At 40.7% G+C, this 57671-nt stretch carries 44 protein-coding genes, 8 tRNA genes and 1 rRNA gene (1 of these 53 running past the window's edge); 29 read left to right on the top strand and 24 right to left on the bottom strand.

Annotated features, from left to right (window positions below):
- A protein-coding gene (locus tag NQT69_RS05990; RefSeq protein WP_256826790.1) for a type 1 glutamine amidotransferase domain-containing protein crosses the window boundary here: on the bottom strand, positions 1-14 show its 5' end (the start). 721 nt of this gene lie to the left of the window's left edge; only the first 14 of its 735 coding nucleotides appear in the window; its start codon is at positions 12-14; its stop codon lies beyond the left edge, outside the window.
- A 40-nt stretch (positions 15-54) separates the two neighbouring features.
- Entirely contained in the window at positions 55-1011 is a 957-nt protein-coding gene (locus tag NQT69_RS05985) for an alcohol dehydrogenase catalytic domain-containing protein (protein ID WP_256826789.1), read from the bottom strand.
- Positions 1012-1174: 163 nt separating this feature from the next.
- Here NQT69_RS05985 and NQT69_RS05980 point away from each other — a divergent pair, with 163 nt between their 5' ends.
- From NQT69_RS05980 to adk, 3 genes are all read left to right on the top strand, one after another.
- On the top strand, positions 1175-2068 hold the full coding sequence (locus NQT69_RS05980) for a LysR family transcriptional regulator (protein ID WP_256826788.1): 894 nt from the start codon (positions 1175-1177) through the stop codon (positions 2066-2068).
- Positions 2069-2335: 267 nt separating this feature from the next.
- On the top strand, positions 2336-4252 hold the full coding sequence (gene htpG, locus NQT69_RS05975) for a molecular chaperone HtpG (protein WP_256826787.1): 1917 nt from the start codon (positions 2336-2338) through the stop codon (positions 4250-4252).
- 175 nt (positions 4253-4427) lie between these two features.
- On the top strand, positions 4428-5072 hold the full coding sequence (gene adk / locus NQT69_RS05970) for an adenylate kinase (RefSeq protein ID WP_087533681.1): 645 nt from the start codon (positions 4428-4430) through the stop codon (positions 5070-5072).
- 70 nt (positions 5073-5142) lie between these two features.
- On the opposite strand, the gene tpx is transcribed toward adk, so the two are convergent.
- Positions 5143-5724, bottom strand: a complete 582-nt coding sequence (gene tpx, locus NQT69_RS05965) for a thiol peroxidase (RefSeq protein WP_256826786.1) — start codon at positions 5722-5724, stop codon at positions 5143-5145.
- A 312-nt stretch (positions 5725-6036) separates the two neighbouring features.
- Between tpx and NQT69_RS05960 the strand changes: the two genes are divergently transcribed.
- Positions 6037-7041, top strand: coding sequence for a response regulator (locus NQT69_RS05960; RefSeq protein ID WP_256826785.1), 1005 nt, complete (start codon positions 6037-6039; stop codon positions 7039-7041).
- 4 nt (positions 7042-7045) lie between these two features.
- Complete coding sequence (locus NQT69_RS05955; RefSeq protein WP_256826784.1) at positions 7046-8008, top strand: sensor domain-containing diguanylate cyclase; 963 nt, start codon at positions 7046-7048, stop codon at positions 8006-8008.
- A gap of 45 nt (positions 8009-8053) precedes the next feature.
- Here NQT69_RS05955 and NQT69_RS05950 read toward each other — a convergent pair whose 3' ends face one another.
- The 4 genes from NQT69_RS05950 to NQT69_RS05935 form a co-directional block, all read right to left on the bottom strand.
- Complete coding sequence (locus NQT69_RS05950) at positions 8054-9568, bottom strand: SpoVR family protein (RefSeq protein ID WP_256826783.1); 1515 nt, start codon at positions 9566-9568, stop codon at positions 8054-8056.
- Between the two features lie 21 nt (positions 9569-9589).
- Positions 9590-10873, bottom strand: coding sequence for a YeaH/YhbH family protein (locus NQT69_RS05945; protein WP_256826782.1), 1284 nt, complete (start codon positions 10871-10873; stop codon positions 9590-9592).
- Positions 10874-10904: 31 nt separating this feature from the next.
- Positions 10905-12827, bottom strand: a complete 1923-nt coding sequence (locus NQT69_RS05940) for a PrkA family serine protein kinase (protein ID WP_256826781.1) — start codon at positions 12825-12827, stop codon at positions 10905-10907.
- Between the two features lie 235 nt (positions 12828-13062).
- Complete coding sequence (locus tag NQT69_RS05935; protein WP_256826780.1) at positions 13063-13644, bottom strand: superoxide dismutase; 582 nt, start codon at positions 13642-13644, stop codon at positions 13063-13065.
- A 276-nt stretch (positions 13645-13920) separates the two neighbouring features.
- Here NQT69_RS05935 and NQT69_RS05930 point away from each other — a divergent pair, with 276 nt between their 5' ends.
- Entirely contained in the window at positions 13921-14262 is a 342-nt protein-coding gene (locus NQT69_RS05930) for a Grx4 family monothiol glutaredoxin (protein ID WP_256826779.1), read from the top strand.
- Positions 14263-14304: 42 nt separating this feature from the next.
- Here the strand turns inward: NQT69_RS05930 and NQT69_RS05925 are convergent, their stop codons facing one another.
- The 6 genes from NQT69_RS05925 to NQT69_RS05900 form a co-directional block, all read right to left on the bottom strand.
- On the bottom strand, positions 14305-15621 hold the full coding sequence (locus NQT69_RS05925) for a sensor histidine kinase (protein WP_256826778.1): 1317 nt from the start codon (positions 15619-15621) through the stop codon (positions 14305-14307).
- Positions 15621-16949, bottom strand: a complete 1329-nt coding sequence (locus NQT69_RS05920; protein ID WP_256826777.1) for a sigma-54-dependent transcriptional regulator — start codon at positions 16947-16949, stop codon at positions 15621-15623. The genes NQT69_RS05925 and NQT69_RS05920 overlap by 1 nt, the downstream gene beginning before the upstream one ends.
- Positions 16950-17049: 100 nt before the next feature.
- Entirely contained in the window at positions 17050-18258 is a 1209-nt protein-coding gene (locus tag NQT69_RS05915) for an ABC transporter permease (protein ID WP_256826776.1), read from the bottom strand.
- A gap of 10 nt (positions 18259-18268) precedes the next feature.
- Positions 18269-19582: an ABC transporter permease gene (locus NQT69_RS05910; RefSeq protein ID WP_256826775.1), complete on the bottom strand. Its 1314-nt coding sequence runs from the start codon at positions 19580-19582 to the stop codon at positions 18269-18271.
- A 3-nt stretch (positions 19583-19585) separates the two neighbouring features.
- Positions 19586-20296, bottom strand: a complete 711-nt coding sequence (locus NQT69_RS05905; protein ID WP_256826774.1) for an ABC transporter ATP-binding protein — start codon at positions 20294-20296, stop codon at positions 19586-19588.
- Positions 20297-20341: 45 nt separating this feature from the next.
- On the bottom strand, positions 20342-21595 hold the full coding sequence (locus NQT69_RS05900) for an efflux RND transporter periplasmic adaptor subunit (RefSeq protein ID WP_256826773.1): 1254 nt from the start codon (positions 21593-21595) through the stop codon (positions 20342-20344).
- Positions 21596-22407: 812 nt separating this feature from the next.
- Between NQT69_RS05900 and gltB the strand changes: the two genes are divergently transcribed.
- From gltB to NQT69_RS05875, 5 genes are all read left to right on the top strand, one after another.
- Positions 22408-26865: a glutamate synthase large subunit gene (gene gltB / locus NQT69_RS05895; RefSeq protein WP_256826772.1), complete on the top strand. Its 4458-nt coding sequence runs from the start codon at positions 22408-22410 to the stop codon at positions 26863-26865.
- A 9-nt stretch (positions 26866-26874) separates the two neighbouring features.
- The gene (locus NQT69_RS05890; RefSeq protein ID WP_256826771.1) at positions 26875-28290 is read left to right on the top strand and encodes an FAD-dependent oxidoreductase; all 1416 of its coding nucleotides are present in this window, start codon (positions 26875-26877) and stop codon (positions 28288-28290) included.
- A gap of 528 nt (positions 28291-28818) precedes the next feature.
- Complete coding sequence (locus NQT69_RS05885) at positions 28819-29085, top strand: type II toxin-antitoxin system TacA family antitoxin (RefSeq protein ID WP_256826770.1); 267 nt, start codon at positions 28819-28821, stop codon at positions 29083-29085.
- Entirely contained in the window at positions 29076-29579 is a 504-nt protein-coding gene (locus NQT69_RS05880) for a GNAT family N-acetyltransferase (protein ID WP_256826769.1), read from the top strand. Before NQT69_RS05885 ends, NQT69_RS05880 begins: the two co-directional genes overlap by 10 nt.
- 567 nt (positions 29580-30146) lie before the next feature.
- The gene (locus tag NQT69_RS05875) at positions 30147-32060 is read left to right on the top strand and encodes an NACHT domain-containing protein (RefSeq protein ID WP_256826768.1); all 1914 of its coding nucleotides are present in this window, start codon (positions 30147-30149) and stop codon (positions 32058-32060) included.
- Between the two features lie 421 nt (positions 32061-32481).
- On the opposite strand, the gene NQT69_RS05870 is transcribed toward NQT69_RS05875, so the two are convergent.
- From NQT69_RS05870 to nadK, 5 genes are all read right to left on the bottom strand, one after another.
- Positions 32482-32805 (bottom strand): hypothetical protein, encoded by a 324-nt coding sequence (locus NQT69_RS05870; RefSeq protein WP_256826767.1) that lies wholly within the window; start codon positions 32803-32805, stop codon positions 32482-32484.
- 98 nt (positions 32806-32903) lie between these two features.
- Positions 32904-33326, bottom strand: a complete 423-nt coding sequence (locus NQT69_RS05865) for a hypothetical protein (protein WP_256826766.1) — start codon at positions 33324-33326, stop codon at positions 32904-32906.
- Between the two features lie 41 nt (positions 33327-33367).
- Positions 33368-35041 (bottom strand): DNA repair protein RecN, encoded by a 1674-nt coding sequence (gene recN, locus NQT69_RS05860; RefSeq protein ID WP_256826765.1) that lies wholly within the window; start codon positions 35039-35041, stop codon positions 33368-33370.
- Between the two features lie 404 nt (positions 35042-35445).
- Positions 35446-36003, bottom strand: a complete 558-nt coding sequence (locus NQT69_RS05855; RefSeq protein WP_256826764.1) for a hypothetical protein — start codon at positions 36001-36003, stop codon at positions 35446-35448.
- 79 nt (positions 36004-36082) lie between these two features.
- On the bottom strand, positions 36083-36967 hold the full coding sequence (gene nadK / locus NQT69_RS05850) for an NAD(+) kinase (RefSeq protein WP_256826763.1): 885 nt from the start codon (positions 36965-36967) through the stop codon (positions 36083-36085).
- A 105-nt stretch (positions 36968-37072) separates the two neighbouring features.
- Here nadK and NQT69_RS05845 point away from each other — a divergent pair, with 105 nt between their 5' ends.
- Positions 37073-38038: an HrcA family transcriptional regulator gene (locus NQT69_RS05845; RefSeq protein WP_256826762.1), complete on the top strand. Its 966-nt coding sequence runs from the start codon at positions 37073-37075 to the stop codon at positions 38036-38038.
- A 58-nt stretch (positions 38039-38096) separates the two neighbouring features.
- Positions 38097-38720 carry a nucleotide exchange factor GrpE gene (gene grpE / locus NQT69_RS05840; RefSeq protein WP_256826761.1) on the top strand — a complete coding sequence of 208 codons (624 nt, stop codon included), beginning with the start codon at positions 38097-38099 and terminating at the stop codon, positions 38718-38720.
- A 31-nt stretch (positions 38721-38751) separates the two neighbouring features.
- Here grpE and NQT69_RS05835 read toward each other — a convergent pair whose 3' ends face one another.
- Positions 38752-39948, bottom strand: a complete 1197-nt coding sequence (locus NQT69_RS05835) for a Bcr/CflA family efflux MFS transporter (RefSeq protein WP_256826760.1) — start codon at positions 39946-39948, stop codon at positions 38752-38754.
- A gap of 193 nt (positions 39949-40141) precedes the next feature.
- Between NQT69_RS05835 and NQT69_RS05830 the strand changes: the two genes are divergently transcribed.
- A complete protein-coding gene (locus tag NQT69_RS05830) occupies positions 40142-40939 on the top strand; it encodes a M48 family metallopeptidase (protein WP_256826759.1) in 798 nt (265 codons plus the stop codon).
- A 67-nt stretch (positions 40940-41006) separates the two neighbouring features.
- On the opposite strand, the gene NQT69_RS05825 is transcribed toward NQT69_RS05830, so the two are convergent.
- Together NQT69_RS05825 and NQT69_RS05820 are read right to left on the bottom strand one after the other, a co-directional pair.
- Complete coding sequence (locus NQT69_RS05825) at positions 41007-42119, bottom strand: polysaccharide lyase family 7 protein (RefSeq protein ID WP_256826758.1); 1113 nt, start codon at positions 42117-42119, stop codon at positions 41007-41009.
- A 285-nt stretch (positions 42120-42404) separates the two neighbouring features.
- Positions 42405-44249, bottom strand: coding sequence for a M2 family metallopeptidase (locus NQT69_RS05820; RefSeq protein WP_256826757.1), 1845 nt, complete (start codon positions 44247-44249; stop codon positions 42405-42407).
- A 176-nt stretch (positions 44250-44425) separates the two neighbouring features.
- Between NQT69_RS05820 and NQT69_RS05815 the strand changes: the two genes are divergently transcribed.
- A complete protein-coding gene (locus NQT69_RS05815) occupies positions 44426-46702 on the top strand; it encodes an acyl-CoA dehydrogenase (protein WP_256826756.1) in 2277 nt (758 codons plus the stop codon).
- 43 nt (positions 46703-46745) lie between these two features.
- Here NQT69_RS05815 and NQT69_RS05810 read toward each other — a convergent pair whose 3' ends face one another.
- Together NQT69_RS05810 and cysK are read right to left on the bottom strand one after the other, a co-directional pair.
- Complete coding sequence (locus NQT69_RS05810; RefSeq protein ID WP_372822934.1) at positions 46746-47186, bottom strand: hypothetical protein; 441 nt, start codon at positions 47184-47186, stop codon at positions 46746-46748.
- Between the two features lie 144 nt (positions 47187-47330).
- On the bottom strand, positions 47331-48299 hold the full coding sequence (gene cysK, locus NQT69_RS05805; RefSeq protein WP_256826755.1) for a cysteine synthase A: 969 nt from the start codon (positions 48297-48299) through the stop codon (positions 47331-47333).
- Between the two features lie 381 nt (positions 48300-48680).
- Between cysK and NQT69_RS05800 the strand changes: the two genes are divergently transcribed.
- The 13 genes from NQT69_RS05800 to NQT69_RS05740 all read left to right on the top strand — a co-directional run bounded on the left by NQT69_RS05800 (position 48681) and on the right by NQT69_RS05740 (position 54755).
- On the top strand, positions 48681-49832 hold the full coding sequence (locus NQT69_RS05800; RefSeq protein ID WP_256826754.1) for a dicarboxylate/amino acid:cation symporter: 1152 nt from the start codon (positions 48681-48683) through the stop codon (positions 49830-49832).
- Between the two features lie 108 nt (positions 49833-49940).
- Positions 49941-50591 carry a UvrY/SirA/GacA family response regulator transcription factor gene (gene uvrY, locus NQT69_RS05795; RefSeq protein ID WP_256826753.1) on the top strand — a complete coding sequence of 217 codons (651 nt, stop codon included), beginning with the start codon at positions 49941-49943 and terminating at the stop codon, positions 50589-50591.
- A gap of 8 nt (positions 50592-50599) precedes the next feature.
- Positions 50600-52423: an excinuclease ABC subunit UvrC gene (gene uvrC / locus NQT69_RS05790; RefSeq protein ID WP_256826752.1), complete on the top strand. Its 1824-nt coding sequence runs from the start codon at positions 50600-50602 to the stop codon at positions 52421-52423.
- A gap of 43 nt (positions 52424-52466) precedes the next feature.
- Complete coding sequence (gene pgsA, locus NQT69_RS05785; RefSeq protein WP_256826751.1) at positions 52467-53012, top strand: CDP-diacylglycerol--glycerol-3-phosphate 3-phosphatidyltransferase; 546 nt, start codon at positions 52467-52469, stop codon at positions 53010-53012.
- Between the two features lie 139 nt (positions 53013-53151).
- A tRNA-Gly gene (locus NQT69_RS05780) sits at positions 53152-53227 on the top strand.
- 30 nt (positions 53228-53257) lie between these two features.
- Positions 53258-53331 (top strand) — tRNA-Cys (locus NQT69_RS05775).
- A 36-nt stretch (positions 53332-53367) separates the two neighbouring features.
- Positions 53368-53454 (top strand) — tRNA-Leu (locus NQT69_RS05770).
- 97 nt (positions 53455-53551) lie between these two features.
- Positions 53552-53627: transfer RNA gene (locus NQT69_RS05765), tRNA-Gly, on the top strand.
- 39 nt (positions 53628-53666) lie between these two features.
- Positions 53667-53753 (top strand) — tRNA-Leu (locus tag NQT69_RS05760).
- 131 nt (positions 53754-53884) lie between these two features.
- Positions 53885-53960: transfer RNA gene (locus NQT69_RS05755), tRNA-Gly, on the top strand.
- A 19-nt stretch (positions 53961-53979) separates the two neighbouring features.
- A tRNA-Cys gene (locus NQT69_RS05750) sits at positions 53980-54053 on the top strand.
- 37 nt (positions 54054-54090) lie between these two features.
- A tRNA-Leu gene (locus NQT69_RS05745) sits at positions 54091-54177 on the top strand.
- A gap of 113 nt (positions 54178-54290) precedes the next feature.
- The gene (locus NQT69_RS05740; RefSeq protein ID WP_256826750.1) at positions 54291-54755 is read left to right on the top strand and encodes a hypothetical protein; all 465 of its coding nucleotides are present in this window, start codon (positions 54291-54293) and stop codon (positions 54753-54755) included.
- A 46-nt stretch (positions 54756-54801) separates the two neighbouring features.
- Here the strand turns inward: NQT69_RS05740 and NQT69_RS05735 are convergent, their stop codons facing one another.
- Positions 54802-56223, bottom strand: a complete 1422-nt coding sequence (locus NQT69_RS05735; protein ID WP_256826749.1) for an alanine/glycine:cation symporter family protein — start codon at positions 56221-56223, stop codon at positions 54802-54804.
- A 617-nt stretch (positions 56224-56840) separates the two neighbouring features.
- On the opposite strand from NQT69_RS05735, the gene NQT69_RS05730 reads away from it, so the two are divergent.
- Positions 56841-57671 (top strand): 16S ribosomal RNA (locus tag NQT69_RS05730); the annotation flags it as partial.

Below are 57671 nucleotides of genomic sequence, written 5' to 3'. Positions count from 1 at the left end.
ACTAGCTTTTTCATTACAAAATCTCCTAAGTATGCTGAATATGCCAAAATAGGCTTAAATAGTTACAACGTATTTCAATGCTTTCCTGTCACTCTTAAATTCTTCTAGTGTTTTATCTAGAGTAGAAAATGGAAAAGTCATGAAGTGGTTGGGTGTGAACTCTTTACGTTTAATTAGCTCCATTAATTGCGAAGCAGCTAACGTAAGTTGCATCCAGTCCTCTTTAGTGCCGTGCTTATGTAAGGCGCCTAAGGCAATTTCATGTAAAGAAATACACTTTCCAAAAGCGGGAAAAGGTGGTTGCTCTATTCTTCCTTGAATTGGAATTAAATGACCATTTGCCTTCACTTTCGTTGAGGTTTCTTCTGCGCTTGCTACAGATTTAGTATCAAAAGCTGCATAGAAATTTTCATAATCTAAGCTATCTAAATCAGGATACAGATTTTCAACCCCTAGCTCTTTCAGCTCATTATGACGTTTTTGACTGGCAATGGCCGAAACCACAAAACCTTTATTCATTAATAGTTGTATTAAATACCTTCCTACAGAGCCTGAGGCGCCATTAACAAGCACCGGTTTTCCTGGGTAAGAAGGAATTTTTTCTACGGCTTGCCAGGCAGTCATTAGTGGGCAAGGTAAGCTAGCAGCTGTTGAAAAGTCTAATTCTTCAGGCATAGGCATAACAGCAGAGGCATTGAGAATCGTAAAGTGAGCGAAGCTACCGTCTTTATTTAGGTCTTGATGATAAGCCACACGCTTGTTTAATAAATGATTTAACTTTTCTGCCCCCACCTTCTTAATTATTCCGGCACCATCTACACCGGCGATTTGTTTCTTAGCTAAACTACCATTGTCTATGACTTTCCAATCTACTGGGTTAATTGCTATCGCATGATTTTCAATTAATACTTCATCTTCTTTTAATTTCGGTAAAGGTTTTACTATCATCGATAAAGAGCTTTTCTTACCATCAAAGCTCCACGCAGTTGTATAAGAGGTGTCTTGGTTCATATTTATCCTTATATTAACTTTTAGGCGTAAACATTAGTTAAATACATTATTTACTTATTTCCGTTAGATCATATCAAATCATTAAATTTGCACTATCATCAAAATTAACAAATTATATTTGTTTAATATGTAATAATATTGATGCCTTTGGAGTGAGGATTGAATGATTAAAACAGAAGATTTAACTGCATTTTTGGCTGTTGTTGAACATGGAAGCTTTTCTAAGGCAGCACGGAGTGAAGGAGTGCAAATAGCGACATTATCTAGGGCTATTTCAAGATTAGAAGTGGAGCTTAGAACAACGCTTTTTAACCGAACTACAAGAAAGGTAGTACTAACAGAAGAAGGAAATTTATTTAAAGTGCATGCTCAGCAGGCTGTACGCTCAATTAAACTTGGAATACAAAAACTAAAAATTAATAAAGATCAGCCTTCAGGTAAACTAAAAATAGATGCTTCATTACCATTTATGCTTAGTCAGATGGTGCCTTTAATTGGGGAGTTTAATCGTCTTTACCCTAAGGTAATTATCGAAATCTCAACAAATGATTCTGTTATAGATTTACTCGATAATAAAGTTGATATAGCGTTTAGGGTTGGGGAGCCTGCAGACTCCACGCTCCGAGCTAAATTTTTAGGACATAGTCCACTTTGCATAGTTGCATCACCAACGTACTTAGCTAGCTCTGGAACGCCTCATAATAGCCGAGACTTAAAAGAGCATATTTTACTGGGATTTACTAACGCGGCGCATTTAAATAACTGGCATTTACTGGATAAATCATTTACGCCTGAGGTGTTGCCTGTAGCGAGTAGTGGGGAGGTGCTTAAACATTTATGTATTAATGGTATGGGCATCATTGCTTTATCTTATTATATGGTGCATGAGGAAATTGCCCAAGGTTTATTAGTAGAAGTTTTGCCTCATTCCATTGAGCATCCAAATAAGAGAGAATCTGTGTATGCGGTTTATTACAAGCAAAGCGAATTGGCATCACGTATATCTATTTTTTTGGAGTATGTTAAGTCAAGGCTAGTGTTGTCTAATGATTATTAAGATAATGGAGCTCAGACTCTCGAAGCCACTTTACTCTTTTTAATCTAATATTTGGAGTGGTTGTTTTATGAGCATATGATTAATTTTACTATTGATTATGGTTACAGCAAACCTCATTACAAAAACTTTTAGGCTTAGTATTAGAACATTAAATTTATTCATTTCTACTCTTGAATTGTTCAATTACGGACACAATATTGTTTACCATGCTAGTTGAGTAAATTTTATTGTGTACCAAGTTGCGTACCAAAAATATAAGGTAATATTATGTCGGAAGAAAAAACAATTACAAAACATGAGTTTGGATCTGATACAGGTCGTCTATTAAACCTAATGATCCATTCGCTTTATTCAAATAAAGAAATATTTTTACGTGAGCTTGTGTCGAATGCCTCAGATGCGGCTGACAAGTTACGCTTTTTAGCGCTTTCAAATGGTGACTTATACCAAGGTGATGCGGACTTACGTGTTCGTATTAGTGCAGACAAAGATGCAAAAACAGTGACAATTTCAGATAACGGCATCGGTATGACTCGTGATGAAGTTATCAGCTCGCTGGGTACTATTGCAAAATCAGGCACAGCTGAGTTTTTCAAAAACCTAACTGGCGACCAAAGCAAAGATTCTCAGTTAATTGGTCAATTTGGTGTTGGTTTTTATTCAGCGTTTATTGTGGCGGACTTAGTAACTGTTCGCACTCGTAAAGCCGGCGAAGAAAAAGGTGTTGAATGGCAATCACAAGGTGAGGGCGAATACACCTTAGAAGAGATTGAAAAAGAAGGCCGTGGTACAGATATTATTCTGCACCTTCGTGAAGACGAAGCAGAGTTTGCTGATGAGTGGCGCCTGCGTAGCATCGTAACTAAATATTCAGATCATATTTCTACGCCAGTACAAATGTATAAAGAAGAAGTACCTGAGTCTGAAGGCGAAGATGGTGAGAAAATCCCAGCTGTTCCAGGTGAGTGGGAAAGCATTAACCGCGCTACAGCACTTTGGACTCGTGATAAGTCTGAAATATCAGAAGATGAATACAAAGAGTTCTATAAGCATGTAAGCCATGACTGGGAAGAGCCGCTAAGCTGGGGGCACAATAAAGTTGAAGGTAAGACTGAGTACACAAGCCTGCTTTATATCCCTAAAAAAGCGCCTTTCGATTTATGGAACCGTGAGCGTCAAAGTGGCTTAAAACTTTACGTACAACGTGTATTTGTAATGGATGATGCTGAACAGTTTATGCCAAGCTATTTACGCTTTGTAAAAGGTTTACTAGATTCAAACGATTTACCGCTGAATGTATCGCGTGAAATCTTACAAGATAACAAAGTGACGCAAACTATTCGCAAAGGTTGTACTTCACGTATTTTAAAAATGCTTGAACGCATGGCGAAAAACAAAGCTGATGATTACCAAACATTTTGGAATGAATTTGGCCAAGTGATGAAAGAAGGTCCAGCTGAAGATGCGACCAACAAAGAAGCGATTGCTAAATTACTACGTTTTTCTTCAACCCATACAGACGAAGAAGCTCAAAATGTTTCTTTAGAGCAATACATCGAACGTATGAACGAAGAGCAAGATGCGATTTACTATGTTGTTGCTGATTCATTCACCGCAGCTAAAAGCTCACCACACTTAGAGATCTTCCGTAAGAAAGGTATCGAAGTGCTACTTATGAGTGACCGTGTTGATGAGTGGATGATGAGCCACTTAACAGAGTTTTCTGAAAAACCGTTTAAATCAATTACCCGTGGCGATCTTGACCTAGGTAACTTGGATGATGAAGAAACGAAGAAAGCGCAAGAAGAGTCAGAAAAAGAAGTGGAAGGCTTAGTTGAGCGTATTAAAACAGCACTGGGTGACAGTGTTAAAGACGTACGCTTTACACATCGCCTAACTGACTCTCCTGCGTGTGTGGTTGCGGATGACAATGACATGAGCTCGCAAATGCAAAAGCTAATGGAATCTGTAGGCCAAGCGGCACCAGAAGCTAAGCCAATTTTTGAGCTAAACCCAGAGCACCAACTTGTGAAGCATTTAAATGTTGAGCAAGACGAAGATAAATTTGGCCAGTGGTCACATGTTTTACTTGACCAAGCTCTGCTTGCTGAGCGTGGCACATTAAAAGACCCTGCGGGCTTTGTAACACGTTTAAATAAATTAATGCTTGATATGAGCAAGTAATTGCTAATACAAGCATTTGATTGAAAAAGGGGCGAAAGCCCCTTTTTTATGCTCTAGAGTTAGTCAATTAGTATAAGTTGCTTGAGTATCTTCGGCGCTTATGGAAGAATTCAGGCTTTAAAAATAAATATTACTGAACTGTGTTTTCAGTTTAGTATCAACCGAGGACAATGATATGCGCATTATTCTTTTGGGCGCGCCGGGTGCAGGTAAAGGCACTCAAGCTCAGTTTTTGATGGACAAGTACGGTATTCCACAAATCTCTACTGGTGATATGTTACGTGCAGCGATTAAAGAAGGCACACCACTGGGTTTAGAAGCTAAAAAAGTAATGGATGCAGGTCAGTTAATTTCTGATGACATCATCATTGGCCTAGTAAAAGAACGTATCGCGAAAGACGATTGCGAAAAAGGCTTCTTACTCGATGGTTTCCCACGTACGATCCCTCAAGCTGACGCAATGAAAGAAAATGGCGTAGTGGTTGATCACGTTATTGAGTTTGATGTTGCTGATGAAATCATTGTTGAGCGCATGGGCGGACGTCGCGTTCATCCAGGCTCTGGTCGCGTTTACCACGTTGTTTATAATCCACCAAAAGTGGAAGGTAAAGATGACGTAACCGGTGAAGATTTAATTATTCGCGCAGATGATACCGAAGAAACAGTACGTAAACGTTTAGGTATTTATCATGAGCAAACAATGCCATTGGTTGATTATTACCAAGCAGAAGCAAAAGCGGGTAACACCCAGTACCATAAATTAGACGGTACTCAAGCTGTTGAAGCGGTAAGCCAACAGCTAGGTGAATTATTAGGCTAATAAATGCCTAATGTAAAAAAACCGCCAACTTGGCGGTTTTTTTACATTTGCTATTTTATCAAGCCATGAGTTAAAGCGCTTTCATAGCACTGATCACAGGCTCATAATTAGGCTCTTTTGATAAATCATCAACAAGCTGCTTATACACAATTTTATGCTCACTGTTTAGTACGAATACAGCGCGGGTTAATAACCCCATATCTTTGATGATCAAGCCATAATTTTGGCCAAAGTCACGCCATACTGAATCAGATAAAGTAGTAACTTTGTCAATATTCTCCGCTTTGCAAAAACGTTTTTGCGCAAATGGTAGATCAGTACTGATGGTTAACATAACAATATTAGGAAATTGTTCCGCGACCTTTTCGTTAAAGTGCTTGGTTTGAATGCTACATACCCCGGTATCTAAGCTTGGCACTACGCTGATAAGAACCGCTTGGCCCTTATAATCCGCTAATGTGATTGGCGAGAATGAATCATTCACTACTTTGAAATCAGGCGCTTGTTGGCTAACTTCAACACCGTTACCAAGCAGGGTAATAGGTTTTGACTGAGCAGATACTTTACCAGCATCTAGGCTATTTTCGGCTATATTAGCCGCAAAAGTTGCTGAACAAAACGTACATAACGCAAAAGTGAGTAAACGAAGCATAAGGTATTTCCTTTAGAATTAACGCAATTGCTCACAGTGTATTATAATCAACACAGAGCACCAAGGATTTATACTGCGTAATTAGTTTTCACAATGAAAGCATTATTACAGCTATCAATACCTGACTACAGAGAGTTATTAATCTTTAGTTAGCTTTTACCTTGCGCTAAGTGACAATATACGAATTTAGAATTGTAAATGCTGGTTACATTGATTAACATAATGCAGTAATAAATGTTTATTCGCTGACAAATAATAATAAAGAAAAGTTGTAAACGTCAAAGTTTACAACTGAAACAACAGAGAGAAGTTATGTCAACATCGGTACTAATTTGTGATGACTCAAAGCTAGCACGACGCCAATTGGCGCGGTCGCTACCTGATGATTGGGATATCAAAGTTGAGTTTGCCGAGGATGGTATTCACTGCATTGAGCAAATCAAGGCACTTCAGCCAGAAATACTGTTTCTTGATTTAAACATGCCGCAAATGGATGGTTACGAAGTACTACAGGCAATTCAAGAGCAGTCTTTATCCGTTTTAACGGTTGTTGTTTCAGGCGATATTCAGCCAAACGCCCACCAACGAGTGCTAGATTTAGGCGCCATTGATTTTATTCAAAAACCCTGTGATGCGCAAAAGCTTGCAGATATCATCGAGCATCACGGCATTAAAGACAAAGCAATGCGTGAGCGTCTCTCGCATCGTTTAGGTGAACAAGTTGACCCAGACGTACGAGATATCTATCAAGAGCTTACAAATGTCGCTATGGGCCAAGCTGGCGACTTACTTGCCCGCCTGCTTAACGTGTTTGTTGAGCTTCCTATTCCTAATGTAAATATTCTTGAAGTAAACGAACTCGATATGGCACTGCGCTCAATTGACGCCAATGCCACTACCTCGGGTGTGTGCCAGGGCTTTATCGGTGGCGGTGTATCAGGGGAAGCACTGTTATTATTAAATGACTCCAGCTTTAAAGAAATTGCCTCGCTAATGAACTACCAGGGAGAGTTGAACACCAAAGTTGAACTTGAACTGTTAATGGATATTAGTAATATCTTAATTGGCGCAATCCTTAGTGGACTTTCGCGCCAATTAGACATGACCTTTAGCCAAGGGCACCCCGTAGTATTAGGTCAGCATTGCGATGTATCTGATTTAGTGAAAGCAAATAAATCCCGTTGGCAACGTACTTTAGCAATAGAGATAAGTTACGGTATTGAAAACCACAACATTAACTGTGACCTTATGCTGCTATTTACCGAAGATTCACTTAAGACTTTGAAATACAAAGTTGCTTACCTACTAGAAGACTAACATTATGCCAGCAGCTGATTTTAATATGAATGAAATCCATTGGTTAATGGATATGTTTAATACCGTCGATGTCGGTTTAGTGGTACTCGACCGTGATTATAAGGTGTGTATTTGGAATGGCTTTATGGAAAACCATTCGGGCATGTTACCAAGTGCGGTGAAAGATAAAGATTTATTTGATTTATTCCCTTCTATTGATGAAAAGTGGTTCCGTAGTAAATCAGAGTCAGTGTTTATTTTAAAAAACCGTTCGTTCACTATCTGGGAGCAGCAACCTTATATTTTCCGTTTTAAAAACTACCGTCCGATCACCGGCAAAGCGGATCATATGTATCAAAATGCAACCTTCATCCCGCTGTCGAATACCATGGGCGAAGTAAGCCATATTTGCGTCATTCTTTATGATGTAACAGATGAAGCGGTGAATAAAAAAGAATTAGAAGAAGTGAACCGCAAGCTTGAACAAATGAGCCAAACAGATTCTTTAACCAAATTAAATAACCGTGGTCACTGGGAAAACACGCTGCGCCAGGAGTTTTTACGCATTAAGCGCAATGCAGGAAAAAGCACACTGTTGATGTTTGATATTGACCACTTTAAAAAAATTAATGACGAATATGGTCACCGCTGTGGTGATGAAGCGCTTAAACACATTGCAGATCTGTTACGTAAAACTCTAAGAGAAACCGATATAGCAGGGCGTTATGGCGGGGAAGAGTTTGCTGTTACCTTGCTTGATAGTGATAAACAAGGTGCAGAAGTTTTTGCTGAAAGGTTACGCAGTTTAATTGAAAACTCGTCGGTTTACTTTGATGGGCAGCAAATTAAAATGACGGTGAGTATTGGCTATGCAAGCTTTGATGCAAGTTTTGAGCGATATGAAAAGTGGATTGAAGCGGCCGATAAAGCGCTTTATGCCTCAAAAGCTAACGGCCGAAACTGTATAACCGATTACAACATGCTATAAAATGACGCGTAAGCGTCATTTTCACATGCGTTAATAATGCAGGACTTATTCAGTACTGTGTCTTGAATCGTCTATTGGGCATTGCCCAATCGTCGTGATTTCCCCAGTCGTGGTTTGTTGCTCTAGCTTAACCTTAAACCCCCACAACCGATAAAGGTGCTTCAGTACTTCATCGTGAGATTTTGCCAGCGGGATATTTTGATGAGGAACATAGCGCAGGGTTAAAGAGCGATCTCCGCGAATATCAACATCAAAAACTTGAATATTCGGCTCATGATTACTCAAGTTGTATTGTGCCGATAAGGTTTCTCTCACTTTACTGTAGCCACTATCGTTGTGGATAGCACCCACCTCTAGGGTAGGATCTTTTTCATGGTCAATAATAGTAAACAGCTTAAAATCTCGAATAAGCTTAGGGGATAAAAACTGGCTGATAAAGCTCTCGTCTTTAAAGTTTGCCATCGCAAAGTGTAATGTATCTAACCAGTTGCTGCCTGCGTACTCAGGAAACCAGTGTTTATCTTCTTCGGTAGGGTTCTCACAAATCCGACGAATATCAATCATCATATTAAAACCTAGAGCGTAAGGGTTAATACCTGAGTAATATTGGCTGTTATAGGGCGGTTGGTACACCACATTAGTGTGGCTTTGCAAAAACTCCAACATAAATGAATCGGTAAGCTTACCTTCATCATAAAGATGGTTCAAAATAGTGTAATGCCAAAATGTCGCCCAGCCTTCATTCATGACTTGGGTTTGTTTTTGCGGATAAAAATATTGCGATATTTTGCGCACAATACGGATTATTTCCCGTTGCCAGGATTCTAATAGCGGCGCGTTTTTTTCAATAAAATACAAGATGTTTTCTTGTGGTTCAGAAGGGAAGTGCCGCTCCCGTTTTTTTGTTTCCTGTTGGTGTGTTGGTATCGTGCGCCACAGCTCGTTCACTTGCGATTGCATGTATTCTTCGCGTTCTTGTTGGCGTTTTTGTTCTTCAAACAGTGATATTTGCTGAGGCCGCTTATACCTGTCTACGCCATAGTTCATTAAGGCATGGCATGAATCAATCAGGTTTTCAACATCCTCTATTCCATACTTCTCCTCGCAGCGAGCGATGTAGTTTTTGGCAAATAATAAATAGTCGATAATCGAGCTGGCATCAGTCCACGTCTTAAATAAATAATTACCTTTAAAAAAAGAGTTATGGCCATAACACGCATGAGCCATCACCAAAGCTTGCATAGGTAATGTATTTTCTTCCATTAAGTAGGCAATGCAGGGGTCTGAGTTGATCACAATTTCGTAGGCAAGACCCATTTGCCCGCGTTTGTAGTTTTGCTCGGTCTGAATAAACTTTTTACCATAAGACCAATGACTGTATCCAATAGGCATGCCCACACTTGAATAAGCATCCATCATTTGTTCTGCGGTGATCACTTCTATTTGGTTAGGGTACGTATCTAAACGATAATGCTCGGCCACACGCGCAATTTCGTCTTGGTATTGCTGCAATAAATCAAATGTCCAATCAGGACCATCACTTATTCGTTTATCGGTCATATAAATACCTCGTTGCGAATCTTACGCTGCACCCTGATGTTGACGACTTTTCTTAAATAGCTCGCGGAAAATAGGGTAAATGTCTTCAACAGATTTAATATGTTGCATGGCAAAGTTATCATGACTTTGGCTAATAGTTTGATACTCTCGCCAGAGGCTTTGATGTGCTCGCGTGGTGATTTCTATATAAGCGTAATAACGCACATCTGCGAGCAGTTTATTACGTAAAATCTCAGCGCATTGAGGTGAGTCATCAGCCCAATTATCACCATCGGATGCCTGCGCTGCATAGATGTTCCACTGCGATGCGTTGTAACGCTCTTTAATTATCTCGTTCATTAATTTAAGCGCACTTGAAACAATCGTGCCGCCCGTTTCTTGGGAGTAAAAAAACTCTTGCTCGTCCACTTCTTTTGCTTGGGTATGATGGCGTATATACACCACTTCAATGTCTTTATAACTGCGGGTTAAAAATTGATACAGCAAAATATAAAATCGCTTAGCCATATCTTTGGTCGCCTGATCCATTGAGCCTGATACATCCATAATACAGAACATCACGGCCTTGCTGGTGGGGTGGGGTTGCTTTTCATAATTGCGAAAACGCAAATCGTAATTGTCTATAAAAGGCACGGCTTTTATTTGCAACTCTAATTGCGCAATTTCTTGCTCCAGTAAGGTTATTGCAGCTAGATCAGGCTCTGCTTCTGCTAGCAGTATGGCAAGTTGTTCGTTAAGCTCCTTTAAGCGGCGTTTTTTACTGGCACTCATAGCGACGCGTCTGGCTAAGGAGCCTTGTAATGAACGAACTATATCAATATTACTGGGCATACCATCGCTGCAAAACCCCGCGCGGTGAGTTTTCATTTGCACTAATTTATCAAGCTGGTTCTGCTGTAAATTAGGCAGCTCTAAATCTTCGAACAGTAAATCTAGGTATTCATCTTTTGATATTGAAAATACAAAATCATCTTGGCCTTCACCTGAGTCACTTGCTTCGCCTTCACCCGCGCCACCACCTTGACCTCCTTGCGGGCGTTTAATTTTATCTCCGGTAGAGAATTGGTCGTTCCCAGGGTGTATTTGTTCTCTATCACCCCCTTTACCTTGATGAAAAATGGGTTCACTAATATCTCGTTGCGGAATCGAAATATTTTCGCCACTGCTGGTGTCAGTAATACTGCGTTTATTAATCGCATCAGACACCGCTTCTTTTATTTGTTTTTTGTAACGCCTGATAAACCGTTGACGATTTAACGTGCTCTTGTTTTTACCGTTCAGGCGACGGTCTATAAAATGCGCCATAGAGACCCCCTAAAAATACATCAGTCGCTTACTATTGTGATTTACGAACGCGTAAGTACCACTCAGATAGTAAGCGAACTTGTTTTTGGGTGTAGCCTTTTTCGACCATGCGATTGACAAAGTCTTCGTGTTTTTTCTGATCTTCTGCTGAGGTTTTAGCATTAAATGAAATAACGGGTAATAACTCTTCGGTATTTGAGAACATTTTTTTCTCAATTACAGTGCGCAGCTTTTCATAACTGGTCCAAAGCGGATTTTTACCATTATTATGGGCCCGTGCCCGTAATACAAAATTGACTATTTCATTACGGAAATCTTTCGGGTTAGAAATACCCGCTGGTTTTTCAATCTTTTCAAGCTCGGCGTTAAGCGCTGCGCGATCGAATAACTGGCCGGTGTCTGGATCGCGGTATTCTTGATCTTGAATCCAAAAATCGGCGTAGGTGACATAACGGTCAAATATATTTTGGCCATATTCTGAATAGGACTCTAAATACGCGGTTTGCAGCTCTTTACCTATAAACTCAACATATTGAGGGATTAAGTAACCTTTTAAGTGGCTTAGATAGCGCTCTTCTACGTCAGCAGAGAACTGCTCACGCTCAATTTGTTGCTCAAGCACATAAAATAGGTGCACCGGGTTTGCGGCAACTTCAAGAGTGTCGAAATTAAATACTCGAGATAAAATTTTAAACGCAAAGCGGGTAGAAAGCCCAGTCATCCCTTCGTCTACGCCTGCATAGTCACGGTATTCTTGGTATGATTTTGCTTTAGGGTCGGTGTCTTTTAAGCTTTCGCCGTCATAAACGCGCATTTTTGAATAAATACTCGAATTTTCAGGTTCTTTTAAACGCGACAAGGTGGTAAATTTAGCCAAAGTTTCGAGTGTGCCAGGCGCACATGGCGCATTGTAAAGCTCACTGTGCTCAAGTAGTTTATTGTAAATTTTGATCTCTTCAGAGACACGTAAACAATAAGGGACTTTGACAATATAAACCCGATCTAAGAATGCTTCGTTATTTTTATTATTTTTAAAAGTTTGCCATTCAGACTCATTTGAGTGGGCTAAAATCATGCCGTTAAATGGCAAGGCGCTAATGCCTTCGGTACCATTATAGTTGCCTTCTTGTGTGGCTGTTAATAACGGGTGAAGCACTTTTATCGGCGCTTTAAACATCTCAACAAATTCCATTAAACCTTGATTTGCAAGGCACAATGAGCCTGAATAAGCGTAAGCATCTGGATCGCTTTGGGCAAAATGCTCTAGCTGACGAATATCCACTTTACCAACTAGTGCTGAAATATCTTGATTGTTTTCATCACCAGGTTCGGTTTTCGCAATGGCAATTTGATTTAAAATTGAGGGGTAGCGCTTTATTACTCTAAACTGACTAATGTCACCATTAAACTCGTGCAATCGTTTCGTTGCCCATGGTGACATGATAGTTTTTAAATAACGCGGCTTAATACCGTATTCTTTTTCTAGTAGTTCGGCATCTTCGTTAGCATCAAAAAGGGCGAGTGGGTGGTCATTTACTGGCGATCCCTTAATTGAGTAAATCGGAATTTGTTGCATTAGGTATTTTAGTTTTTCAGCAATAGAAGACTTACCGCCCCCAACAGGGCCAAGTAGGTAAAGCACTTGTTTACATTCTTCTAAACCTTGGGCAGCGTGTTTTAAATAAGATACAATTTGTTCTATGGCCTCTTCCATACCGTAAAAGTCATTAAAAGCAGGGTAACGGGCAACAACGCGATTAGAAAATAGACGACTTAGCCGGGCATCTGTTGAAGTATCGACCATTTGTGGTTCACCAATAGCCATGAGTAATCGCTCTGGTGCGCTGGCATAGGCTGCTTTGTCTTTTTTACAAATATCGAGAAACTCTTCGATACTGTACTCTTCTTCTTTTGCTGCTTCGTATCGTGATTGATAATGCTCAAATATACTCATAGTAGAAACCTCCGAAAACCCGCTAAAAAAACCAGTTTTGAATGAAAGAAAAAGCAAAGGCTAATTTAAGGGTAGTCACGATTTTGATTCTTTGCGCAATAAAATTAAGAATTTAATTGAAATATTCTCACAGTGATCAGATTTAGTTATGAGTACGTAATAGGCACTAAATGCCAGCCATAAAAAAAGACGCCGTAGCGTCTTTTTATCGATTTATAACTAATTGCTTAGTTAATTATGCGAAGTTTGCGTTTGCAAATTCCCAGTTAACTAGTGACCAAAAACCTTTTAGGTAGTCTGGGCGCACGTTACGGTAATCGATGTAATAAGCGTGTTCCCACAGGTCAACTGTAAGAATAGGTGTAACACCTTCTTCAGTTAGTGGAGTTGCAGCGTTAGATGTATTAACGATGTCTAAAGTGCCATCAGCAAGTTTAACTAACCAAGTCCAGCTAGAGCCGAAGTTGTTAACTGCTTTATCATTTAAGGCATCTTTGAATGCTTCGAATGAGCCCCATTTAGCATTGATAGCATCAGCAACCGCGCCCGTTGCTTCGCCACCGCCGTTTGGAGATAGGCTGTTCCAGTAGAAAGTGTGGTTCCAGATTTGTGCAGCGTTGTTAAATACGCCACCAGTTGAAGAACATACGATTTCTTCTAGTGATTTACCTTCAAACTCAGTACCTGGGATCAAACCGTTAAGTTTAGTCACATAAGTATTGTGGTGCTTGCCGTGGTGAAACTCTAAAGTTTCTTGTGAAATATGTGGCTCAAGTGCATCAATTGCATATGGTAGTGACGGTAGTTCAAATGCCATTTTTTATCTCCATCTTCTTTTGGTTGATAGTCCAAATAGTAATAGTTAATACCCGCACAAACAGGGTCGTTACCTATACCAAATGGGATTATAGTGTTACTATAATTGTTGAGTATTTTACTCAAGTTTTAGCAAACAGCAATGCCAAACAGCGTTGTAAATGCAAGACTATTTCGATTGCGGCTTTATTTGCCCACTTTAAGATACATATATGAGGCTAAATGAAAATTTTTCAAGCCATTAATATGTTCAGCTATCGTTACTTTGAGGTTGTAGATGGAAACCATTGATAAAATTAAACAGCAAATTTCTGAAAATCCAATTATCCTTTACATGAAAGGATCGCCAAAATTACCAAATTGTGGTTTTTCTTCACAAGCATCTCAAGCACTTATGTCATGCGGTGAACCGTTTGCTTATGTTGATATTTTACTCAACCCTGATATTCGTGCTGAACTTCCAGCATACGCTAACTGGCCTACATTCCCACAACTATGGGTTGAAGGCGAGTTAATCGGTGGTTGTGACATTATCATCGAAATGTTTCAGCGTGGTGAATTACAACCATTGATCACAGAAACAGCTGCTAAATACAAAGAAGCAGACGACGCAGAATAATCATTTTATTCTATGAAAAGGCCGCATTTATTGCGGCCTTTTTTATGGTTTGTTGTTGGGTATTACAACATGGACACTCAAACCGCCCCCAGGCTTATTATGTAAGCTAATTTGGCCTTGATGCGCCTCAACTATTTCACGGCACAATGCTAACCCTAAGCCACTTCCGCTGGTTTTTGTTGAATAAAATGGAATTAATGCGTTAGCCATTACTTGCTCATTCATCCCTTTACCCCGATCGCTTAGTGTAATACGGGTGCAATTACTATTTTGCGATAATTCTAAGCTGATATGCTCGATGTCTGAATCTGACTCATGGGCATTTTTTAATAAGTTGATTAAAAGCTGTTCTAGCTGGGTTTGATCAGCAAAGGTGATGACATCATCTTGGCTGAGCAAGTTAAACGACCATTGGCTTTGTAACTGTTGTAATAGCTGTGGCCAATTTATTTGACTAATTTGCGGTGTGGGTAGTTTGGCGAACTTACCGTATCCCTGGACAAACTCATTTAAGTGTTTAATACGCTCTTCAATCGTTAAAAATACCCGACTTAGCCTAGACTCATCGACTTTTTCACTGAGGATTTTGCCACTGTGTAGCATTGACGACATAGGGCCAAGAGAGTTATTAAGCTCGTGGCTGATGATGCGTATTACTTTTTTCCATACTTCTACTTCTTGGCGGCTTAATTCACGGGTTAATTGTTTAAACACATATAAAGTATGATACTGATTATTAAGTAGCAGCTTGCCGGTTGCTAAATGCCACGTTTGTGATTCTTGCTGCTGGTTATCTATCGTAAATAGCCCGTCAACTTCTCGCTCCAGAGCGTGAACCAGCTGCGGGTGGGCACCGTCTAAAAGGTGTGTCAGCTGACTTCCTTCGAGTGCACTTTGTGCATTGAGCAGATCACGTGCACTGTGGTTACTGTAGACAATAAAGCCTTGATCATTTTTTAAAATAACGGCTTGAGGTGAGCTTTGCAGTACTTTATCTAGCATCAGCTCACGCTGGTAAATCCATTGTTTTTCTTGGCGTAGTTGTTTTGCCGTTTGGTTATATAGTTGGCATAAATTGCCGATTTCATTGTTACTGTTATAGGCAAGCAGTGATGAAAGCTCGCCATCTTTAAAATTTAGTAACCCAGTCTCCAATGAGTGTATACCTTTCACTAAAGGACTGGCCAAACGAAAGGCAAGGTAGCTACTAATGAGAATAGCCACTACACTAAAGCCGACAACTAAGGGCCATGAAAGCTCTGTTATCCAAGCAATTAACCAGATAGGGAGTAAACTGGCAACGGCACAAATAATAATGAGCTGCTGAGTGAGGCTAAAACGCAGAGTATTGCGGGTCATTAATAGTCAATCTCAAATTTTTGTAAACGACGGTAGAGCGCTTGGCGACTCATTCCAAATTGCCTCGCCACTTTGGCAATGACCCCATGATGTTGATGCATCGCATCTTCAATTTGCTGTTTCGTTACCTGGGTTTTTACAAGGGGGCTTGCTGGCGTGCTTGTTTGCAGCGCAAAATCAGCTAAGTTAATAATACCTACAGGATTAAGAACCGCAGCGCGTTTGCAGGCATTTTCAAGTTCACGCACATTACCAGGCCAATGGTGTGCCAGTAATGCTTGTTCTGTGTCTAGGGTAAGCTCTCGATTATTTAAAAAATGTTGCGCAAGCGGCAAAATATCATCGGGTCTTTCAGCGAGGCTAGGTAAATTAAGTTCGATTACATTGAGCCGATAATATAAATCTTCTCTAAATCTGCCACTCTTAATTGCTGTTTGTAAGTTCTCGTTGGTGGCAGAAATGACCCGCACGTTGACCTTGCGAGTGTGGGGTGAGCCTAAGCGCTCAAATTCACCGGTTTGCAAAACGCGTAATAATTTCATTTGCCCAGACAGTGGTAAGTTGCCAATTTCATCTAAAAACAGGGTACCACCATCAGCCGCCTCAAAGCGGCCAATACGCTGTTTTGTAATCCCTGTATAAGCGCCAGCTTCTGCACCAAATAATTCGGCTTCAATAAGTTCATCGGGTAGGGCACCGGCATTTACCGTGATAAAAGGCTGATCATGTAATAACGAATTTGCTTGAATAATTTGCGCTATGCGCTCTTTACCGCTGCCGTTTGGGCCTGTGATCAGCACCGATGCATCAGACTTCGCTACCTGAATAGCCATAGTTAAAATACGCTCCATGGCGGTGCTTTTATATACCAAGCCAACTAAGTCAGCATTGTTTAGGTTGGCAGTACGCTCTTGCTGGCGGCGCTGGTAGGTTGCGTTTTCTTGCTTAGCTTTACCTAATTCGATTAAATTATTTACACAAGTGAGTAATTTACTATCATCCCAAGGTTTTGGTAGGTAATCGGCGGCGCCTGCTTTTACTAATTCTATTGCGGTTTCAAGCTCAGTCCAAGCGGTGATCAAAATAATCGGTAAATGGGGGTTGATAGCACGTAACTGGTAGAATAATGCTTTGCCTTCCTCACCTGAGGTGGTATCTGCGGTGAAGTTCATGTCTTGGATCACTAAGGAAATCCGTTGGTATTGCACGGTTTGTACTGCTTCAAATGGGGTGGCAGCTGTCACTACAGCAAAGTCATGTATCTCGAGCAGTAATGATAGCGCCTCTAAAATGGCAGGGTTATCATCAACGATAAGTATTTTTTCCATGTGAGTTTAATCGCTGTTGTTATTATGTATTATTTTTATACAGTAATGGGTGAAAATGCTACACTGTGTTAAGCCAGTGTAGCATAGCTTGGCAGTCGCGTTATATTGTTCTTGTTGCGATACTTGGCGATATATTCGCTGCACGTTTAGCGGGGCCTAATACTGCTAGTAGGCTCATAATAAGTACCATAATAGCGGTAGTTGCAATATAGCTCGGTGGTAAAGCCGCTATCGAAAAGTGCTGCATCAACAACTGACCTAGCAATAATGCGCAAATGCCACCGAGCACTAAACCCATACTACAAATCAACGCATTCTCAACTAAAAAGTAATTAATAATAGCTGATTTTCTTGCCCCAAGTGCCCGCCGAGTGCCGATTTGTTTAGTCCGTTTACTGATATTAAACAAGGTTAAGCCAAAAATGCCCAGCGCCGTAACTAGCACTAATATAGTGATGAGTACAATCAACATGCGCATCATAAGTTTATCCGCAGCCATATATTGATCTTTTAACTGATCGAGCCCTTTAATATTGTTGATTACACGTTTATTGTAATTTTTAAGCATCAGGCTTTCGATATCTTTCATCACAGCATCGCGTTGACCAGGCTTTGTTCTAACGGCAAATTGAGCGTAAGTTTTAGCCTGAATATAAGGAATAAGAGCCACATTATTTGGGTGTGAGTCTTTTAACCACGGGCCTTTCATTGGCGCTGTAATACCAATTATCTTTAGCGGTAAGTCACCAAAATAAATGGTTTTACCTAGTGCATCCCCCTCAGAAAAAAGCTCATTGGCTAAAGCCTTAGTAACGACAGTGACATTGGTTGTTCTATCTGTTGGTGAGTTTGTGATTAGCACTTCATCTTCACTAAAATTACGCCCAGCAATTAGTTTGACGCCGTATGTGTCAAGGCCATGCTCATCAATAAAAAAATAAGCGGTGCGCACACTTTTGCTTTCTTGTGGTGCTGGCTTTAAATTAAAGCTAGAAGCGCTACCGCTGCCAGATAACGGAATACTGCTACTTTGCGCTGCACTTTCGACCCCTGGAAGGGCTCTTATCATAGCTTCATCTAACTCAAACTGTTGACTTAAATCGACATCTTTACCAAAGGTCATCACATTAAATTTAAACAAGTCTTGCTCTGGATAGCCTGTTTCTTGGTTTAAAAAAGCAATTCTATCTTGAATAATAAATGCTGCATTACTAACAATAGCTGTGGTAATAGCAATTTGAATAAGTAAAAGTATTGCGCCAACCTTTGAGCGGCAAAGGGCATGAAATATCGGTTTTATCTCTAACATGATTAACTCCTTATTGGCTCTTAAGATAAATAGCAGGGTTGGTTTTGCACACCAGCCACGCAGGGTATAGTCCAGCAATAATACAGGTTGATATTGCAATAACCGGGGCGCTTAGCAGCATGGTTAAATCCATTGTGGCGAGATTAGCGTAATAATCGTAACTTTGTCTTACGCCAAGCAAACCGATTTGTGCGAGTATAATGCCCAGCAAGCCGCCGATAAAACCAAGCATCGCCACTTCAACCAAATGCTGAAGAAAAACTTGCCGTTTACTTGCCCCTAAAGCACGGCGCACACCAACTTCTGGTGCTCTGCGCAAAAACTTTGCCAGTAATAATCCCAAAATATTGGCTAAACACACGGCTAAGAACATAAAGCTTAAGCCAACCAAAATTTTGTTATCTTCACTAACCACATTATTGTATTCCATCCATTGGTTGACATCGCGCAGGCTGTATTGGGGGATTTCGCGAGTGAACCGGCCACGTTTTTTCTGCTCTTCTATATAAGAGATAAGATAGTTGCCATAGGCTAATTTTTGCTCTGCTGTATCAAGCTGAGCCCAAAATTGGATCCATACCTGTTCAGATTGCAATCGATCGGCAAAGTTTCGGGTATCTTCATGCTTCCAACCATTACTATTTCCCCAGCTTGTAAGTTCTTTTGCTTTTATTAAGCTAAATGGTAGAAATAGATCTTCTACTTTATTAAAAGCGCCGTTGTTTAAGTCATAATATTTAAGGTTGAGGGGCCAATCGGCAAGAACACCAACAACTTGGTAGCTGTCGTCATCTAAATAGATTAGTTTTCCAATTGAGCTTTCTCCTGCAAACAGCTTATCGTTTAGCTCTTTTGAAATCACCACGACAGGGGCGGCTGATTGTTCTTGTTGCTGGCTCCACGCACCACCATATTGAAATGACACATCGAACATGCTAAAAAAATCGGGTGTCGTCATGCGGGCATTGCTAATAAATGGTTTAACTTTATCTGAGTCTAAATAGACAGAGAAACCAGTGCGCATCATCGCCACTTTTTTGTCAGGAATTGGTGCGTTGTATAAATTTTCTGCATCTTGATAAGTCAGTTGCATAGGAATATCGTCACCTGTCCACCAAGTATGGCCTTCATCCATTGTTTGTAATTGTACCGTGTACAATTGGCTACTTTTATGCGGAATGGGATCTGCCGACATCATGTGGTATACGCTTAAGCTGGTCATGGTGACACCAATACCAATGGCAATCGCCAGCACCATGAGTGCACTTACCAGCGGTGTACGTTTAAAACTACGCCAACTTAAATCGAGGTAATGTAATAGCATGGCTTATGCTCCTGCAGCGCTTTTAATTGTTTGTGCACCTTGATACAAGGTAAAGTCGGCAAGTTGGCCATCAACCACTTGAATGTTACGCGGTGCTCGCCTTGCAAGTTCCGGATCGTGGGTTACCATAACGATAGTGGCACCATCACGATTAATTTGTTCGAGTAGTTCCATTACTTGGCGTGCCATTAGGCTATCAAGGTTACCCGTTGGCTCATCGGCAAGTAAAAAACGTGGCTCACCAGCGAGGGCTCTTGCTATGGCTACGCGCTGTTGTTGACCACCGGATAGCTGTTGAGGTAGGTGTTTAGCACGCGAAGCAAGACCTACTTGCTCTAAACATTGCTCAATACGACGCTTGCGCTCGCTAGCTTTAATACCTCGATACCTTAATGGGACTTCAATATTTTCATATAAATTAAGGTCGGGGATTAAATTAAATCCTTGGAAAATAAAGCCAATTTTTTGGTTACGCACATCAGCGCGTTGATTATCGTTTAATTTACCTACATCTATACCATCTAGTAGATACTCACCTTCAGAAAATGGCTCTAACATGCCTGCAATATTTAAAAATGTGGTTTTTCCTGAGCCGCTAGGCCCCGTTACGGCGATAAACTCACCTTCGTCTACTTGTAAAGTAAAATCGCGTAAAGCGTGAGTTTGCACCATTTCTGTTTGGTAAATTTTGCTGATGTTGTTCATTTTTAACATGGGTTTGTCCTTTTTATTGTCCTGTTTATACACAGCATACTTTTACTAGCGAAGTAGTAATGTTGATGCGTTTTTAAAATTGTCATAGCTTGAGATGATAAGCTCATCGCCAGGCTCTACACCGGTAATTAGCTCAACGGCATTAATACTGGTTGCACCGATAGTTATATCTACACGCTTTGCAGTATCACCGCTGACTTTGTATACGTGGGTTCCACCTTGTTGCATAAATGCGCCACGCTGTACTTGTAAAACATTGTCGCGGTTTTCTAATAAAATACGTGCGGTTAATCGTTGGTTTTGGCGGATCCCCGTCAGCTCTTTATTAAAGCGTACGCGGGTAGTGACTTCGCGATTATTCACTTCTGGTGAAATTGCTGAGAGTGTACCCGTTACTTTTTTTGCGCCGAGTAATAATTCAACGTCCATACCTAGGCCTAATTCATTGGCGTAGCTTTCTGGTACTTGAAGTTGGGCTTCAAAGTTACTGAGATCAACCAATGTCATCAGTGGTTGGCTTTGGCTTACGGCTTCTTTTTGTTGCACTAAAAGATTACCGACAATGCCGTTAACACTGGCTTTAATCATTAGGTTGCTTACTTGGCGGTTTAATTCATCTACAATCAGTTGTTGGCGGGCTAGATCACGCTCTGCGGCTTTAAGTTCAAAAGCCAACGTGTCATTGGCAAGCTCAACTTCTTGCTCCGCATGTTTATATGATAGTTTTGCACGGGCGAGATCATCCACGGCTTTTTCTAAATCAATTTGGCTGATCAAGCTTTTTTCGATTGAGAGTTTTGCACGGCGGTTTTCTCTATCTGCTGCATTGAGCTCAACTTGAGCGAGATCGAGGGCTTTAGTTAAACTTAGTTTTTGTCGTCTTGCTTCGAGGTGTTTACGCTGTAACTCACCATCAAGGCGCGCTAACACTGATTGTTGTTGCTTTAGTTCATTAGTGAGCTCGGGGCTGTCAACAACGGCAATTACAGAATCTTTATTTACCTTGTCACCTGCTTTTACCTTTAAATCAACATAACCGCGTTCTGGGCTATACACTTTAGGCGCATTAGCAGCAACAATTTTGCCGCTGGCAGAAACATCCCGGGTCAGGGTTTTAACACTAACAGGGGCTATATGTAAGGCGTTTCTTTCAACTGATAACGTACCTTGCTCATTACCCATAAATGCTTTAACACATAAGGCTACTAAGGCCATAAGTGCTATAGCTATAATGATTGGCTTTTTATACTGGCGACGCTTGATGACAGAAACATCCTGCGCACTGGTATCTTTAATCATGTTGCTTCCTCTTAATCACGTTTAATCTTCAAGGTAAGTAATCATTAAACTCACTGCTAACATGGTGATAGGTGAGACTAAAAATAAACTGAGAATAAACATAGTGATGTCCTTTAAATAACGTGGTGTTTATTATCCGATTATCGTGCCAAAATTTAACCTATTGTATTTTATAGTTATTTTGTTTTTTCTGGGTTTTGCTTTGTGTCCGCGGACAGAAAAAGTGTCCGCAGCGGACACTTTTTTAATATTTAGCTTTACCTTTGAGTTAGTTTGCTAGGCCAGTAAGTTACAAATTTAGCGATCTTGGTCATGGGTTTTTATGCGTAATCTATGCACACAGAGAGTATTAACTTTATATTTATGCATTATTTAACTCATCATTCATAAGCTTGTTGCTGCAAACAATAGGGTAATTACACTAACTGAGCGCGTTTTATTTGTTTTTTCAAAAAGATTATCGCCTGAAAGTTTTAAAATAGGTACTGATTTGGAAATGCATTAGGTGAATAATTATTCACTAAAGTATGCGGTTTACGTTTACGTAAACTGGATATTTTAAGCGTGGCTTTTTTTACAACTTGTTAAATATGACACCAGTGTCATAAAAAAATAATGGCTAAAAAGGCGCTAAATGTTAAAAAATGGCATGAAATATAAAGATTGCGCTTAAGTGAGAAATATTCAAGAATATGAATATGTATTCAAAATTTTATTGACTCTACGTACAATTGGCGATAGTTTTGACTGTCTGCTAGCAAACCGTCGAACAGGTCATTTATAGCTAGCTGTTGTAGCAAGGGGAGGGGTCTATGTTATACGACTCAAAATTAGAAAAAGATAATTGTGGCTTTGGCTTAATAGCCCAAGTCAATGGTCAGGCTAGTCATCGCTTAATAAGAACAGCGATCACCGGTCTAGACCGTATGGAACACCGTGGTGGTATTTCTGCCGATGGTAAAACAGGCGATGGCTGTGGTTTATTATTACAAAAACCAGATAGCTTTTTTCGTGCAATCGCAGCTGAGAACAATTGGCATCTAGGTAAGAATTATGCGGTAGGCATGATTTTCTTAAATCCAGATCCAGTATTAGCACAAACCGCAAAAGACATATTGAGTGAAGAACTCGAAAAAGAAACACTTAATATTAAAGGCTGGCGTGTAGTACCCACTGATGCCTCATGTTTAGGCCCTATTGCCAAAAAACAATTACCAAACTTTGAACAAATTTTTATCAATGCACCAGAAGGTTGGCGTCCAAAAGACTTAGAACGTCGATTATACGTTGCGCGTCGTCGTGCAGAAAAACGTTTAAGCAATGATGAAGGTTTTTACATTGCAAGTTTGTCAGGGCTTGTGACTATCTACAAAGGCTTGATGATGCCAGTAGATTTACCTAACTTTTATCTAGACTTAGCTGATATCCGTATGACCAGCGCGATTTGTGTTTTCCATCAGCGCTTTTCTACCAATACACAGCCGCGTTGGCCACTTGCTCAACCGTTCCGTTATTTAGCGCATAATGGTGAAATTAACACCATTCAAGGTAACCGCCAGTGGGCGCGCGCACGTTCGTACAAATTTGCATCGCCACTGATCCCAGATTTACAATCAGCAGCGCCATTTGTTAACGAAACCGGCTCGGATTCATCAAGCTTAGATAACATGCTTGAGCTATTTTTAGCGGGTGGTATGGATTTATTCCGTGCGATGCGCATGCTGGTGCCACCTGCGTGGCAGAAAAACCGTGCTATGGATGACGATCTTCGTGCATTCTATGACTTTAACTCAATGCATATGGAACCATGGGATGGCCCTGCAGGTATTGTAATGTCTGATGGTCGTTTTGCCGCTTGTAACTTAGACCGTAATGGCCTTCGTCCTGCGCGTTATGTGATCACGCAAGATGGCTTTATTACACTTGCCTCAGAAGTCGGTATTTGGGATTACACCGCTGATGAAGTGGTTGAAAAAGGCCGTGTTGGTCCAGGCGAGCTGTTAGTTATTGATACTCAGCTTGGTAAAATTTGGCATTCAGACGAAATTGACCAAGATTTAAAATCGCGCCACCCATACAAAGCATGGCTTGAAGAAAACGTTAAACGTTTAACACCGTTTGAAAAGTTATCAGAGCAGGATGCGGGTAATCGCTCATTTGACGACGAAACTTTACTGAAATATCAGAAAATGTTTGGCTTCACTAACGAAGAGCTAGACAGTGTCATTCGTGTAATGGGTGAAATTGGCCAAGAAGCAACGGGCTCGATGGGCGATGATACGCCATTTGCCGTGCTATCTGAAGGTAACCGTTCGTTGTTTGATTACTTCCGCCAAAAGTTTGCGCAGGTAACCAATCCGCCGATCGATCCTCTTCGTGAAAATCACGTTATGTCACTGGCTACTTGTATTGGTAGTGAGCAAAACGTGTTTAACGAAACCACTGGCCACGCTAAGCGCTTACAATTTGATACACCTATTTTGATGTATGCAGATATGCAACAGTTATTAAGTGCCGATCAAGCGCACTACAGCTATTGCAAAATTGATATTACCTACAGCAAAGAAGAAGGTCTCGCGGATGCGGTCACCCGTATTTGTGATGAAGCACAAGAAAAGGCCGCTGGCGGTTGTGTAATGCTGTTTTTAAGCGACCGTAACTTTGACGAAGATAGATTACCTATTCCTGCTGCTATGGCGGTCGGTGCTGTACAGAAACGCCTTGTAGATAACAATTTACGTTGTGAATCAAACATCATTATTGAAACCGGCAGCGTGCGTGATGCACATCAATTTGCGGTATTAATTGGCTTTGGTGCGACGGCGATTTACCCATACCTTGCTTATGAATCACTGGTTGCGATGAGTGACTCTAAAGTGATCAATAAGAGCTACTGTGAAGTTACTTTGGCTTATCGTAATGCGATAAACAAAGGGCTTTATAAGATCATGTCGAAAATGGGTATCAGTACCGTTGCGTCATATCGTTGTTCAATGTTGTTTGAAGCGGTCGGTTTGTCAGACACAATAGTTGATACGTGTTTCAATGGCGTAGCTAGTCGAATTAAAGGCGCATGTTTTAGTGACTTTGATGAAGACCAGCGTAAACTGCATCAGTTAGCATTCAGTAAGCGTAAGCTACTAAGTCATGGCGGTTTATTAAAATATGTACACGGTGGTGAATACCACGCGTATAACCCAGACGTTATTCAAACATTGCAAAAAGCAGTGCGCTCAGGTGATTACTCAGATTATAACGTGTACGCCGATTTAGTTAACAAGCGCCCAATTTCAACACTGCGTGACATGTTGTCGCTGAAACTGCCGGAAAAAGGCATTAGCATTGATGATGTTGAGCCTGCAACAGAACTTTATAAACGCTTTGACTCAGCGGCAATGAGTATTGGTGCATTGTCACCAGAAGCGCATGAAGCACTGGCCATCGCAATGAACCGTTTAGGCGGTTGTTCGAACTCAGGTGAGGGTGGTGAAGATAAACTCCGCTACGGTACAGAGAAAAACTCGCGCATTAAGCAAGTTGCCTCAGGCCGATTTGGTGTTACACCGCATTACTTACGCAGTGCTGATGTTATTCAAATCAAAGTGGCGCAAGGTGCAAAACCAGGCGAAGGTGGCCAGTTACCAGGTGAAAAAGTAACGCCGTATATTGCTAAACTGCGTTATTCAGTACCCGGTGTGACGCTTATTTCGCCTCCACCGCATCACGATATTTATTCAATTGAAGATTTAGCTCAGCTAATTTTTGATTTAAAACAAGTGAACCCGAAAGCCCTGATCTCGGTAAAACTCGTATCAGAGCCAGGTGTGGGTACGATTGCAACGGGTGTTGCCAAAGCTTATGCCGATTTAATTACTATTTCAGGTTATGACGGTGGTACCGGCGCCAGCCCACTCACATCTGTTAAATACGCAGGTAGCCCATGGGAGCTTGGTCTTGCAGAAACGCAACAAGCACTGGTTGAAAATGGTCTGCGTCATCGTATTCGCTTGCAAACTGATGGCGGCTTAAAAACGGGCTTAGACATCATCAAAGCGGCTATTTTAGGTGCTGAAAGCTTTGGTTTTGGTACCGGACCTATGGTTGCACTAGGCTGTAAGTACCTACGTATTTGTCACTTAAACAACTGCGCGACCGGTGTTGCAACACAAGACGATACACTGCGTCAAAAGCATTATCATGGTCTGCCGGAAATGGCGATGAACTACTTTAAGTTTATTGCACAAGAAGCCCGTGAAATCATGGCAAGTCTAGGTGTTGCCCATTTAACTGATTTAATTGGTCGTTTAGATTTACTTGAAGCGATTGAAGGCAAAACTGCGAAGCAACAAAAGATTGATTTATCATCTGTGATTGCGCAGCCAAATAACCCAACGGGTGAAACACTTTATTGTAGCGTGCCAAACTCGTCACATTACTTAGGTAAATTAAACGAAACGTTATTGGAAAAAGCACAGCAAGCCATTGACGAAAGCACAGGTATTTCACTGGTTAATCGTATTTGTAATACCGACCGCTCTGTGGGCGCAATGTTGTCGGGCTATATTGCCGACAAACACGGTAACCAAGGTATGGCAGCTGATCCTGTATCAATTGAATTGCACGGTACTGCTGGTCAATCATTTGGTGTGTGGAATGCTGGTGGCCTTGAGATGACGTTAGTCGGCGATGCGAACGATTATGTTGGCAAAGGCATGGCAGGCGGTAAGTTGATTATTCGTCCACCATTGGGTTCGTCATTTGAAAGTCATAAAGCAACGATTGCGGGTAATACCTGCTTGTACGGCGCAACAGGCGGTAAATTATTTGCAGCAGGTTGTGCAGGTGAACGTTTTGCTGTGCGTAACTCAGGTGTGCAAGCGGTTGTAGAAGGCTTAGGTGATAACGGCTGTGAATACATGACTGGCGGTGTGGTGTGTGTACTTGGTAACGTGGGTGTTAACTTCGGTGCTGGTATGACGGGTGGTTTTGCGTATATTTTAGATGAGCGTAACGACTTTGAAAAACGCATTAACCCAGAGTTGGTAGAAGTTGTGTTATTGGACGAACTGAGCTCTCACCAAGAGCACTTACGCGGCCTGATTGCAGAGCATTTAGAGTCAACAGGCTCAAGCCGAGCAGAGAATATTTTAGCGAACTTTGAAGCTTACTTACCTAAGTTTAAGTTAGTTAAACCAAAATCAAGTGATGTGAAAAGTTTACTCGGGCATCGCGCTCGCAGTAGTGCAGAACTTCGTGTTCAAGCACAGTAAGGGGGTAGTATGAGCGAGAATGTATATCAATTTATAGACGTGCAACGGGTTGATCCCCGTAAGAAACCTATTTCGTCACGTAAGAAATCGTTTGTTGAAATTTACGAACCCTTTTCAGAGACTCAAGTAAACTCTCAAGCTGATCGTTGCTTAGATTGTGGTAACCCATACTGTGAGTGGAAATGCCCAGTACATAACTATATCCCACAGTGGTTAAAGTTAATTCGTACTGGCCGTATCTTAGAGGCAGCAGAGCTGTCTCACCGTACGAATAGTTTGCCTGAAGTATGTGGACGTGTTTGTCCACAAGATAGATTATGCGAAGGCTCATGTACGTTAGATGAAGAGTTTGGTGCAGTAACTATCGGTAATATCGAAAAGTATATTACTGACACGGCATTTAAAATGGGCTGGAAGCCTGACATGTCCTATGTGACATGGACAGATAAAAAAGTAGCCATTATTGGCGCAGGCCCTGCAGGTCTAGGTTGTGCTGATATTCTAGTACGTAACGGTGTGAAACCAGTGGTATTTGACCGTCACCCTGAAATTGGTGGGTTACTAACTTTTGGTATTCCTTCTTTCAAACTTGAAAAAGAAGTGATGCAAAAGCGCCGCGAAATATTCACTGAAATGGGCATTGAGTTTAAACTTAACGTTGAAGTGGGTGTTGATATCACCATGGATGAGATTTTAGCAGACTATGACGCAGTGTTCCTCGGTGTAGGTACTTATCAAAGTATGCGTGCAGGCCTTGAAAATGAAGATGCGCCAGGTGTACATGATGCACTGCCGTTCTTAATCGGTAATACTAACCGTGTAATGGGCTATGACGAAACAAACCAAGCATACATTGATATGGCCAACCAAAAGGTTGTAGTACTTGGTGGTGGTGATACCGCGATGGACTGTGTACGTACATCAATTCGCCAAGGGGCTGAAAAAGTCACATGTGCGTACCGCCGTGATGAAGAAAACATGCCGGGTTCAAAACGCGAAGTTAAAAACGCCAAAGAAGAAGGCGTAGAATTTACCTTTAACGTACAACCTACAGGCATAGTGCTAAATGATGCAGGACATGTAGCGGGTGTTAAAATGGTAAAAACCCAATTGGGTGAACCAGATGAAAACGGCCGTAGCCGCGCAGAAATCGTACCAGGCTCTGAACATGTAATCGAAGCCGACCAAGTACTGATGGCATTTGGTTTTAAACCACACAAAATGGATTGGTTAGAAAAATACGATGTTGAAATTAACCACTGGGGCGGCATCAATGCACCAGAGCAAGGTGAATTTACTCATCAAACAACTAATCCTAAAATCTTTGCTGGTGGCGATATTGTTCGCGGCTCAGATTTAGTAGTAACCGCTATCTTCGAAGGTCGTAACGCCGCAGAAGGGATCATGGACTACTTAAAAGTGTAATGCTTTGAAGGTTCAAGAATGTAAAAAGCAAGCCCGATGGCTTGCTTTTTTTATGGCTAGGATTTTAGAGCCTTAAGCTATAAGTTTTAAGCTTGCTCGGTGTTAAATTAAGCGCCGTAGGTTGGCTTGAATATAACGAAACCCAACGAAAAAATAGCCAATCAGTCTGCATCAAGGCTCAACATTATCAAATGCTTCTATATCGCTGAACTGAATTTAGGAAAGCCATTTAAGTGATATTCACAAAGAGGTCAAGAGGCGCTGCGCTTAAGAGCAGATATTAAGATTATATTTAAGTCGTAGAGGTAAAACGCAGACAGCTTGGTACCACCACATTAGGTCATTCGGGTAAGTTCGTTTCTGCTCCATAATGGTTTGTAGGAATTTAAATTAAGGGTAAAAAATCTCTATCGTTTTAGTGTTTATTCCGTATATACCTGAGCTATACGATTAAAAATAATTTAACCTTTGTGTATATCCAATAGATACACTACAATTTGTATATCTAATTAATATACGGGAGCTAATATGGCTACTAAAACTGCACCTATAAATATGCGAGTAGAACCGTCTGTTCGTAATATCATTGATGCTGCGGCTAATTTACTAAAGGTTGACCGTTCGGTATTTATTCAACAAGCAGCGCTTTGTGAAGCATACCAAGTTATAGCTTCACAAAGAGATTTTGCTTTGGACGAACAAGCCTTTGCTGCATTTGAGCAAGCGTTAGACGCAGAACCAACGGCTAATAAAGGTATGGTAGAGTTGATGAATAGGAAATCACCTTGGGAATAACTGCACCTGAATTGCTTAGCGAAACTCACGATTTATCTGATTTTGATTGTGGCAGACCTGAGCTAAATGACTGGTTAGTAAAAAAGGCGCTCAAGAGCCAACAACGAAATAACGCAAAAGTTTATATAGTCACTGATTCTATCACTACAAAGGTAATTGGTTATTATGCTATTGCTATGGGTTCTGTTCAACGAGAAGGTGCGATTGCCGCCCTAAGAAGAAACAGCCCCAACCCAATTCCAATGATCGTTCTTGCGAGATTAGCCGTCAATGACTCATATCACGGAAAAGGCATCGGTGTTGGTCTTCTTAAAGACTGTGTCAAAAGATCTGTTTATGCTATGAATGTAATTGGTGGGGCGGGTATTCTTGTTCACGCTATCGACGATTCAGCAAAAGATTTTTACACGAGATTTGGCTTCAAAGAATCCACATTTGACTCGATGACACTTATGGCTAGAATAAAGGATATTGAAGCTGCTCAAAAAGCATAAGTTTACAGGATCAGAAGCTTTCCAAAAAAATTACTCCTTCTAGTCAGAAAACTTAAACAAGTGCGGCAAGTAAAAGTGATCATCGTTTTCACACAGCCTGCGCTTGTAAATACTCTAACTCACTTTTGGACAGTAGTGAGTTAGAGCTGAAGGACAGCTCTGTGCCAACAGCAGTCGGTCAGATGTTATAATGTCTGAAGTCAATATTTGACCTCTTTAGTTTTTGACGCAGATTACCAGTAACAAACCCTATATCGCTATTCATAACTTACCGGCATACTAAAAATGGTACCTGAGCCCGCTGCGATTCCCCAACGTGAATACTTAGGCTTAAGCAGCGATATCTAAACTGAGTTATTGGTGATACTGTGTGATTTTTTATTAGAAAGCTAAAAGCGCTACAACGCCCCCTAAGAACGTATGTGGTGTTTTAATCGCGTAAATGTTGCAAGTGTGCTATTAAACTAGTTGGAAATTGGGTTAACAATATTCCTAAAATAACATCAAGGGTAATTTGAAACTTTATTATTTGGTAATATTTAACTTTGAAATATGGAGTCAAAGGAATTGGGTGATACAACGTCTGCTTTTGAGAAAGCAATAGAATCAGAAATCGGAAAGTTTCTAACAAAAAAAATTTTTGGAAAGTTAGAGTCTTTCGCTAAACAAAAATCGAGCTCAACTGAAGCTGAAGTTTTTTTAAAAGAAGTTATAGAAGCTGATGATTCTTTAAAAAGTGAAGTTGCACAAAAATATTACGATAAATATTTATCTTTTAGAACCCTTTTATCGCGTAATGTAGACGTATTTGTTGGAGATATATATCAGCCGCTAAAATTTTCAGCTTACTCAAACCCTGAGAATGTTTTTACAATAAAAAGAGGAACGACATTTAGTAAACCTCAAATAACATGTATTTTAGGTAAAGCGGGTCAAGGTAAAACCACTCTTCTTAAGCAATTAGTCTTAAACCATTTAGAAAATGGAAAAGGCCAGCTCCCTATATTAATAACATTAAGAAAGATAGATTGGACAAAGACCCCTGAGCCGATAGCTATAATAACAAAAGAATTTCAGAGCTTGGGTTTAAATATTTCAGAGGCATCTACTAACCAACTAATTAAGAACAAAAAACTAAAAGTTTTCTTGGATGGATTTGACGAAATAGATACTGAACATCGAGATATAGTTTTAGCCTTCATTAACGACTTATATCACACTCATAACGTAACATTTATTGTTACAAGCAGGCCAAATACTGAGCTGCAAAGAATAGGCGGTGCTGTAAAAAATTATGAATTACAAGACTTGAATATAACCGATGTGCAAAATATTATTTCTAACAATAAGTTAATTTCATTGGAAGATAAGGCGCAGCTACTAAAAGTTCTAGAACAAAAAGATGACATTTCAAACATATTATTAACACCTATTATTGTAGATATTTTTATTAGCACGTACAACTCACTACTAGCAGAGCCTAAATCAATTGTTGATTTTTATAATCAAATATTCCAAGTTCTGATTTCTAGCCACGATCGCTTAAAGGTACTATTTGAGCGAAAAGGTATTTCAGGATTAAACCATAATGAGTTAGAAAGAGTATTTCAAACCGCTTGCTTTAAACTTTTAAATGAATTCAATGAAATTAATTATACCGAGCAAGAGATTATCAAAGCTTTTAGTTTTGCATGTGAAAAAAATGGATATGATCAAACGTTCGGTTCTCATATTGACGTGATCGACAAAACATCACTAATCAAACAAGATGGCCGTGAGTATTCTTTTCTACATAAATCAATCTTAGAGTTTTATGCCGCAAAGCATATATTAAGTTTGAATGATGAAACTAGAAAAAAGTACTATGACTACATAACGTTAAATATGAAATCATCCAATGAAAATGTTTTGCGTTTTATCTCTCAATTAGATGATGATCTATTCTATCTATCATTTGCCAAACAGATCATTCAATTTCTTAGGAAAAACACCGACATTTTCAGAGGTAATACCTGTGAACTAAGTAAAGATATTTTTTTAGCTTCTACTGGTTTCAAATACTTTCTTGTTAGTTTTTGTCATCCTAAAGGTTCAATGTCTATCCAAAGAACTAAATCGCTCTCATCAGCTGAAAAGAAAATATTTTCATATTTCCAATTACTTACAAATATCTTAGGAATAAAAATACCGAAAGTTCATTGGGAAGTGATACAGAGTTATACGAAAGTTTATCAAGAGGCAGAACTTTCAGCAGATTCTAATATATCTTCATCTATACATAGTGCAGATCCCGATGGAAAATACACTGCTAACTACAAAGTCAGTGTGGACAAGCTAATCGACTGGAAGACAGTTGGAAATGATGTTGTATCAGAAAAGGAAATTATAGATTTTTTTGAGCAGATAGATGCTTTAAATCTTCTAATTCAAAAGAAAGATAAAATGTATATTGAAAAGAATAGCCTATCTCAATTTTACTAATTCTTAATCCAATTTAAAATCCCATTCTAATGCAATCTCTAATAATGGCTGCAAGTTAATTTACTTGTAGCCAGTTTCATGCAGTTCAACACTCACAACACAGACTTACCTCATACTTTATAAGTACTGACCGTCCGCTCCTCGCTCAAAGCTGCCCTTAGAGCATTTACGTTAACTCGTTTTGGGGCAGAAATGAGTTATCTCTGGATGTCTGATTATGGCACAAAGCCATCCTAAGCCTTAAATCATTGTGTCCAAGTGAGTACAAGGATGAGCGTTTGCATCACGGCTTAAGCCGCAACTATAATTTTAATATTGATTGTTGGGTTTCGTTGCACTCAACCCAACCTACGGTGATAAATTTAACGCAGAGTTATTTTGGTTTTCCTAGCGCCTATTGCCTAGCACCTTTAACCTTTTTTCAATGACTAACTTGCAAGCTTTGTAGCCAGGCATCAGGTTCTGCGATGATGAACTCTAGGCTGTGGTGATCTTTGGTGGTAATTTTGATACCTGTGTTGCCGATGGGGATTATGCCTGCGGCTTTTGCTGTGCATCTTTCAACGCGTGCTATGGTGTCGCGTTTAATGGCGTAACTGCCTAAGTCCAGCTGTTTATTAAGGGCTTCAAAGTGGAGTAGATGCTCGGTTAACGTTAAACGTCCATCAGCTTTTGCAGCGCCTAATTGTATTGTTGCGTAACTTGTTTTTAGTTGGGTTACTTTTGCAAGAGTTGCGTTCATCATTCACTCCGTGATTTTAATTTTTATTGAGTGTAAGCGGCGTTTTAATATGTGTCAATTTTGTAAATTAAATGTATTGAAATTTTCCTGTACATAAAAGATTACAAAAAGTTCTTTGCTCTATTATGTAGTTTTTGTTGTTTGTTTAACGAGATAAAAGCAAATAACACCACGCTCATTTGCACTGTTAATGCAATTAAGGTGCTCACTAAATTAAAGCGGCTCTGTGCACTGTTAGTGGTGTTTAGCTCGATTAACCATGCAAGCGCTAACATTAACACTAACGAGCCATGCAAAAAGCGTTGCAGATTGGCTTTAAACTTTAAATGTTTAAAAAAGCTAAAACCAAATAGCAGTAAACTGAGTATCGGAGTGAGCAAAATACAAATAAATGACAGCGTTATAAGTGGTTGCCAATTTATAGCCGTGAGCGTGCTTGATTGTTGTATATAGTCTTTACAGCCGGTTAAAAGCACTAAGGCAAACGCAATCGCACTAGTTTTGAGTGTGGTGTTATTTATCATTTTCGTCTATTCATTATGAGTTATTAAACAAAGTCCTGAGTTTAACCGTGGGCAGAAATAAGCTCTTTAGCGTTTGCCCGGGCCATTTTGCTAATGTTATCGCCGGCGAGCAAGCGGGCAATTTCATCAATACGACCATTTTTATTTAAACTCTGCATATGGGTAAACGTTTCGCCATCGGCGATTTCTTTGGCAACAAAAAATTGTTGATGCCCTGAACTTGCCACTTGCGGTAAGTGAGTAACGCAAATAACTTGGGTTGATTTACCAAGTTGACGTAATAATTTTCCTACCGCTGAGGCCGTTGGGCCAGAAATACCCACATCTACCTCATCAAAAATCAGGGTTGGTGTTGTCACTTTTTGCGCAATAATAACTTGTATCGCTAAGCTAATTCTCGATAACTCACCACCAGATGCTACTTTAGATAAAGGCTGTAGTGGTTGCCCTGGGTTGGTTGATACTAAAAATGCAATAGAGTCAAAACCAAGGCTATTAGGCACACGCTTTGGTTCTTTTTTTAGCGCTATTTCAAATTGGCCATTTTCCATAGATAAGTTTGCCATACTAGCGCTGATCAAGGTGTTTAATGTTGTTGCCGCTTGCAAGCGGCTTTCACTTAATTCATCAGCGGCGTGTTGATATGTGCTAAGTGCGTCTTGAATCTCTAGTGCTAGCTGTTCGAGCCTGTCAGAGTTGTGGCTTATTGATGCAAGCTCTTGGCTAATTGATTGGTGAAAATCAACCAGCTCTTCTGGTTTAATATGATGTTTGCGAGCAAGATCCATAGCGCCACTTAAGCGCTCTTCAACCTCAACTAAACGGCTTGGATCAAGCTCCGTTTGCTCGGCGTAGTTTCTGATTTCACGGCTTGCTTCTTCTACTTGAACAGCTGCCTCTTCTAATAAGGTAGCAACACTTGTTAAGCTAGCATCATAGTGGGCAAGCTCTGCAAAGCGTTGGGCGCTGTGTTGTAAAATAGAGCATGCGTTTTGCTCATCACTTTCATATAAGTGTTGTAGCTCACGCTGGCAAGATTCAATAATTGTTTGACTGTGGCTTAACTTATGGTGTTCAGCCTCTATGGATTCGAACTCGTCCTGTTGTAGGGCAAATTCATCTAACTCAGCGACTTGATATTCTAATAATTGTTTTTGTGCCGCTTGTTGCTGTTGTGCTTGCTCAAGTGCGGTAAATTCTTTTTGTAAGTTTTGATAGTGCCGATAATGGCTGCGCACCGTATCAACAAGTTCAACGTGTCCTGCGTAGGCATCTAGTAAATGCAGTTGGTGATCGGTTTTTAATAGGTGCTGATGAGCATGTTGACCATGAATTGAAATAAGGTGTTGACCAAGCTCTTTTAATTGAGCTGCCGTGACAGGGCTGCCATTAATATAACTTTTACTACGGCCATTTTTACAAATAACGCGGCGTAATAAACATTCGTTGTCGTCATTAGATAATAAATGCTGCTCTAAAAATTGTACTGCACTTGGCAGTGCGGTTATATCAAATTGAGCGCAAATCTCTGCCCGTTCAGATCCTGGTCTAACCGCAGAGGCTTCGGCACGTTCGCCTAAACATAAAGAAAGCGCATCAATTGCAATCGATTTACCGGCACCTGTCTCGCCAGTTATTGCTGTCATGCCGCTATGCCATTCAGTGCTCAGGTTGCTTACAATTGCAAAGTTTTTTATTTCTAATCCAATTAACATACTGTTTATCCATCCAGCTAATTAACTGTTAATTTATACAGTGTTTTGGTTTTTTGCAAATTAATTTTTAAGTTTTAGCTAAATAACCTGAACTCTGGATAATAAATCTATCTCCAGCGGCTACTTTCAACGCTACCTGCGTTGAATTTACTTGCAATAGGCCAGCTATTGACGCGTAAATTCGCCTTGTTATCACTAAAAGTCTCCGGCTGCAGACGGATAAATACATTTGTTATCTAATATCAATATATTAGTACATCTCTTAACCAGAGTTCAGGTTAAATAAACTTAGCGTGATTGAGCAAACGGTGGGCGATAGTAAAGTTAAACGAGGGCTTAGTGCAGTAAGAAAATGAATTTAGCTGTGGCTGAGGGCATAGGGTGAGGAGCTCACCCAATTACCATTAAGTTATATTTATATTGGCGCTATTGTGTTGCTCACTTATCTCGTTATTAGTCTCAGCAGGGTGTGTGTAGTCATCGCCATGACTGCTAAGCTCGGCTGACTCCAAGGTTTTTATAAGTGATGGCAGTATTTCGTAATAAAACGTGCGGTTGTATTCAATACCGCCATAGGGCAACTCAGCCACAAATAACGATAGTTGCTCAGCTAATTTCCCACGCTCACCGGTCACATAGGTTTTTGCCAGTTCACTATTAACCGTGTTTATAAATGAATCAACGATGCGCTCTAGGTACAATAAGTTTTCATCTGTGTGTGGTTGCACAACAAAAAAGTTACTGGCAATCACCTGAATACGGACTATATACTTTGGTTTTATTATTTTTGCTTCGCAAAATTCATTTAACTTTGCTTTTAAATTATTCGTTACTTCAATCACTCGGTTGTTAAACAATCGCTTTTCTGCTTCGCGTGCTTTGCGGCGATTGTTCTCAATAACAAGGTAGGTACCTAATAATGTAATTAATAACAGCAAAGCTAAAAATACAACGTACGTCATATTGGCTTCATTTCCCTATTTAAGGTATTTAAATTGTTTTTTGATATTTTGCTCTAAAGTATGGGTAAGTGCAATAAAATTAATACAAACGACTACCCCAATTAAGCTTGGTTCGTAAAACGTGATAATAAGAGTAGTCTTTAGGATGAATTAATCGCAGTTTTTTATCCGCCTTTTTAATGACTACTTCATCGCCTGGCAGTACAGCTAAAACTACATGGCTGTCGCAACTGACTTGTAGACTGTCGGTATTTTCTAAGCTTAGCTTTAGTCGTACTTCGTTATCGGCATCAACTACTAATGGGCGGCTTGAAAGGGTGTGCGGAAACATCGGTACTAATGAAATTGCGTTAAGTTCAGGTGTTAAAATTGGCCCACCGCCAGAAAGCGAATAAGCAGTTGAACCTGTTGGGGTGGATACAATAAGCCCATCAGAGCGTTGCGAAAATACAAATGCGTCGTTAATAAAAGCTTCAAATTCAATCATGTGAGCGACTTTATCAGCATGTAGTACCGCTTCATTTACTGCTGAGTTGGCACTTTTAAGCTCTTCATGGCGATACACCTCGACTTCAAGTAAAAAGCGTTTTTCTTCTATGAATTGGCCACTAAGTACTTGTTCAAGGCTGGCTTCAAAACCTTCAGGGTTTAAATCTGTCAGGAATCCTAAGTTACCTCGGTTCACACCAATCACGGCAACATTAAATCGCGCCAATACGCGTGCTGCGCCAAGCATATTACCATCACCACCAACCACGATGGCTAAATCAGCTCGTTCACCAAGTTCGATCAATTTGACAAGCTTATCTTTGGGTACTTCGGCAAGTTGATGCCCTGTGCGTTGCTCAACAATCACGTTAAACCCTAAGGCATTTAAAAATATATAGAGTCTTTGTAAGGTTGCAGCGGCGCCGTCGTGATTTGCTTTACCAATTAAGCCTATGGTTTTAAAGGGTGATTCCATGATATTTACGCAATAAATTATGATATCGCTAGGGTAACTCAAAAATGATCGCTTTGAAAAGCTCAGAGTCTTGAAATAACTTCTCTTTGCCCCGATATAACGTGTATGCAGCAAGATGTAGATACTATGAATTTAAATCCGCGAGATCAGCAAATATTTTCCGCCGTTATGAGCCTTTATTGTAATGGTGAAGGTTTACCTGTGGCTTCAAGCCGTATTGCCAAACAAAAAGGCATGGCTGTGTGCTCTGCAACAGTGCGTAATGCGATGTCACGACTTGAAAAAATCGGGTTATTATATTCACCGCATACTTCAGCAGGGCGGGTGCCAACTAATGCTGGGTTTGATTATTGGCTGAGTGAATTTTTTCCGTTAACTGATATTGCTCAATATTGGCATCCCGCTCAGGCGCAATTGGTTGAGTTGGCGCATGGGCTAAGTCAAAAATACCAAGTGTGTTGTTGTGTAGGATTACCGCAAGTCAGCTCACAACATGTATTTAGAGTAGAAGTACTCGATTTTGATAGTAATGACTGGCTTATTTTATTACTCGATAGAGCAGGGCAAAGTCATAATATTTGTATCCATAAACCTGATGATGCCTCAGATACTGTGCGATATCAGTTTGCGACGTGGCTAAATACGGTGTTTAGTCAACAAACCTTAATGGAAGGGCTGTATCGTATGCAGGCAATGGCGAGTACTGCACCGCGTAATTGCCATGACTCGCTAAATCAGTGGACGCGAGAGTTGAGCCAAAAGCTGGGTTCAGACAACAGTATTGTAGTTGGCGAAAACTATTTATACCGACAAATTGATTGTCAACAGAGCTTAAACATTGGCGTGTCGTTCTTAAATTTTGTAGAAGATAAGCTGGCTTTTAAAAATGGCGTATCTGTGCTTAATACCGATCAACTGCCATTTACAGATTGCGATGAGTTAATGGTGATCAGTGTGCCGTATTTTCAGAATCAAGAATATCAAAGCCGTTTTTGTGTTATTTGCCCTAAATCGGCGCAAATTGAAGCAATCATACAAGAATTTAGATTAATCGAGTCATCTGACTCTTGAATCTTTTGATTCAATCCCCATAATTATCGCAATTGTAAAGAATTGGAGTACTTAAGTTATGTCTGAGCAGACAAAATCACCAGAGCAAGAACAAGACGTTGAACTCAACGAAGAATTAGATCAAATGCAAGCTGATGTTGAAGCCGCAGTAGAAGCTGCTGATGCACACGAAGCACAAGGTACTGAAGAAGTCAGCCCAGAAGCTGAAATCGCGATGCTTTATGCTGAGCTTGAAGCTGCAAAACAAACTATTAATGATCAAAAAGACGGTGTCGTTCGTGCTGCTGCAGATGTTGAAAACATTCGTCGTCGTGCTGCACAAGACGTAGAAAAGGCGCATAAGTTTGCCCTCGAAAAATTCGCCAACGAATTATTACCTGTTATTGATAACCTAGAACGTGCAATTGAATTTTCAGATAAAGAAAATGAAACGTTAAAGCCGTTACTTGAAGGTATTGATATGACGGTTAAGAGCTTTAATGACGCAGTTGCTAAATTTGGCGTTGAAATTGTAAACCCGCAAGGTGAGCAGTTTAACCCTGAGTTTCATCAAGCAATGTCTATCCAGCCAAGTAACGATGTATCACCTAATACTGTATTAGCGGTTATGCAAAAAGGCTACACATTGAATGGTCGCCTATTACGTCCTGCCATGGTGATGGTGTCTAAAGCTGCAGAATAATTTGTTACTCACAGTTTGAAAAAATGCCTCATCATGAGGCATTTTTTTTGTCTCGTGCACGGTGCCATAACTGAGCAATTAAAGTAAGTACCAAGGCACTAAACATTAGGCTTGAAAATGGTACTGCACTTTGCGCGTGCATAAGCGCTAAAATTGGCCCCACCAAGGCACCGCTACCAAAACGTAAAGTACCTATAACCGCGGTGGCAGTGCCTGACTTTTCTTCAAACTTCATTAAAATGAGGGCATCTGCGTTACTAGCAATGACCCCTAAACTCATCATTAATGGCGCAATTGCGGCTACGATAAAATACAAGGGTAAGTGTAAAATACTAAAACTCAGTAACGAGCTTCCTGCAATAAACCCGACAAATAAGCCATAGTAAAGCATTTTGCGTGAACCAATTCGTGGCACTAATCGGGTGTTTAAAAAGTTACCAAACATTAAAGCCATGACATTAAAGGCAAACAATAATCCAAACAGTTGCTCAGAGACTTTAAAATAATCCAGGTAGACAAATGGCACGGCGGTTAAAAAGCAAAAAAAGCCAAACGATACAAACATTGAACTGGCGATATCTGCCCGTGCATCTTTATTACTAAATACGGTTTTATAGCTATCAAAAAACAGTGCAAAGCCTTTCATTGGGCTTTTAAAAATTGGAATATCAATTAAGTATATTTGTGCCAAGGCTAAAATAACAAAGCTATAGCTTGCTAGAACGAGAAAGATAGTTTGCCAATGTGAAAACCCCATAATCATCGAGCCGACAGTGGGTGCAATTAATGGTGCGACCATCATGATCATCGACACATAAGACATGCCTTTGGCGGTGTCTTTTTGGTAGATATGACGAATAATCCCTGGTACCACCACGGTGGCAGCTGCACCAGTAAAGGCTTGTATTACACGAAGTGCCCAAAATAAATGTATATCATTACAAAAGGCCAATGCAACAGAGCTTAGGCCAAATAGGGCTAAACCAGCTTTAGCTAATACCCGGCGGCCTATTTGGTCGGCAATGGGGCCAAAAAATAGCATGCCAACGGCGTAACCTGCCAAGTATAGACTTAGCGAAATTTGCACATTGGGCATCGTTGTATTTAAGTCATTAGCAATAACCAGCATGGCGGGTAAATACATATCAATTGCCAATGGGGTTATAGCGACGATGCTAGCCAACAGAGGGAGTAATATACGCTTATTGAAAGAGCCTGTAACCTGCATGAACCACTCGGAAGATTAAATTAAGTTGAGCCGTTATTATATCAGCCTAGTGGTGTTAGCGGAACTTAGTTTGCTTGCTAACTAACATTATTCATGCAATTGCAATGTGGCTATTTTTAGTAATATTAAATTAAGATCTGATTTGCTATATTATTGCTATCATTATGTAATTGAATAAAGTTGAGGGAATACAATGAAAAAATTAATGTTAGCAGTACTAGCAACCGCGGTTTTAGCTGGCTGTAAGACATCACCAACCGGCCGTACTCAAGTTGCACTTTATTCTGATCAAGAAATGAGTCAAATGGGCCAACAAAGTTTTGCAGATATGAAGCAAAACCAACAAATTAATAATGATCCTGCGGTTAATGCATACGTTAAATGTATTGCTGAAGATGTGATTGCCGTACTACCTCAACAATATGCAACTCAGCAGTGGGAAGTGGTGGTGTTTGAAGAAGACTCTGCCAACGCATTCGCTTTACCAGGTGGCTATATTGGTGTGCATACAGGGTTATTACAAGTCGCTAAAAACCAAGATCAACTTGCAACTGTTATCGGTCACGAAGTGGGTCATGTCATTGCAGAGCATTCTAACGAGCGCGTATCACAAAGTTCAATTTTACAAACCGGTATGCAAGTGGGCAGTGCAGCATTGGATATGGGTAATGTGCAATACCGTGGCGAAATTATGCAAGCTTTAGGTTTAGGCGCTCAGTACGGAGTTATTTTACCGTTTAGCCGTTCACATGAATCCGAAGCAGATATCATTGGCTTAGACCTAATGGCAAAGGCGGGTTTTGATCCACAAGAGTCTGTAACCCTTTGGCAAAATATGAGTCAAGCTGGCAGTGGTGAAACTCCTGAGTTTATGTCGACTCACCCAGCGCCGGGCAATCGAATTAAAGAACTGCAGGCGAATATGTCAGAGGCATTAACAGAGAAAAAAGCGGCAAATAACTCGGGTAAAAACCCTCAGTGTACCTTGTAATTTGACTTGTGTTTAAATGATAAAAGCCTGTAAAAATACAGGCTTTTGTTCAGGGGAATCTTTTATCTTAATTTACAGGGGTTGCGTCACTAAGCACGAGCTTTGAAAAAGTAACTTGTGTGTAGTCACCATTGGCTTTGTCTGTTTCCCAGTCACCAGTACCAGGGCAGGCTGTGTACCAACCACCCGGTGAATCTTTGGTGCTACATTGGTTATAAGCACCGGCTTTAAAGTAATGCCAGTCAGCTAAGTAACCTAACGGGTGATCGTATTTATCAACTTCACCGTTAGCATCGACGTTGTTTGATAAATCAATAGCGTATTTTACTGTTGGTTTACCTTTTGCAGTAAATGTCAGGTGCATTGTGCTTTCATACACATTGATTTCGTAGCTAAACTCTTCACCAAGGGCGATACCCGCAGCGCCAGGCTCTTCAGGGTTCTTCCAGGTATTACCCCAAACTGGGTAGGTGATATCAGTACGATTTGGATCATCTTTTGGTAAGTTACGTTCGTAGTTCCAAAATACAGATCCGGTTTCGTGATCTGGCCATTTTTTATAGTAAACTTTAATCGGTTCGTTGCCCCAACCAAAGCCAAAGTCTTTCTCAATTAACGCTTTGTCTTTACCTGCGTGGATCTGTCCAACGACGACGCTATAGGCAGGTGGCTTATCTGGGTAACCGGCACGAACAGCAACATGATCAACTTTTAGTGTGGCAGACATTTTTCCGCCAACTGAGCCAAATCTTTCTGATAGCGGGTGGGCAGCAAGCGCAAAGTTGTTGCGAGAATTTTTTGTTTTAATTTTAGTATTTGTACCACGGATCATTTGACGTAATTCACTACGAGTATTACTTGAAGTCGCCGTTGTAATTGCTTTATTTGGGCTGGTAAATACCATGCCGCCTTGCTCATCTAAATAAAAATAATCAGGGTGAGCATAGGTTTGAATTTCTTCTACATCAACTTCGTCAATTTTACCGTTGCCGTCCTGATCTATTGGTAATGTAATTTTCCAGTGGCTAAGATCAAATTTATCGGCAGGGACTAAGTTGGCGCTATTGCCAGTATTTTGAGGTTTTTCGCCGCCGTTGCTGCTACATGCTGCTAGCATTGAAAGAGAAAGCGGTATCACCGTACCATAAAAAGCAAATTGCTTAAGTCGATTATTTTTCATTTTTGTCTCTTTAATTTTACGTGTGTGTTAAAACCAATTTACAAAATATAACAGACCAATTAATTAAATCAACCATACCAATTGATAAAATAAAAATAAGAGTTGAAATTTAATGTTTTCATTTTTTGTCATGCCAATTAACTGTGGGAGGTTATATACGATGTTGAATGATGAAGGTGAATACGAATGTTTGTGCTGAAATGTCTGTGCGCAGAAAAGAGTGGCTAGATAAAAAACTAAGCCCGTAGGGCACGGGCTTAATGACTTTACTATTAAAAACTTAGCTTACCAGCCACATTGGCGGCCTTGGTTTTGTTCATCTAAGTATTTTTGTAATGGCGCAAAATAATCCAGTAGTGCCGTAGCATCCATTTCAGATTTACCGGTTACCGTGGCGAGTGCTTCTTGCCAAGGTCTGCTTGACCCCATTTCTAGCATCGCGTTAAGCTTTTCACCTGCTTCTTTTGAGTTATATACAGAGCAGCGGTGAATTGCTTCTTCGTTACCTGCTATTTCACACAGGCTACGGTGGAAATCAAATTGTAAGATATGTGCTAAGAAATAGCGGGTATAAGGTGTGTTACCTGGTACATGGTATTTTGCACCTGGATCAAAGTCAGACTCAGTACGTGCAATTGGCGCTTGTACCCCTTGGTATTTCTGACGTAAATCCCACCAAGCTTGGTTATAGTTAGCTGGTGTGACTTCACCAGAGAATACTTTCCAGCGCCATTGGTCAACGAGCAGGCCAAACGGAATAAAGGCAACTTTATCCAGTGCCATTTTCATTAATAGGCCAATGTCTTTTGATTCATCAGGAACTTGCTCTAATAAGCCAATTTCTTTTAGATAACCGGGTGTAACAGACAGGGCTATGGTGTCACCGATTGCTTCATGGAAACCATCGTTAGCGCTTTCTTGATAATATAGTGGTTGCGTATTGTAGGCTCGTTGGTAAAAGTTGTGGCCAAGTTCATGGTGAATTACCGAAAACTCTTCGCCAGTGCGTTGAATACACATTTTTATACGCAGGTCGTCTTTACTATCAATATTCCATGCTGAGGCATGGCACTGTACGTCACGATCTTGCGGCTTTGTAAACAATGAACGTTCGTAGAATGTCTCTGGTAGGGGATCGAAGCCCATAGATGTAAAGAATTTTTCTGCGCCACGAACCATTTTTAGTTCATCATAATTATGTTCGGCGAGTAAAGCGGTCACATCATAACCTGGATCTGCATTTTCAGGCGCAACCACATCGTAAATATTACCCCATGTTTGTGCCCACATATTGCCTAATAGGTGTGCTGGGATTGGTTGATCTTGTGGTACTTTATCTTCACCATACTTTTCGCCAAGCTTAGCGCGAACATGGCAGTGTAATGAGTCATATAGCGGTTTTACCTGACCCCAAATACGGTCAAGTTCGGTGGCAAAATCATCCGCAGGCATATCATATTTACTACGCCACATGGCACCCGTGTCTGCGTAACCAAGCTCTTTTGCACCTTCATTTGTCAGTGCGACTTGTTGTTCATACAGTGGGCGCATCGGTTTTGAAACTTGACGCCAGCCTTGCCATAAATCAAGGAGTTCATTGTAATCACGGCTGCTCGCCATTGTTGCTGTCATGTCACCTAAGCTTAAGCATGAGCCGTCTTCTTTACAGTATTTACCTTTGCCATATAAACCGCCTAGCTCAGCAACAAGTTGCGAAAGCTTTGCTGTTTTATCGGCATCTTGAGGTGCAGGTAAAGTCAGTGCCAGTTTTAGTTTATTTAGCTTACGGCGTGCATCGTACTCAAGCTCTAATTCGTCAAACTTTGCCGCTTCATTGGCAAGACGCACAACAGCTTCGGTCATTTTGCGGTTTACTTCAGCAGAAAGTGCTGCAGTATCGTGTGTTATAAAGTTTGCGTAAATCCATTCTGCACGGCTTGATTCTAAGTAAAGTGCGCTGAGTTCTTGCTCTGCTTTATCAATAAAAGCCTGCGCGTCTTGTGCGCTAACAGGGGCAGGGGTCACTGTGGTTGTTGTGGTTTTTGTTGCGTCCTGATTGCAACCTGTTAGAGCTAGTGTGCTCGCGACCATGATGGCGCTTAAGCTAAGCTTAAAATGTGGAGTAGTCATGTTTACCCTTATATTTGTTATTAATCGAGTAGGATAATAGCAGTGTCTTTTGCTTAGGCAAAATTTATCAAGTGAGTTGCCAAAACTGTAGACGATATTGGCAGTGACATTGTATTTATAAAAGGATCGGTCATAATTGAAGCAAGTCATTTTCATTAAATCAAAGGATAGTTTCCATGTCAGTGTTCATATTATTACTGGTCGTGGTGATAGTTATTTTTGCGGTAAAAGATATCCGCATGAATTTAATTAGTCGCCCTGCATTTAAGTTTTTTAAAAAAGTGTTACCCCCTTTATCACAAACCGAGCGTGAAGCGATGGAAGCAGGTGATGTTTGGTGGGATGGTGAGCTATTTAGCGGTAACCCTGACTGGCAGGTGTTACATAGCTATCCTAAACCAGAGCTCAGCGAAAAAGAGCGTGCTTTTTTAGATAATGAAGTTGAAACATTGCTTGCGATGCTAGATGACTATCAAATAGTACAAAAAGACAAAGACCTGCCAAAAGAAGTGTGGGATTACTTAAAAATACAAGGCTTTTTTGCACTTATTATTCCAGAAGAATTTGGCGGTCGTCAGTTCTCGGCTATAGCCAACTCGACCATAGTGGCTAAAATTGCGACCAAAAGTTTAACGGCAGCGGTTACCGTTATGGTACCTAATAGTTTAGGTCCGGGTGAGCTTTTACTGCATTACGGTACTAAAGAACAGCAGCAACGGTGGTTACCAACTCTTGCTACCGGTGAAGATGTACCATGCTTTGCACTGACTGGGCCTGAAGCCGGTTCTGATGCCGGCAGCATTCCTGATTCTGGCGTGGTCTGTAAAGGTGATTTTAATGGTGAAGAAGTCATTGGCTTACGTTTAAATTGGTCAAAGCGTTATATAACATTAGCGCCTGTGGCCACAGTACTTGGCCTTGCTTTTAAAATGTATGACCCAGATGGTTTATTAGGCAAGCATAAAGAGTTGGGTATTACCTGTGCGTTGATCCCGACTGACCACCCAGGTGTTGAAACAGGCGAACGCCATTACCCACTTAATATGGCATTTATGAACGGCACCACATACGGCAAAGATGTGTTTATTCCGTTAGATTGGATTATCGGTGGGCAACAGGGCGCAGGCCGTGGTTGGCGCATGTTGGTAGAGTGTTTAAGTGCAGGTCGAGGTATTTCATTGCCTGCACTAAGCAGTGCGACTGGGCATTTATGCGCGCGTATGACGTCTGCATATGCCATGGTGCGCCAACAATTTGGTTTATCAATTGGCCAATTTGAGGGAGTACAAGAAGCACTGGCACGGATAGGTGGGTTAACTTACAGCCTAGAAGCCTGCAGATTAATGACAGCAGGTGCAATCGACCTTAAATTAAGCCCGTCAGTGGTAACGGCTATTGCTAAATACCATATGACTGAAATGGGTCGTACAGTTATGAACGATGCCATGGATATTCATTCAGGCAAAGGCATACAAGTTGGCCCAAATAATTATTTAGCTCACGGGTATATGGGAATTCCAGTGTCTATTACAGTTGAAGGCGCCAATATTCTAACCCGTAACTTGATGATTTTTGGACAAGGTGCAACTCGCTGCCACCCATTCGTACTAAAGGAAATGGAAGCGGCAGCAATGGAAGATGATGATGTTGCATTAAAAGAGTTCGATGCATTATTACTGCAGCATATTTTATTTGCAGGTACAAATGCGGGTATGGCATTTATTCATGGCTTAACCCGCAGTTATTTTGCTAAATCACCAGTATGTGGTGCCACAGCTATCTATTATAAACAGCTTGGTAGAATGAGCCGAGGTTTAGCGTTTTGCACAGACGTTGCCATGTTGATTTTAGGTGGGGAGTTAAAACGTAAAGAAATGATTTCTGCTCGCTTAGGTGATGTTCTGAGCCATCTTTATCTAGCGTCAACGGTGTTAAAACGATTTGAAGATGAAGGTCGCCAACAAGCTGATTTAGCATTTGTGCAATATTCTGTAGAGCGCTCCCTGTTTGAAATTGGTCAAGCGTTTGATGGCTTCTTTAAAAACTTTTCAAACCCAGTGGTTAACTTTTTGCTTAAACGTATTGTATTCCCTCTAGGTAATCATTATCACCGTCCTAGTGATGAGATTGCACAAGCCGTATGTGAGCACATGACCAAACCGGGGGTATTTAGAAACCGTTTAACTCACTTATGTTATGTTGACGAAAATGCTGGCACTGGGGTGATGGAAAATGCATTTATTGCAATGCATGATACCGCTAATGCATTTAAACGTTTGAAAAAATGGCAACGTGAAGGAACGCTAAACCGTAACGCCGACATTGCAACAGCAATTAATGACGCTATTGAAAAACAGCTTATTACAGCCGAAGAAGGGCAAAGACTTAGTGACGCTAATGAACTAAGAAAACAGGCTATTGCGGTTGATAACTATAAAGAGGGTGAGTTATAAGTTAAAAAGCCTTGCGTTGAGCAAGGCTTTTAAGTGTTAAATTTTATCTGGCAAATGGGTCAGGGTTGATTTTATCAACGTACCATTTGCCTTTTTTGCGGATCATTTTTACGCTGCGCATATCATCAACTTTATTACCATTAAAATAACCGGTAAAAATTAAGTTAATATTTGCTTTATCGCCATATTGTTCGCGCAAACTCATATTTGTCATGTCTACTTCGATAACAACTTCATCGTATTGCATATTTACTAGGTTACGTGCAAATTGCTTTGCTGTACCGTACGACTTCATAATACGAGCAAGTTTTGGTGTGGCCATGGTCATGGCTTTGTTTAGATCTTTGCTATTGTATAAGGTATCAAAATAGAGCGTGGCACTTTCACCAGGGGTATTGTTTTCACCAGACGGGGTCCCGTCATCGCTACAGCCTTGTAGCATGAGTGCACAAACAAATGCGCAAATAGTTAGAAAGAGTTTCATTCGCAATAGTTGAATTATTATTGATGATTTAGTGTGAGTCTAAACGCGTAATATGTAAAGTTAATCACATATAATAGTTGTTTATTTGGCTATAAATAATAAAAAAGGATGTCAATTGACATCCTTTTAAATATGCTGTTGTTATTACTGTACAAGTTCTTGCTCTGAGAACTCTTCAGCAAATAGTGGGCTAGATAAATAGCGCTCAGTTGCACTTGGTAAAATAACCACGATATTTTTATCAGCATTTTCTGGTAGTTCAGCAATGCGTTTTGCAGCTACAACGGCTGCACCAGATGAAATACCCACTAAAATACCTTCGTCCTTCATCAGTTGATGCGCCATAGCAATTGCATCTTCATTTGATACTTGCTCAGCCGCGTCAATCACGTCTAAATCTAGGTTTCCAGGAATAAAGCCTGCGCCAATTCCCTGAATTTTATGTGGGCCTGGTTTAACTTCTTCACCCGCAAGAGTTTGGCTAATAACGGGCGAATTAGTCGGCTCGACTGCGATTGATTTTACATCTAAGCCTTTTTCAAGTTTTAAATAACGGCTAACACCCGTAATGGTGCCGCCTGTACCAACACCGGCTACGAAAAAGTCAACTTTACCATCTGTTGCATTGAAAATTTCAGGGCCAGTCGTTTCAAAGTGAATCTTAGGGTTTGCTGGGTTTTCAAATTGTTGTAATAAGATGAACTTTTCAGGATCGCTAGCTTGGATTTCTTTTGCTTTTTCGATAGCGCCATTCATACCTTTCGCACCATCGGTCAGTACTAAATTAGCGCCCAGTGCTTTTAATAGCTTACGACGTTCTAGACTCATTGTGTTAGGCATAGTTAGGGTCAATTTATAACCGCGAGATGCAGCAACAAAAGCCAGTGCGATACCCGTATTACCTGAAGTCGGCTCAATTAGTTCTTTATCTTGTGTTAATTGTCCTGATTTTTCAGCTTCCCAAATCATTGATGCACCGATACGGCACTTAACACTGAAGCTAGGATTACGAGATTCAATTTTAGCGAATACGTTACCTGAAGTAACTCGGTTAAGTTTAACTAATGGTGTGTTACCAATACTGAGTGAATTATCTTCAAAAATTGTAGACATAGTGGTCCCTTGGGTGCAATTTGTTCAATCGGGATCGATTTGGAGTAATCGATCTGTAATAGCTACACTTTACTGTCCAAGAAAAAAAACAAAAGTAAAGTTTGAGTATAAGATATATCGATTCGGCTTATAATCAAATGAAATAAGTATCAAAATCTTGTCATGGTTTTATTATTTATTGGTCGATAAGTTTACAAGCCATGCCACTGGCTGATTCTATCTCTCTACATGCGATTATTACAATGAGGGTAGACTTTAGTGTAGATGACGCGAACAACTGCAGATATTTTGTGCAAACAACCGGCTTTTAAACTGTTTTATAACACAAGCTTTTAAAAACATGCTAAAACTTCATAAATTAAAATTTATTAAGTGACTAAAATGACGTTAATCTTAAAATTGATAGCCGGGATACTCGGCGGTATTTTAGTGGGGTTATATGTTCCACTAACTGGTGTTGAGCTTCTTTATACTATTAAAGAAATCATTGGTCAGTTGATCTCATTTACTATACCGTTAATTATTTTATTTTTTATCGCCTCTGGTATTGCAGGTTTACCAAAGGGTTCAGGTCATTTATTAGGTAAAACAGTTGGCTTTGCCTATGGTTCAACGGTTGTAGCGGGAACCTTAGCTGTGTTAGCCGTGAGCGCTGTTATTCCTTTATTTGACGGTGGCTTAAGTTTTGAAGCTGAAACTGTAACAGAAGTGGCGAGTTTTATTGATTTAGAGATCCCGCCTTTAATGGGGGTGATGACTGCACTTGCCACGGCTTTTGTTTTTGGCATTGGTATGAGCCAGTTACAGCTTGAAACGTTAAAGAAAGTGTCTGATCAGGGGCGCGATGTTATCGATGGCCTATTAGCAAAAGTGATTATTCCTGCGTTGCCATTTTATATTGCCGGTGTATTTGCCGAAATGACCGTCGCAGGTACTGTTGTCGATACCTTGCAAACCTTTGGTGTGGTTTTACTTGCGGCTTTAGTTATGCATTGGTTATGGCTAAGTATTCTTTATATTGGTAGTGGTATTTTACTAAAACGAAATCCGCTTGAATTAATCAAAAATATGCTGCCTGCTTATTTTACAGCGTTAGGTACTATGTCTAGTGCAGCGACTATTCCAGTCTCGTTGCGTGCAAGTAAAGCAAATGATGTAAAAGACGATGTCGCTAATTTTACGGTTCCACTTTGCGCCACCATTCACTTATCTGGCTCAACCATCACGATTGTAACATGTGCCATGGCCGTAATGTTCTTATCTCCTACTATGGATGTACCATCTTTATTTGGTATGTTGCCGTTTATTATGATGCTTGGCATCGTAATGATTGCAGCACCTGGTGCTCCGGGTGGGGCGGTGATGTCGGCATTAGGCTTATTAACGACTATGCTAGGCTTTAATGAAGGCGCTGTTGCGCTGATGATAGCCCTTTACTTAGCGCAAGATAGTTTTGGTACTGCGTGTAATGTCACTGGTGATGGTGTAATTGCTTTATGGGTTGACCGCTTTAGTGAAAAAGCGTCATCTTAAATTGGAAGTCGGAAACGATAATACAGTTATCGTTTCATCTTTTATGTGTTAATGTGACGCATTAAATTGTCGTAATGACATGCTGTTAGGTTATATGAGGGTGTTCCATTGATTAATGTACTTTTAGTTGATGACCATGAGCTTGTACGCACAGGGATCAGACGTATATTAGATGATATTCGTGGGTTTAAAGTGGTTGGGGAAGCTAAAACAGGTGAAGAAGCTGTTCAGTTTTGCCGTCAGCATTCGCCTGATATTGTGTTAATGGACATGAATATGCCCGGCATCGGTGGCTTAGAGGCGACTAAGAAAATATGCCGCTATTGTCCTGATGTTAAAATAATTGTGTTAACAGTTCATTGTGAAGACCCTTTCCCAAGTAAAGTTATGCAAATTGGTGCTCATGGTTATTTAACCAAAGGTGCTGGCTCAGACGAAATGGTAAACGCCATTCGTGCCGTGAATGCAGGTCAGCGTTATATCGCTCCTGAAATAGCACAACAAATTGCTTTAGCACAAGTTACAGGGCGCACTGACGAGAATCCTTTTCAAAGCTTATCAGAGCGTGAATTACAGATTATGTTAATGATCACCAAAGGCGAAAAAGTACAAGATATTGCTGAGCGCCTGAATTTAAGCTCTAAAACTGTGAATAGTTATCGCTATAGAATGTTTGAAAAGCTAAATGTCGGCGGGGATGTTGAGCTGACACATTTAGCCATCCGCCATAAAATGATTGATATAGATAGTTCACATTAATCTGTTTTATGGCCGAATTTGATCATGCCCATTTTTTAAAGACACTATCAAGTGAACCTGGTGTATACCGGATGCTTGATAGTGAAGAGAAAGTTATTTACGTTGGTAAGGCCAAAAACCTTAAAAAGCGCGTAAGTAGCTATTTTCGTAGTAATGTAACAGACAGCAAAACTCGGGTTTTAGTGAGTAATATCCGCAGTATTGAAGTGACCTTGACCAACACTGAAACCGAAGCGCTGTTATTAGAAAATAACCTTATAAAAAAATATCAACCGCGTTACAACATATTACTGCGCGACGATAAATCTTACCCCTATATTTTATTAACTGCTCACAAACACCCTCGGCTAGCATTTCATCGCGGTAGTCGCAAAATCAAAGGTGAATATTTTGGTCCGTTTCCAAGTGCTGGAGCCGTATCAGAAAGCTTGCGCTTAATGCAAAAGATTTTTCCTGTACGCCAGTGTGAGGACGCTTATTATCGCGCTCGCAGCCGCCCGTGTTTACAATATCAATTAAAGCGGTGTTCTGCGCCGTGTGTTAATAAGGTGAGTGAAGAAGAATATGGTCAACAGGTTGACTATGTACGCAAGTTTTTAACGGGTAAATCTCACGAAGTCATTGCTGAATTGATCAGCAAAATGGAAGCTGCTAGTCAAGCACTGCAATTTGAACTCGCAGCAAAAGTGCGCGATCAAATTATGCTGTTGCGTAAAATGCAGGAGCAGCAGTCTATTTCAGGCAATTACGCTGAGATGGATGTGGTTGGCTTTGCACATTTAAACGGGCTAAACGCAGTCCATTTATTAATGATCCGCGAACATAAAGTACTGGGTAGCAAAACGTATTTCCCTAAAGTACCGAAAGACTCCTCACAAGAAGAAATTTTAACGTCATTTTTAGGGCAGTATTATTTAGCACCCGGTGCAACGGGTAGAATTGCAAAAGAAGTCATCTTACCTTTCTCCCTTGATGAAGCGACTGTATTAGGCGAAGCTATGAGCCAAATCAGTGAACGCAAGGTGAGTTTAAAAGCAGCAACCCGCGGCGAGCGTAACCAATATTTGCAATTAGCGAACAAAAACGCGCTCAATAGCATTACGGTAAAGCAAAGTACAATTGACTCAATAAATAAGCGCTATGCGCAACTTAAAGCAACCTTAGGACTGGATGATATTAAGCGAATGGAATGCTTTGACATCAGCCATACCATGGGTGAAAACACGGTAGCAAGTTGCGTAGTATTTGATTCGCAAGGGCCAAATAATAAAGAGTATCGCCGTTATAATGTCACTGGTATTACTGGAGGCGATGATTATGCTGCGATGGAGTTTGCTTTAAATAAACGTTATAACAAGTTGGTTGATGAAGATAAAATCCCAGACGTTATTTTTATTGATGGCGGTAAAGGGCAGTTATCTCGTGCTGAACAGTATTTTGAAACCTGGCCGCATGCAAAAATGCCTTTATTAGTAGGCGTAGCAAAAGGAACCAGCCGAAAACCTGGGTTAGAAACGTTATTGATCGATGGTGGCCGTAAAACAATTCCTATGGATTCTGATGCACCAGCATTGCATTTAATTCAACATATTCGTGATGAATCACACCGTTTTGCAATTGCAGGGCACCGAAATAAACGCCAAAAGCAGCGTACCCAATCCTTATTAGAAGAGATAAGTGGTGTGGGTTCTGTAAGGCGTCAAACATTATTAAAATTTTTAGGGGGCATGCAGGGTGTAAAATCTGCTAATATAGATCAATTAAAGCAAGTTCCTGGGATCAGCCCTGACATGGCTGAGAAGATATTTAATCATTTGCATGACAAGGGCTAGCCCTTCGTGCGAATATAGAAAAAAAAGACATCTCCAAGTAGTTATGTGGAATATTCCAAACACACTCACAACCTTTAGACTTTTTCTTATCCCCATTTTTTTGGTGGTATTTTATTTGCCTTATTCATGGGCTTTTTTTGCTGCCGCATTTATTTTTTGGTTGGCATCAATAACCGATATCCTCGATGGCTATTTAGCTCGTAAGCTTGAACAATCAACCCCTTTTGGTGCATTTCTCGATCCTGTAGCAGATAAGGTAATGGTGTGCGCTGCATTAGTTGCACTGTCTAGCTATTATCAATCTATGTATATGACTATTCCTGCTTTAATCATTATTAGTAGAGAGATAGTTATCTCAGCTTTACGTGAATGGATGGCTGAACAGGGTAAAAGAGGCAATGTTGCCGTATCGAATATGGGCAAGATAAAAACAGCTGCGCAAATGTTAGCCATTATTGGTTTGATATGGCAGTACGATACGTGGATGATGTATTTAAGTTATGGCTTATTGTACATTGCGACTTTGCTAACCTTGAGTTCAATGCTGCAATATTTAGTAGCAGCTTGGGGGGAATTGACTAAAAATTGATTGTAAACGTCTAATAACGCACCGTTTTAGATAAAAAATAATCAAACAGTTCAAAACTAGCATTTTTTGTATTGACGCGTTTAATAATCTCTGTAGAATGCGTCCGTGTTGAGAGGGCATAGCCCCCTAGATAAACAAAGCGGCACTAGCTCAGTTGGTAGAGCGCGACCTTGCCAAGGTCGAGGTCACGAGTTCGAGCCTCGTGTGCCGCTCCAGTTTATCTTAATGGCTAACCCTGGTATTGGGGCGGAATGGCAGAGTGGCCATGCAGCGGATTGCAAATCCGTCCACCTCGGTTCGACTCCGGGTTCCGCCTCCATTCAACGCTCCACATGCTTTAAATAGCAAACTCGATGCCCGAGTGGTGGAATTGGTAGACACAAGGGATTTAAAATCCCTCGACTAACAAGTCGTGCCGGTTCAAGTCCGGCCTCGGGCACCACTTTGTGGTTTGGTTACATCGCCAAGTGTAATCTATAAAAATAATATGACATAAATATGTTTATAATGATTTATGTTGAAAATAGAATTAATATGATGCGGCACTAGCTCAGTTGGTAGAGCGCGACCTTGCCAAGGTCGAGGTCACGAGTTCGAGCCTCGTGTGCCGCTCCATATTAGTTTTATCCACTTGCTTTAAATAGCAAACTCGATGCCCGAGTGGTGGAATTGGTAGACACAAGGGATTTAAAATCCCTCGACTAACAAGTCGTGCCGGTTCAAGTCCGGCCTCGGGCACCACTTTTAATTATTCTACCAAGATAACTAAAAGTTAGATAAAATCTTATTTTATGTGGCATTAGTTCAGTTGCCAGAATGTTTTACCGCGACATGGTCGCGCACCAACGGACAAATTACTGACGAAGTTTAATGCGGCACTAGCTCAGTTGGTAGAGCGCGACCTTGCCAAGGTCGAGGTCACGAGTTCGAGCCTCGTGTGCCGCTCCAAATTATTTGGAAGCGTTAAGGCGGAATGGCAGAGTGGCCATGCAGCGGATTGCAAATCCGTCCACCTCGGTTCGACTCCGGGTTCCGCCTCCATTTAATTACTCCACATGCTTTAAATAGCAAACTCGATGCCCGAGTGGTGGAATTGGTAGACACAAGGGATTTAAAATCCCTCGACTAACAAGTCGTGCCGGTTCAAGTCCGGCCTCGGGCACCACTTTATATTCAATATATCCCTCTATATTTTCAATATTTTACTCAAATAAATAATCTAACTATTTAATTTTCATATACACTTAACTTTTCATTATGTATAAAGGAATAGTTGATATGGAAAAGTTTAAACAAGGCCTCAATCAATTTTGGGTGGGTGCCGTTTTTGGTGTTTGCTTAGCACTATCACTAGTATTAATCCCCCTTGCTCTCGTTATGTCTACAGTAAACGATGTCCTTAAAGTTCAAGAAGTCAGTACACTTGTCTCGCAAGTGACTCAGATGGTCGAAAAAACACAAAATAAACTGGCAAATACAAAACAAAAGTTTGCAGCATTCTCGTTTAAAGAACTGGATAAAACAGCATTAATTAACGTGATAACTGCGGTACAAGATTACCAATTACAATCCCATACCTTGCTGGATGATAAGCAAAAGCAGGCGTTAAGTGTGCAACTACAAGCTAGGCTGAAACAAGAACTTGCACAACACACATTAAGTGAAGAGCAACGTGAGCTGGCGATAAACTTGTACAAGCGTTTTATCGCAACTGAAGCCGAGTTAGAGCAAACTAGTCTATGAATAAAAAAGGGAGCACATTGGCTCCCTTTTTTATTACATTGAGGTTTTAATTTTTATGCCAAATTCCTTTAGGAATTGATTTATCAAGTTGCTTATTGTCGCTAGCATCGAAAGTCGGTACCTTACCGGCCTTACGCTGTGCACTATAATCATTGGCAAGCCAGATCACTACGCCGGATAACATAAATAGCGCAATGACGTTGACTATTGCCATTAATCCCATAGAAATATCCGCTAAAGTCCAAATTAGTCCTAGTTCACTCACAGAGCCAAACATAACCATAGCAAGAACAATAATACGGAATATGAGCATACCATGCTGGTGATTGTGTTCTAAAAAGAGTAGGTTAGTTTCTGCGTATGAGTAATTAGCAACAATAGATGTAAACGCAAAGAATAATATAGCAATGGCAACAAAAATAGCTCCCCAGCTGCCAACATGTTCTTCCAAAGCTGCTTGGGTTAAGGCAATACCTGTAACACCAGAGTCTGCGACGAGCTGATCAGAAAGCAATATCAACGCAGCAGTTGCACTACATATCACGACGGTATCAATGAATACTCCCAGCATTTGTACATAACCTTGTGATGCTGGGTGAGGAGGGTTAGGTGTTGCAGTGGCGGCAGCATTAGCGGCACTACCCATACCGGCTTCGTTAGAAAATAAACCGCGCTTGATGCCCTGGATCATTGCCTGCATTACGCCATAGCCAATTGCACCTGCGCCTGCTTGTTCAATGCCAAAAGCACTATTGATGATTTTCATGAACACAGTGGGTAATTCAGAAGCATTAATAGCACATACATATAAAGCTACAAGCAAATAGGCCAGCGCCATAAATGGCACCACCATTTCAGCAAAACGTGAAATTGTTTTTAAGCCGCCAAATATAATAATACCGGAGCCGAGTACTAATACTAAACCGACAACATAATTTGGAATATCAAAGGCAACTTCGAATGCTGCGGCAATAGAGTTTGATTGCACAGCATTAAATACAAGGCCAAAAGCTAAAATTAAACATAGCGAGAACACAACACCCATCCAACGTTTACCTAAACCATATTGCATGTAATAAGCTGGACCGCCACGGAAGTTTCCGTTTTCATCACGCGTTTTGTATGCTTGAGCAAGTGTACTTTCAGCAAAGCTGGTTGCCATACCAATTAAAGCTATTAACCACATCCAAAAAATAGCACCAGCACCCCCTAAGTATAATGCAACAGCAACCCCGGCCATGTTTCCGGTTCCAACTCTGGCGGCAAGGGAAGTACAAAAAGCCTGAAACGATGAAATGCCATTTTTATCACATTGACGAGAGTTGAACATGACCTTGATCATGTGAGGGAATTGAACAAACTGTATAAATTTAAGTTTGATAGTAAAGAAGAGTCCAGCTGCTATTAATAAGTAGACGAGAATATGACCCCACAATAGTCCACTTATACTATTTATTATATCTATCATGTTATATGCCTAATGAACGAGTTTATAAAACAGCGGGCAACTTACCATAAGCTAGACCGATAGTTTAGTATATAGATGAAAAAAGCCAGGTTATCCACAGGGTTTTGTGAATAAGTTGTCAGTTTTCTTGGTGTATCGTGAGGGGTAAAATTAAATGAAAAATTATGATTAAAAACGCTTGCGTAAAAATTGAATCTCCCTATAATGCGCATCCACTGACTCGGCAGGCAGCAATGAAAAGCGCTGAACAAAGGGTGAGAGAGTCGAGTAAAACTTAATATTAAAACTTCTTAAAATTAAGTGTTGACAAAAAAATAGGAAAGCGTAAAATTCGCTTCCCTTGAGTCGCTAAGGCAACTCAAACGTTCTTTAACAATATAAAGCAATCATCTGTGTGGGCACTCGTACAGATTGAGTTCTAACAGCGAAGTCTAGTTTGCTAGATAACGCAAACAAATTTAGAGTCTCAATGTGTTTTCTCGAAAGAGAAGCTGAGTGACCAACAGCAATAAATTTATTTATTGCAGCACAGTCAATTCAATATCGAAAGATATTAAATAAATTCAGAATTCATTGAGCATGTCCGCTCCCTTTATGGGAAGGACAGAAAAAACTTTTAATTGAAGAGTTTGATCATGGCTCAGATTGAACGCTGGCGGCAGGCCTAACACATGCAAGTCGAGCGGTAACAGAGAGTAGCTTGCTACTTTGCTGACGAGCGGCGGACGGGTGAGTAATGCTTGGGAACATGCCTTTAGGTGGGGGACAACAGTTGGAAACGACTGCTAATACCGCATAATGTCTACGGACCAAAGGGGGCTTCGGCTCTCGCCTAAAGATTGGCCCAAGTGGGATTAGCTAGTTGGTGAGGTAATGGCTCACCAAGGCAACGATCCCTAGCTGGTTTGAGAGGATGATCAGCCACACTGGAACTGAGACACGGTCCAGACTCCTACGGGAGGCAGCAGTGGGGAATATTGCACAATGGGCGCAAGCCTGATGCAGCCATGCCGCGTGTGTGAAGAAGGCCTTCGGGTTGTAAAGCACTTTCAGTCAGGAGGAAAGGTTAGTAGTTAATACCTGCTAGCTGTGACGTTACTGACAGAAGAAGCACCGGCTAACTCCGTGCCAGCAGCCGCGGTAATACGGAGGGTGCGAGCGTTAATCGGAATTACTGGGCGTAAAGCGTACGCAGGCGGTTTGTTAAGCGAGATGTGAAAGCCCCGGGCTCAACCTGGGAACTGCATTTCGAACTGGCAAACTAGAGTGTGATAGAGGGTGGTAGAATTTCAGGTGTAGCGGTGAAATGCGTAGAGATCTGAAGGAATACCGATGGCGAAGGCAGCCACCTGGGTCAACACTGACGCTCATGTACGAAAGCGTGGGGAGCAAACAGGATTAGATACCCTGGTAGTCCACGCCGTAAACGATGTCTACTAGAAGCTCGG

Source organism: Pseudoalteromonas shioyasakiensis, assembly GCF_024518675.1.
Classification (GTDB): Bacteria; Pseudomonadota; Gammaproteobacteria; order Enterobacterales; family Alteromonadaceae; genus Pseudoalteromonas; species Pseudoalteromonas shioyasakiensis_B.
This window is presented reverse-complemented; position numbering and strand designations above follow the sequence as displayed.

What these genes read in the sequence shown, in the direction of transcription:
- NQT69_RS05985 (WP_256826789.1), bottom strand. Translation starts at nt 1,011, where the DNA reads ATGAACCAAGACACCTCTTATACAACTGCGTGGAGCTTTGATGGTAAG.
- NQT69_RS05980 (WP_256826788.1), top strand. Translation starts at nt 1,175, where the DNA reads ATGATTAAAACAGAAGATTTAACTGCATTTTTGGCTGTTGTTGAACAT.
- htpG (WP_256826787.1), top strand. Translation starts at nt 2,336, where the DNA reads ATGTCGGAAGAAAAAACAATTACAAAACATGAGTTTGGATCTGATACA.
- adk (WP_087533681.1), top strand. Translation starts at nt 4,428, where the DNA reads ATGCGCATTATTCTTTTGGGCGCGCCGGGTGCAGGTAAAGGCACTCAA.
- tpx (WP_256826786.1), bottom strand. Translation starts at nt 5,724, where the DNA reads ATGCTTCGTTTACTCACTTTTGCGTTATGTACGTTTTGTTCAGCAACT.
- NQT69_RS05960 (WP_256826785.1), top strand. Translation starts at nt 6,037, where the DNA reads ATGTCAACATCGGTACTAATTTGTGATGACTCAAAGCTAGCACGACGC.
- NQT69_RS05955 (WP_256826784.1), top strand. Translation starts at nt 7,046, where the DNA reads ATGCCAGCAGCTGATTTTAATATGAATGAAATCCATTGGTTAATGGAT.
- NQT69_RS05950 (WP_256826783.1), bottom strand. Translation starts at nt 9,568, where the DNA reads ATGACCGATAAACGAATAAGTGATGGTCCTGATTGGACATTTGATTTA.
- NQT69_RS05945 (WP_256826782.1), bottom strand. Translation starts at nt 10,873, where the DNA reads ATGGCGCATTTTATAGACCGTCGCCTGAACGGTAAAAACAAGAGCACG.
- NQT69_RS05940 (WP_256826781.1), bottom strand. Translation starts at nt 12,827, where the DNA reads ATGAGTATATTTGAGCATTATCAATCACGATACGAAGCAGCAAAAGAA.
- NQT69_RS05935 (WP_256826780.1), bottom strand. Translation starts at nt 13,644, where the DNA reads ATGGCATTTGAACTACCGTCACTACCATATGCAATTGATGCACTTGAG.
- NQT69_RS05930 (WP_256826779.1), top strand. Translation starts at nt 13,921, where the DNA reads ATGGAAACCATTGATAAAATTAAACAGCAAATTTCTGAAAATCCAATT.
- NQT69_RS05925 (WP_256826778.1), bottom strand. Translation starts at nt 15,621, where the DNA reads ATGACCCGCAATACTCTGCGTTTTAGCCTCACTCAGCAGCTCATTATT.
- NQT69_RS05920 (WP_256826777.1), bottom strand. Translation starts at nt 16,949, where the DNA reads ATGGAAAAAATACTTATCGTTGATGATAACCCTGCCATTTTAGAGGCG.
- NQT69_RS05915 (WP_256826776.1), bottom strand. Translation starts at nt 18,258, where the DNA reads ATGTTAGAGATAAAACCGATATTTCATGCCCTTTGCCGCTCAAAGGTT.
- NQT69_RS05910 (WP_256826775.1), bottom strand. Translation starts at nt 19,582, where the DNA reads ATGCTATTACATTACCTCGATTTAAGTTGGCGTAGTTTTAAACGTACA.
- NQT69_RS05905 (WP_256826774.1), bottom strand. Translation starts at nt 20,296, where the DNA reads ATGTTAAAAATGAACAACATCAGCAAAATTTACCAAACAGAAATGGTG.
- NQT69_RS05900 (WP_256826773.1), bottom strand. Translation starts at nt 21,595, where the DNA reads ATGATTAAAGATACCAGTGCGCAGGATGTTTCTGTCATCAAGCGTCGC.
- gltB (WP_256826772.1), top strand. Translation starts at nt 22,408, where the DNA reads ATGTTATACGACTCAAAATTAGAAAAAGATAATTGTGGCTTTGGCTTA.
- NQT69_RS05890 (WP_256826771.1), top strand. Translation starts at nt 26,875, where the DNA reads ATGAGCGAGAATGTATATCAATTTATAGACGTGCAACGGGTTGATCCC.
- NQT69_RS05885 (WP_256826770.1), top strand. Translation starts at nt 28,819, where the DNA reads ATGGCTACTAAAACTGCACCTATAAATATGCGAGTAGAACCGTCTGTT.
- NQT69_RS05870 (WP_256826767.1), bottom strand. Translation starts at nt 32,805, where the DNA reads ATGATGAACGCAACTCTTGCAAAAGTAACCCAACTAAAAACAAGTTAC.
- NQT69_RS05865 (WP_256826766.1), bottom strand. Translation starts at nt 33,326, where the DNA reads ATGATAAATAACACCACACTCAAAACTAGTGCGATTGCGTTTGCCTTA.
- recN (WP_256826765.1), bottom strand. Translation starts at nt 35,041, where the DNA reads ATGTTAATTGGATTAGAAATAAAAAACTTTGCAATTGTAAGCAACCTG.
- NQT69_RS05855 (WP_256826764.1), bottom strand. Translation starts at nt 36,003, where the DNA reads ATGACGTACGTTGTATTTTTAGCTTTGCTGTTATTAATTACATTATTA.
- nadK (WP_256826763.1), bottom strand. Translation starts at nt 36,967, where the DNA reads ATGGAATCACCCTTTAAAACCATAGGCTTAATTGGTAAAGCAAATCAC.
- NQT69_RS05845 (WP_256826762.1), top strand. Translation starts at nt 37,073, where the DNA reads ATGCAGCAAGATGTAGATACTATGAATTTAAATCCGCGAGATCAGCAA.
- grpE (WP_256826761.1), top strand. Translation starts at nt 38,097, where the DNA reads ATGTCTGAGCAGACAAAATCACCAGAGCAAGAACAAGACGTTGAACTC.
- NQT69_RS05835 (WP_256826760.1), bottom strand. Translation starts at nt 39,948, where the DNA reads ATGCAGGTTACAGGCTCTTTCAATAAGCGTATATTACTCCCTCTGTTG.
- NQT69_RS05830 (WP_256826759.1), top strand. Translation starts at nt 40,142, where the DNA reads ATGAAAAAATTAATGTTAGCAGTACTAGCAACCGCGGTTTTAGCTGGC.
- NQT69_RS05825 (WP_256826758.1), bottom strand. Translation starts at nt 42,119, where the DNA reads ATGAAAAATAATCGACTTAAGCAATTTGCTTTTTATGGTACGGTGATA.
- NQT69_RS05820 (WP_256826757.1), bottom strand. Translation starts at nt 44,249, where the DNA reads ATGACTACTCCACATTTTAAGCTTAGCTTAAGCGCCATCATGGTCGCG.
- NQT69_RS05815 (WP_256826756.1), top strand. Translation starts at nt 44,426, where the DNA reads ATGTCAGTGTTCATATTATTACTGGTCGTGGTGATAGTTATTTTTGCG.
- NQT69_RS05810 (WP_372822934.1), bottom strand. Translation starts at nt 47,186, where the DNA reads ATGAAACTCTTTCTAACTATTTGCGCATTTGTTTGTGCACTCATGCTA.
- cysK (WP_256826755.1), bottom strand. Translation starts at nt 48,299, where the DNA reads ATGTCTACAATTTTTGAAGATAATTCACTCAGTATTGGTAACACACCA.
- NQT69_RS05800 (WP_256826754.1), top strand. Translation starts at nt 48,681, where the DNA reads ATGACGTTAATCTTAAAATTGATAGCCGGGATACTCGGCGGTATTTTA.
- uvrC (WP_256826752.1), top strand. Translation starts at nt 50,600, where the DNA reads ATGGCCGAATTTGATCATGCCCATTTTTTAAAGACACTATCAAGTGAA.
- pgsA (WP_256826751.1), top strand. Translation starts at nt 52,467, where the DNA reads ATGTGGAATATTCCAAACACACTCACAACCTTTAGACTTTTTCTTATC.
- NQT69_RS05740 (WP_256826750.1), top strand. Translation starts at nt 54,291, where the DNA reads ATGGAAAAGTTTAAACAAGGCCTCAATCAATTTTGGGTGGGTGCCGTT.
- NQT69_RS05735 (WP_256826749.1), bottom strand. Translation starts at nt 56,223, where the DNA reads ATGATAGATATAATAAATAGTATAAGTGGACTATTGTGGGGTCATATT.